The sequence below is a fragment of the Halovulum dunhuangense genome (assembly GCF_013093415.1).
GTDB classification, from domain to species: Bacteria; Pseudomonadota; Alphaproteobacteria; order Rhodobacterales; family Rhodobacteraceae; genus Halovulum; species Halovulum dunhuangense.
Window position 1 is genome coordinate 1,003,550 of record NZ_JABFBC010000001.1, and the last position, 54,890, is coordinate 1,058,439.

The 54,890-nt window shown below is 66.2% G+C and carries 60 protein-coding genes and 1 tRNA gene (2 of these 61 running past the window's edge); 37 read left to right on the forward strand and 24 right to left on the reverse strand.

Annotation, left to right across the window (positions count from 1 at the left end):
- The 19 genes from rplR to HMH01_RS05085 form a co-directional block, all read left to right on the forward strand.
- Nucleotides 1-238, forward strand: partial view of a 50S ribosomal protein L18 gene (gene rplR, locus HMH01_RS04995; protein ID WP_171323062.1) — the 3' portion only. It extends 122 nt beyond the left edge of the window; only the last 238 of its 360 coding nucleotides appear in the window; the start codon falls outside the window, past its left edge; its stop codon occupies nt 236-238.
- Nucleotides 239-250: 12 nt separating this feature from the next.
- The gene (gene rpsE / locus HMH01_RS05000) at nt 251-820 is read left to right on the forward strand and encodes a 30S ribosomal protein S5 (RefSeq protein ID WP_171323064.1); all 570 of its coding nucleotides are present in this window, start codon (nt 251-253) and stop codon (nt 818-820) included.
- A gap of 5 nt (nt 821-825) precedes the next feature.
- A complete protein-coding gene (gene rpmD / locus HMH01_RS05005) occupies nt 826-1,020 on the forward strand; it encodes a 50S ribosomal protein L30 (RefSeq protein ID WP_171323066.1) in 195 nt (64 codons plus the stop codon).
- Between the two features lie 134 nt (nt 1,021-1,154).
- Entirely contained in the window at nt 1,155-1,637 is a 483-nt protein-coding gene (gene rplO / locus HMH01_RS05010; protein WP_171323069.1) for a 50S ribosomal protein L15, read from the forward strand.
- Nucleotides 1,638-1,737: 100 nt separating this feature from the next.
- The gene (gene secY / locus HMH01_RS05015) at nt 1,738-3,084 is read left to right on the forward strand and encodes a preprotein translocase subunit SecY (RefSeq protein ID WP_171323071.1); all 1,347 of its coding nucleotides are present in this window, start codon (nt 1,738-1,740) and stop codon (nt 3,082-3,084) included.
- Nucleotides 3,081-3,737, forward strand: a complete 657-nt coding sequence (locus tag HMH01_RS05020; protein ID WP_171323073.1) for an adenylate kinase — start codon at nt 3,081-3,083, stop codon at nt 3,735-3,737. Before secY ends, HMH01_RS05020 begins: the two co-directional genes overlap by 4 nt.
- Before the next feature lie 173 nt (nt 3,738-3,910).
- The gene (gene rpsM / locus HMH01_RS05025) at nt 3,911-4,279 is read left to right on the forward strand and encodes a 30S ribosomal protein S13 (protein ID WP_171323075.1); all 369 of its coding nucleotides are present in this window, start codon (nt 3,911-3,913) and stop codon (nt 4,277-4,279) included.
- A gap of 12 nt (nt 4,280-4,291) precedes the next feature.
- Complete coding sequence (gene rpsK / locus HMH01_RS05030; protein WP_171323077.1) at nt 4,292-4,684, forward strand: 30S ribosomal protein S11; 393 nt, start codon at nt 4,292-4,294, stop codon at nt 4,682-4,684.
- Nucleotides 4,685-4,802: 118 nt separating this feature from the next.
- Complete coding sequence (locus HMH01_RS05035) at nt 4,803-5,819, forward strand: DNA-directed RNA polymerase subunit alpha (protein ID WP_171323079.1); 1,017 nt, start codon at nt 4,803-4,805, stop codon at nt 5,817-5,819.
- Nucleotides 5,820-5,940: 121 nt separating this feature from the next.
- On the forward strand, nt 5,941-6,360 hold the full coding sequence (gene rplQ, locus HMH01_RS05040; protein ID WP_171323081.1) for a 50S ribosomal protein L17: 420 nt from the start codon (nt 5,941-5,943) through the stop codon (nt 6,358-6,360).
- A gap of 131 nt (nt 6,361-6,491) precedes the next feature.
- Complete coding sequence (locus HMH01_RS05045) at nt 6,492-7,874, forward strand: trypsin-like peptidase domain-containing protein (RefSeq protein WP_171323083.1); 1,383 nt, start codon at nt 6,492-6,494, stop codon at nt 7,872-7,874.
- Nucleotides 7,875-7,916: 42 nt separating this feature from the next.
- Nucleotides 7,917-9,251, forward strand: a complete 1,335-nt coding sequence (locus tag HMH01_RS05050) for a replication-associated recombination protein A (protein WP_171323084.1) — start codon at nt 7,917-7,919, stop codon at nt 9,249-9,251.
- Nucleotides 9,252-9,308: 57 nt separating this feature from the next.
- Nucleotides 9,309-9,677 (forward strand): fluoride efflux transporter FluC, encoded by a 369-nt coding sequence (locus tag HMH01_RS05055; RefSeq protein WP_171323086.1) that lies wholly within the window; start codon nt 9,309-9,311, stop codon nt 9,675-9,677.
- Nucleotides 9,674-10,723: an RluA family pseudouridine synthase gene (locus HMH01_RS05060; RefSeq protein WP_171323088.1), complete on the forward strand. Its 1,050-nt coding sequence runs from the start codon at nt 9,674-9,676 to the stop codon at nt 10,721-10,723. Before HMH01_RS05055 ends, HMH01_RS05060 begins: the two co-directional genes overlap by 4 nt.
- Nucleotides 10,720-11,436: an ATP12 family chaperone protein gene (locus HMH01_RS05065; protein WP_171323090.1), complete on the forward strand. Its 717-nt coding sequence runs from the start codon at nt 10,720-10,722 to the stop codon at nt 11,434-11,436. The genes HMH01_RS05060 and HMH01_RS05065 overlap by 4 nt, the downstream gene beginning before the upstream one ends.
- A 242-nt stretch (nt 11,437-11,678) precedes the next feature.
- Complete coding sequence (locus HMH01_RS05070) at nt 11,679-12,695, forward strand: amino acid ABC transporter substrate-binding protein (RefSeq protein WP_171323092.1); 1,017 nt, start codon at nt 11,679-11,681, stop codon at nt 12,693-12,695.
- Nucleotides 12,696-12,831: 136 nt separating this feature from the next.
- On the forward strand, nt 12,832-14,043 hold the full coding sequence (locus tag HMH01_RS05075; RefSeq protein WP_171323094.1) for an amino acid ABC transporter permease: 1,212 nt from the start codon (nt 12,832-12,834) through the stop codon (nt 14,041-14,043).
- A gap of 1 nt (nt 14,044) precedes the next feature.
- Nucleotides 14,045-15,361, forward strand: coding sequence for an amino acid ABC transporter permease (locus HMH01_RS05080; RefSeq protein WP_171323095.1), 1,317 nt, complete (start codon nt 14,045-14,047; stop codon nt 15,359-15,361).
- Nucleotides 15,362-15,373: 12 nt separating this feature from the next.
- Nucleotides 15,374-16,165 carry an amino acid ABC transporter ATP-binding protein gene (locus HMH01_RS05085; protein WP_171323096.1) on the forward strand — a complete coding sequence of 264 codons (792 nt, stop codon included), beginning with the start codon at nt 15,374-15,376 and terminating at the stop codon, nt 16,163-16,165.
- A gap of 49 nt (nt 16,166-16,214) precedes the next feature.
- Here the strand turns inward: HMH01_RS05085 and HMH01_RS05090 are convergent, their stop codons facing one another.
- Complete coding sequence (locus HMH01_RS05090; RefSeq protein ID WP_171323097.1) at nt 16,215-16,721, reverse strand: SixA phosphatase family protein; 507 nt, start codon at nt 16,719-16,721, stop codon at nt 16,215-16,217.
- Nucleotides 16,722-16,785: 64 nt separating this feature from the next.
- On the reverse strand, nt 16,786-17,661 hold the full coding sequence (argB, locus tag HMH01_RS05095; protein WP_246237276.1) for an acetylglutamate kinase: 876 nt from the start codon (nt 17,659-17,661) through the stop codon (nt 16,786-16,788).
- Nucleotides 17,662-17,743: 82 nt separating this feature from the next.
- Here argB and HMH01_RS05100 point away from each other — a divergent pair, with 82 nt between their 5' ends.
- A complete protein-coding gene (locus tag HMH01_RS05100) occupies nt 17,744-18,280 on the forward strand; it encodes a hypothetical protein (RefSeq protein ID WP_171323098.1) in 537 nt (178 codons plus the stop codon).
- On the opposite strand, the gene yihA is transcribed toward HMH01_RS05100, so the two are convergent.
- The 5 genes from yihA to ttcA all read right to left on the reverse strand — a co-directional run bounded on the left by yihA (nt 18,264) and on the right by ttcA (nt 23,039).
- Nucleotides 18,264-18,914 (reverse strand): ribosome biogenesis GTP-binding protein YihA/YsxC, encoded by a 651-nt coding sequence (gene yihA, locus HMH01_RS05105; protein WP_171323099.1) that lies wholly within the window; start codon nt 18,912-18,914, stop codon nt 18,264-18,266. The genes HMH01_RS05100 and yihA overlap by 17 nt on opposite strands.
- Nucleotides 18,911-19,552: a CatB-related O-acetyltransferase gene (locus HMH01_RS17920; protein ID WP_171323100.1), complete on the reverse strand. Its 642-nt coding sequence runs from the start codon at nt 19,550-19,552 to the stop codon at nt 18,911-18,913. The genes yihA and HMH01_RS17920 overlap by 4 nt, the downstream gene beginning before the upstream one ends.
- Complete coding sequence (locus HMH01_RS05115) at nt 19,549-20,283, reverse strand: MOSC domain-containing protein (protein ID WP_171323101.1); 735 nt, start codon at nt 20,281-20,283, stop codon at nt 19,549-19,551. The genes HMH01_RS17920 and HMH01_RS05115 overlap by 4 nt, the downstream gene beginning before the upstream one ends.
- Before the next feature lies 1 nt (nt 20,284).
- Nucleotides 20,285-22,096 (reverse strand): membrane protein insertase YidC, encoded by a 1,812-nt coding sequence (yidC, locus tag HMH01_RS05120; RefSeq protein ID WP_171323102.1) that lies wholly within the window; start codon nt 22,094-22,096, stop codon nt 20,285-20,287.
- 106 nt (nt 22,097-22,202) lie between these two features.
- Complete coding sequence (gene ttcA, locus HMH01_RS05125) at nt 22,203-23,039, reverse strand: tRNA 2-thiocytidine(32) synthetase TtcA (protein ID WP_171323104.1); 837 nt, start codon at nt 23,037-23,039, stop codon at nt 22,203-22,205.
- Nucleotides 23,040-23,119: 80 nt separating this feature from the next.
- On the opposite strand from ttcA, the gene HMH01_RS05130 reads away from it, so the two are divergent.
- Entirely contained in the window at nt 23,120-23,641 is a 522-nt protein-coding gene (locus HMH01_RS05130) for a DUF3833 domain-containing protein (protein WP_171323106.1), read from the forward strand.
- 9 nt (nt 23,642-23,650) lie between these two features.
- Here HMH01_RS05130 and HMH01_RS05135 read toward each other — a convergent pair whose 3' ends face one another.
- The 5 genes from HMH01_RS05135 to rpmH form a co-directional block, all read right to left on the reverse strand.
- Nucleotides 23,651-24,124 carry a copper chaperone PCu(A)C gene (locus HMH01_RS05135; RefSeq protein WP_171323108.1) on the reverse strand — a complete coding sequence of 158 codons (474 nt, stop codon included), beginning with the start codon at nt 24,122-24,124 and terminating at the stop codon, nt 23,651-23,653.
- Between the two features lie 100 nt (nt 24,125-24,224).
- Nucleotides 24,225-24,614, reverse strand: coding sequence for a CopM family metallochaperone (gene copM, locus HMH01_RS05140; RefSeq protein ID WP_216366757.1), 390 nt, complete (start codon nt 24,612-24,614; stop codon nt 24,225-24,227).
- Between the two features lie 113 nt (nt 24,615-24,727).
- Nucleotides 24,728-24,949: a membrane protein insertion efficiency factor YidD gene (yidD, locus tag HMH01_RS05145; protein ID WP_171323112.1), complete on the reverse strand. Its 222-nt coding sequence runs from the start codon at nt 24,947-24,949 to the stop codon at nt 24,728-24,730.
- Nucleotides 24,946-25,374, reverse strand: coding sequence for a ribonuclease P protein component (gene rnpA, locus HMH01_RS05150; RefSeq protein WP_171323114.1), 429 nt, complete (start codon nt 25,372-25,374; stop codon nt 24,946-24,948). The genes yidD and rnpA overlap by 4 nt, the downstream gene beginning before the upstream one ends.
- 29 nt (nt 25,375-25,403) lie before the next feature.
- Nucleotides 25,404-25,538 (reverse strand): 50S ribosomal protein L34, encoded by a 135-nt coding sequence (gene rpmH, locus HMH01_RS05155; RefSeq protein WP_171323116.1) that lies wholly within the window; start codon nt 25,536-25,538, stop codon nt 25,404-25,406.
- Between the two features lie 330 nt (nt 25,539-25,868).
- Between rpmH and HMH01_RS05160 the strand changes: the two genes are divergently transcribed.
- The 4 genes from HMH01_RS05160 to HMH01_RS05175 all read left to right on the forward strand — a co-directional run bounded on the left by HMH01_RS05160 (nt 25,869) and on the right by HMH01_RS05175 (nt 29,614).
- Complete coding sequence (locus tag HMH01_RS05160; protein WP_246237278.1) at nt 25,869-26,588, forward strand: TVP38/TMEM64 family protein; 720 nt, start codon at nt 25,869-25,871, stop codon at nt 26,586-26,588.
- A gap of 2 nt (nt 26,589-26,590) precedes the next feature.
- A complete protein-coding gene (locus tag HMH01_RS05165; protein ID WP_171323120.1) occupies nt 26,591-28,009 on the forward strand; it encodes a dihydrolipoyl dehydrogenase family protein in 1,419 nt (472 codons plus the stop codon).
- Between the two features lie 63 nt (nt 28,010-28,072).
- The gene (locus HMH01_RS05170) at nt 28,073-29,479 is read left to right on the forward strand and encodes a sensor histidine kinase (RefSeq protein ID WP_246237279.1); all 1,407 of its coding nucleotides are present in this window, start codon (nt 28,073-28,075) and stop codon (nt 29,477-29,479) included.
- Nucleotides 29,480-29,537: 58 nt separating this feature from the next.
- Nucleotides 29,538-29,614 (forward strand) — tRNA-Arg (locus HMH01_RS05175).
- A gap of 206 nt (nt 29,615-29,820) precedes the next feature.
- Here the strand turns inward: HMH01_RS05175 and HMH01_RS05180 are convergent.
- From HMH01_RS05180 to HMH01_RS05200, 5 genes are all read right to left on the reverse strand, one after another.
- Nucleotides 29,821-30,807: an ABC transporter ATP-binding protein gene (locus HMH01_RS05180; protein ID WP_171323122.1), complete on the reverse strand. Its 987-nt coding sequence runs from the start codon at nt 30,805-30,807 to the stop codon at nt 29,821-29,823.
- Complete coding sequence (locus HMH01_RS05185) at nt 30,804-31,784, reverse strand: oligopeptide/dipeptide ABC transporter ATP-binding protein (protein ID WP_171323124.1); 981 nt, start codon at nt 31,782-31,784, stop codon at nt 30,804-30,806. The genes HMH01_RS05180 and HMH01_RS05185 overlap by 4 nt, the downstream gene beginning before the upstream one ends.
- 9 nt (nt 31,785-31,793) lie before the next feature.
- Nucleotides 31,794-32,744 carry an ABC transporter permease gene (locus HMH01_RS05190; RefSeq protein WP_171323126.1) on the reverse strand — a complete coding sequence of 317 codons (951 nt, stop codon included), beginning with the start codon at nt 32,742-32,744 and terminating at the stop codon, nt 31,794-31,796.
- A gap of 3 nt (nt 32,745-32,747) precedes the next feature.
- Complete coding sequence (locus HMH01_RS05195; RefSeq protein WP_171323128.1) at nt 32,748-33,731, reverse strand: ABC transporter permease; 984 nt, start codon at nt 33,729-33,731, stop codon at nt 32,748-32,750.
- A gap of 75 nt (nt 33,732-33,806) precedes the next feature.
- A complete protein-coding gene (locus tag HMH01_RS05200; RefSeq protein ID WP_171323130.1) occupies nt 33,807-35,390 on the reverse strand; it encodes an ABC transporter substrate-binding protein in 1,584 nt (527 codons plus the stop codon).
- Between the two features lie 380 nt (nt 35,391-35,770).
- Between HMH01_RS05200 and HMH01_RS05205 the strand changes: the two genes are divergently transcribed.
- Both HMH01_RS05205 and HMH01_RS05210 read left to right on the forward strand, forming a co-directional pair.
- Nucleotides 35,771-36,298: a GAF domain-containing protein gene (locus HMH01_RS05205; protein WP_171323132.1), complete on the forward strand. Its 528-nt coding sequence runs from the start codon at nt 35,771-35,773 to the stop codon at nt 36,296-36,298.
- Between the two features lie 127 nt (nt 36,299-36,425).
- The gene (locus tag HMH01_RS05210; protein WP_216366758.1) at nt 36,426-37,298 is read left to right on the forward strand and encodes a 2-dehydro-3-deoxygalactonokinase; all 873 of its coding nucleotides are present in this window, start codon (nt 36,426-36,428) and stop codon (nt 37,296-37,298) included.
- Nucleotides 37,299-37,305: 7 nt separating this feature from the next.
- Here the strand turns inward: HMH01_RS05210 and HMH01_RS05215 are convergent, their stop codons facing one another.
- The gene (locus tag HMH01_RS05215) at nt 37,306-37,809 is read right to left on the reverse strand and encodes an NUDIX hydrolase (RefSeq protein ID WP_171323136.1); all 504 of its coding nucleotides are present in this window, start codon (nt 37,807-37,809) and stop codon (nt 37,306-37,308) included.
- Nucleotides 37,810-37,912: 103 nt separating this feature from the next.
- On the opposite strand from HMH01_RS05215, the gene HMH01_RS05220 reads away from it, so the two are divergent.
- Nucleotides 37,913-38,809 (forward strand): EamA family transporter, encoded by an 897-nt coding sequence (locus tag HMH01_RS05220; protein WP_171323138.1) that lies wholly within the window; start codon nt 37,913-37,915, stop codon nt 38,807-38,809.
- A gap of 6 nt (nt 38,810-38,815) precedes the next feature.
- Here HMH01_RS05220 and HMH01_RS05225 read toward each other — a convergent pair whose 3' ends face one another.
- The 4 genes from HMH01_RS05225 to HMH01_RS05240 are packed head-to-tail and all read right to left on the reverse strand — an operon-like array spanning nt 38,816 to nt 44,091.
- Nucleotides 38,816-39,691: a dimethyl sulfoxide reductase anchor subunit family protein gene (locus tag HMH01_RS05225; RefSeq protein ID WP_171323140.1), complete on the reverse strand. Its 876-nt coding sequence runs from the start codon at nt 39,689-39,691 to the stop codon at nt 38,816-38,818.
- A 1-nt stretch (nt 39,692) separates the two neighbouring features.
- A complete protein-coding gene (locus HMH01_RS05230) occupies nt 39,693-40,442 on the reverse strand; it encodes a 4Fe-4S dicluster domain-containing protein (RefSeq protein ID WP_171323142.1) in 750 nt (249 codons plus the stop codon).
- Nucleotides 40,439-41,287: an alpha/beta fold hydrolase gene (locus HMH01_RS05235; RefSeq protein WP_171323144.1), complete on the reverse strand. Its 849-nt coding sequence runs from the start codon at nt 41,285-41,287 to the stop codon at nt 40,439-40,441. Before HMH01_RS05235 ends, HMH01_RS05230 begins: the two co-directional genes overlap by 4 nt.
- The gene (locus HMH01_RS05240) at nt 41,284-44,091 is read right to left on the reverse strand and encodes a molybdopterin oxidoreductase family protein (RefSeq protein WP_171323146.1); all 2,808 of its coding nucleotides are present in this window, start codon (nt 44,089-44,091) and stop codon (nt 41,284-41,286) included. The genes HMH01_RS05235 and HMH01_RS05240 overlap by 4 nt, the downstream gene beginning before the upstream one ends.
- Nucleotides 44,092-44,174: 83 nt before the next feature.
- Between HMH01_RS05240 and HMH01_RS05245 the strand changes: the two genes are divergently transcribed.
- Nucleotides 44,175-44,906, forward strand: coding sequence for an HAD family hydrolase (locus HMH01_RS05245; RefSeq protein WP_425483576.1), 732 nt, complete (start codon nt 44,175-44,177; stop codon nt 44,904-44,906).
- Here HMH01_RS05245 and HMH01_RS05250 read toward each other — a convergent pair.
- Entirely contained in the window at nt 44,869-46,146 is a 1,278-nt protein-coding gene (locus HMH01_RS05250; RefSeq protein ID WP_171323150.1) for a DUF4147 domain-containing protein, read from the reverse strand. The genes HMH01_RS05245 and HMH01_RS05250 overlap by 38 nt on opposite strands.
- The gene (locus HMH01_RS05255) at nt 46,143-47,000 is read right to left on the reverse strand and encodes an SMP-30/gluconolactonase/LRE family protein (RefSeq protein WP_171323152.1); all 858 of its coding nucleotides are present in this window, start codon (nt 46,998-47,000) and stop codon (nt 46,143-46,145) included. The genes HMH01_RS05250 and HMH01_RS05255 overlap by 4 nt, the downstream gene beginning before the upstream one ends.
- Nucleotides 47,001-47,220: 220 nt before the next feature.
- Here HMH01_RS05255 and HMH01_RS05260 point away from each other — a divergent pair, with 220 nt between their 5' ends.
- The 8 genes in view from HMH01_RS05260 to HMH01_RS05295 are tightly spaced (at most 57 nt apart) and all read left to right on the forward strand, a layout consistent with a single transcriptional unit that may run on beyond the window.
- Complete coding sequence (locus tag HMH01_RS05260; RefSeq protein WP_171323154.1) at nt 47,221-48,579, forward strand: glutamine synthetase family protein; 1,359 nt, start codon at nt 47,221-47,223, stop codon at nt 48,577-48,579.
- Nucleotides 48,576-49,931, forward strand: coding sequence for an NAD(P)/FAD-dependent oxidoreductase (locus HMH01_RS05265; RefSeq protein WP_343035143.1), 1,356 nt, complete (start codon nt 48,576-48,578; stop codon nt 49,929-49,931). The genes HMH01_RS05260 and HMH01_RS05265 overlap by 4 nt, the downstream gene beginning before the upstream one ends.
- A 36-nt stretch (nt 49,932-49,967) precedes the next feature.
- The gene (locus HMH01_RS05270; RefSeq protein WP_171323158.1) at nt 49,968-51,056 is read left to right on the forward strand and encodes a polyamine ABC transporter substrate-binding protein; all 1,089 of its coding nucleotides are present in this window, start codon (nt 49,968-49,970) and stop codon (nt 51,054-51,056) included.
- 57 nt (nt 51,057-51,113) lie between these two features.
- Nucleotides 51,114-52,241, forward strand: coding sequence for an ABC transporter ATP-binding protein (locus tag HMH01_RS05275; RefSeq protein ID WP_171323160.1), 1,128 nt, complete (start codon nt 51,114-51,116; stop codon nt 52,239-52,241).
- A complete protein-coding gene (locus HMH01_RS05280; protein WP_171323162.1) occupies nt 52,238-53,092 on the forward strand; it encodes an ABC transporter permease subunit in 855 nt (284 codons plus the stop codon). The genes HMH01_RS05275 and HMH01_RS05280 overlap by 4 nt, the downstream gene beginning before the upstream one ends.
- On the forward strand, nt 53,089-53,889 hold the full coding sequence (locus HMH01_RS05285) for an ABC transporter permease subunit (protein WP_171323164.1): 801 nt from the start codon (nt 53,089-53,091) through the stop codon (nt 53,887-53,889). Before HMH01_RS05280 ends, HMH01_RS05285 begins: the two co-directional genes overlap by 4 nt.
- 10 nt (nt 53,890-53,899) lie before the next feature.
- Complete coding sequence (speB, locus tag HMH01_RS05290; RefSeq protein ID WP_171323166.1) at nt 53,900-54,865, forward strand: agmatinase; 966 nt, start codon at nt 53,900-53,902, stop codon at nt 54,863-54,865.
- A gap of 17 nt (nt 54,866-54,882) precedes the next feature.
- On the forward strand, nt 54,883-54,890 hold the beginning of the coding sequence (locus HMH01_RS05295; protein ID WP_171323168.1) for a glutamine synthetase family protein. 1,357 nt of this gene lie beyond the right edge of the window; 8 of the gene's 1,365 nt are visible here — the first part of the coding sequence; the start codon lies at nt 54,883-54,885; the stop codon falls past the right edge of the window.

Sequence of the window (54,890 nt, forward strand, 5' to 3'; positions counted from 1 at the left end):
CCAGCTGATCGACGACGTTCAGGGCGTGACCCTTGCTTCCGCCTCCTCGCTGGAGAAGGAACTGGGCATCGTGGGCAAGAACAACGTCGAGGCTGCCGCGAAGATCGGCGCCGCCATCGCGGAGCGCGCCAGGAAGGCGGGCATCGAGGAGGTCTACTTCGACCGCGGCGGTTTCCTGTTTCACGGCAAGGTGAAGGCACTCGCCGACGCTGCCCGTGAAGGTGGTCTGAAATTCTGAGGAGCGACGAGAATGGCTAGAGAAGACAATCGCCGCGACCGTCGCGACCGCGACGAGACCCCCGAATTCGCAGACCGCCTGGTCGCGATCAACCGGGTGTCGAAAACGGTGAAGGGCGGCAAGCGCTTCGGCTTTGCGGCACTCGTCGTGGTTGGCGACCAGAAGGGCCGTGTCGGCTTCGGCAAGGGCAAGGCCAAGGAAGTGCCCGAGGCGATCCGCAAGGCGACCGAAGCGGCGAAGCGCGGCATGATCCGCGTTCCGCTGCGCGAGGGCCGCACGCTGCACCACGACATGCAGGGCCGTCACGGCGCCGGCAAGGTGGTGATGCGTACGGCGCCGGCCGGTACGGGGATCATCGCGGGCGGCCCGATGCGCGCCGTGTTCGAGATGCTTGGCATCCAGGACGTGGTGGCGAAATCGACGGGTTCGCAGAACCCCTACAACATGATCCGCGCCACCATCGACGGTCTGAAGAAGGAAGCCAGCCCCCGCCACGTCGCCGCGCGCCGTGGCAAGAAGGTGGCCGACATCCTGCCGAAGGCTGACGCCGCACCGGCCGCGGCCGAAACCGCGGAGGCCTGAGATCCATGGCAACCAAGAAGACCATAGTCGTCAAGCAGATCGGTTCGCCGATCCGCCGCCCCGAAGTCCAGCGCCAGACCCTGATCGGGCTGGGGCTGAACAAGATGCACAAGACCCGCGAGCTTGAGGATACGCCTGCCATCCGTGGCATGGTCGCCAAGATCCCGCACCTGGTCGAGATCATCGAAGAGCGGGGCTGAGGCCCAATCTGTTTCGGGCGGGCCCACGGCTCGCCCGTTTTACTGGCGCGGTTCCCCCGCGCCTTTCCGGTTCAACAAGTCGTGTCCACCCCATTCGACGCTGACGGGGTGCGTCCGGCAAAAGGAGAAGCGTCATGAAACTGAACGAACTTCGCGACAACGAAGGCGCCGCCCGCAAGAAGAAGCGCATCGCGCGTGGCCCCGGCTCGGGCAAGGGCAAGACCGCGGGCCGTGGTATCAAGGGTCAGAAATCGCGGTCGGGCGTTGCGATCAACGCTTACGAGGGTGGCCAGATGCCGCTCTACCAGCGGCTGCCCAAGCGCGGCTTCAACAAGCCGAACGCCAAGAAATTCGCCGTGGTGAACCTGTCGCTGCTTCAGAAGTTCGTCGACGCCGGCAAGATCGACGCCAAGGCTGCGGTGACCGAGGATGTGCTGGTTGCGAGTGGGCTCGTGCGGCGCAAGCTGGACGGTATCCGCCTGCTTGCCAAGGGCGAGATCACCTCGAAGCTGGATATCTCCGTCACCGGCGCCTCCAAGGCTGCCGTCGAGGCGGTCGAGAAGGCCGGCGGCAAGGTGACGCTGTCCGCGCCAGTGGCAGAAGCGGCCGCGGAATAAGGTTGTGGGGCCGCGCCCCACGCCTTACATCGATACCTGACAGTTTTCGCGCCGCTGAACGCTGACTGCGTTCCGCGGCGCCGTCTTGGGAGGCCAGCACATGGCATCAGCAGCGGAGCAGATGGCCGCCAACCTGAATTGGGCGTCCTTCGGCAAGGCAAAGGAACTGCAGGCGCGTATCTGGTTCGCGCTGGGGCTTCTGATCGTCTACCGGGTCGGGACCTATATCCCGGTGCCGGGGATCGACACCATCGAGCTTGCCCGTTTCTTCGAGCAGGCGCAGGGCGGCATCGGGGGCATGCTCAACATGTTCACCGGCGGCGCGGTCGGCCGCATGGCGATCTTTGCGCTGGGCATCATGCCCTACATTTCCGCTTCGATCATCGTGCAGCTCATGGCGGCCATGGTGCCCAGCCTGGAGCAGCTGAAGAAGGAAGGCGAGCAGGGCCGCCAGAAGCTGAACCAGTACACGCGCTACGGCACCGTCTTCCTGGCCGTTTTCCAGGCCTATGGCATCGCCGTCGGTCTGGAGGGGCAGGGCCTGGTGCTTGATCCGGGCTGGTTCTTCCGCGCTTCCTGCGTCATCACGCTGGTGGGTGGGACGATGTTCCTGCTGTGGCTGGGTGAGCAGATCACCGCCCGCGGCATCGGCAACGGGGTCTCGCTGATCATCTTCGTGGGCATCATCGCCGAGCTTCCCGCCGCGCTCGCGCAGTTCTTCAGCCAGGGCCGGTCCGGCGCGCTGAGCCCCGCCATCATCATCGGCATCCTGGTCATGGTCGTCGCGGTGATCATGTTCGTGGTGTTCATGGAGCGGGCGCTGCGCAAGATCCATATCCAGTATCCGCGCCGTCAGGTCGGCCAGAAGGTCTATGGCGGCGAGAGCAGCCACCTGCCGGTCAAGCTGAACCCCGCCGGCGTCATTCCCCCGATCTTCGCCTCGTCGCTGCTGCTTCTGCCGACGACGGTCGCCACCTTCTCGGGTGGCACGGGGACTGGCGTGATGAGCTGGGTGGCGGCCTATTTCGGCCGTGGCCAGCCGCTCTACCTGATCACGTTCACGGCGCTGATCGTCTTCTTCTGCTACTTCTACACGGCCAACGTATCCTTCAAGTCCGAGGATGTGGCCGACAACCTGAAGAAGCAGGGCGGCTTCGTTCCGGGTATCCGTCCGGGCGCGCGCACGGTGGACTACCTCGACTATGTCGTCAGTCGTCTGCTGGTGGTCGGCTCTGCCTATATTGCCGCGGTCTGCCTGTTGCCCGAAATTCTGATTTCGCAACTCGCGATCCCGTTCTACTTTGGCGGCACGTCGCTGCTGATCGTGGTCTCGGTGACGATGGATACGATAACGCAGGTCCAGTCCCACATGCTGGCGCACCAGTACGAAGGGCTGATCGAAAAATCGCGCCTGCGCAGCAAGGGACGGAAGAAGACTCGCCGATGAATATCATCCTTTTGGGACCGCCGGGTGCCGGCAAGGGCACCCAGGCACAGAAACTCGTGGCCGAACGTGGCATGGTCCAACTCTCGACCGGGGACATGTTGCGGGCCGCGCGGACATCGGGCACCGATCTGGGCGACCAGGTTGCCGAGATCATGGACAAGGGCGGCCTTGTTACCGATGCGATCGTCATCGGGCTGATCGAGGAACAGCTCGATGCCGGTGTCGGTGCGAATGGCATCATCTTCGACGGTTTCCCGCGGACCCTGGGCCAGGCCGATGCTCTCGGCCGCCTGCTGCTGTCCAAGGGCAAGACGCTCGACGCGGTGATCGAGATGAAAATCGGCGACGACGAGGAACTCGTCCGCCGCGTGTCTGGTCGCTACACCTGCGCCAATTGCGGGGCCGTCTATCACGACCAGACCCGCAAGCCGGCGAAGGAGGGCGTCTGCGATGCCTGCGGCAGCACAAGCTTCAAGCGTCGGCCGGACGACAATGCCGAGACGATGCGCACCCGGCTTCTGGCCTACTACAAGGACACATCGCCGCTGATCGGCTACTACTACGCCAAGGGCAGTCTCAGAAGCATCGACGGCCTGGGCGAGATCGATGCGGTGGCGGCGGCCGTTGCCGGCGCGATCGACAGCACGTCCTGAGATACCTGATGGGGGCTTGACAGGCCCCTCTCTATTCCTAATGTGCAACTTCTTCTGCAAGAACGAGTCGCGACCCGTCTTGCAGCCCGCGCCCGCCAGGCGTTCGTCCGGTGGGCATTTGTTGTGAAAAAAGGTTCTGGTGCTACGGAACCGCAACGAGACGGAGACTTGATTTGGCTCGTATCGCAGGGGTGAACATCCCCACCAACAAGCGCGTGCATGTCGCGCTGACCTATATCCACGGGATTGGCCCCGCCACCGCCAAGGAAATCTGCCAGGCCGTCGGTATCGACTCGGCCCGCCGCGTGAACGAGCTCTCGGACGCCGAGGTGCTTCAGGTGCGCGAGCATATCGACGCCAACTTCATGGTCGAGGGTGACCTGCGCCGCGAGCGTTCCATGAACATCAAGCGGCTGATGGACCTGGGCTGCTATCGCGGTCTGCGCCATCGCCGTGGTCTGCCGGTGCGCGGTCAGCGGACCCACACCAATGCCCGCACCCGCAAGGGCCCCGCCAAGCCGATCGCCGGCAAGAAGAAATAAGGGGGCAGGACAATGGCACGTGATACCAAGCTTCGGGCCAAGAAGAAGGTCAAGAAGAACATCACCGCAGGCGTCGCGCATGTGAACGCCAGCTTCAACAACACCAAGATCCTGATCGCCGACGTGCAGGGCAACGCCATTTCCTGGTCGTCTGCCGGCACGATGGGCTTCAAGGGGTCGCGCAAGTCCACGCCCTATGCCGCCCAGATGGCCGCCGAAGACGCCGGTCGCAAGGCGCAGGAACACGGCATGCGCACCCTCGAGGTCGAGGTGCAGGGGGCCGGCTCGGGCCGGGAAAGCGCACTGCGCGCCCTGTCGGCCGTCGGGTTCACCATCACGGCGATCCGTGACGTGACGCCGATCGCGCACAACGGCTGCCGTCCGCCGAAGCGCCGTCGCGTCTGACGCTGCGATTTTAGGGGGTCAGCGGAGCCATGTGCCCCGCTGGCCGTTCCTGTTTGAAAAGACCCTCGAGGGCGACCTCTCCCGGATCGGAGCGGCTCGCGAGAATGGAGGCCCGAACATGATCCACAAGAACTGGCAGGAACTTATCCGTCCCACGCAGCTTGACATCAAGCCAGGCGCTGATGCGCGGCGCATGGCCACCGCCATCGCCGAGCCGCTGGAGCGTGGCTTCGGCCTGACGCTCGGCAACGCGCTGCGGCGCGTGCTGCTGTCGTCGCTTCAGGGCGCCGCGATCACCAGCGTCCAGATCGACAACGTGCTGCACGAGTTTTCCAGCGTCGATGGCGTGCGCGAGGACGTGACCGACATCGTGCTGAACCTGAAGGGCGTGAGCCTGAAGATGGAAGTCGAAGGGCCGAAGCGCCTCTCGATCAGCAAGCAGGGGCCCGGCGTGGTCACCGCGGGCGACATCACCGAAACCAACGGCATCGAGATCCTGAACCGCGATCATGTGATCTGTCACCTCGACGAAGGTGCCTCGCTGTACATGGAACTGACGGTCGAGACCGGCAAAGGCTATGTCGCTGCCGACAAGAACCGCCCCGAGGATGCGCCGATCGGCATGATCTCGGTCGATGCGCTGTTCTCGCCGGTCAAGAAGGTCAGCTACAAGGTCGAGCCGACCCGCGAGGGCCAGGTGCTGGACTACGACAAGCTGACCCTGAGCGTGGAAACCGACGGATCGGTCACGCCCGAGGATGCCATCGCTTACGCCGCGCGGATCCTTCAGGACCAGCTGCAGGTCTTCGTCAACTTCGAGGAGCCGGAAGCTGCCGGCCGCGGCGAGGAAGAGGAAGAACTCGAGTTCAATCCGCTGCTGCTGAAGAAGGTGGACGAGCTGGAGCTTTCGGTGCGTTCGGCCAACTGCCTGAAGAACGACAACATCGTCTATATCGGCGACCTGATCCAGAAGACCGAAGCCGAGATGCTGCGCACCCCGAACTTCGGCCGCAAGTCGCTGAACGAGATCAAGGAAGTGCTGACCGGCATGGGTCTGCACCTGGGCATGGACATCGTCGACTGGCCGCCCGAGAACATCGAGGAACTGGCCAAGAAGTACGAGGACCAGTTCTGAAAAAGCCGCGCCCCGGGCCCATCGGCCCGGGGTGCATATCGACAAGATGGGCAATCCCGCCCCAAGGAGAGTGGACCCTTACGCAGGGCCACCGGACAAAGCATAAAGAAGGAACTTCATCATGCGTCACGGTAACGGCTACCGCAAACTGAACCGCACCCACGAGCATCGCAAGGCGATGTTCGCGAACATGGCCTGCTCGCTGCTCGAGCATGAGCAGATCAAGACCACCCTGCCCAAGGCCAAGGAACTGAAGCGCATCGCCGACAAGCTGATCACGCTGGGCAAGCGCGGCGACCTGCATGCGCGCCGTCTGGCCGCCTCCCGCCTCAAGCAGGATGCCGTCGTGGCGAAGCTGTTCGACACGCTGGGCCCGCGCTACAAGGAGCGCAATGGCGGCTATGTTCGCGTGCTGAAGGCCGGCTTCCGCTATGGCGACATGGCCCCGATGGCCATCATCGAACTCGTGGACCGCGATCCCGATGCGAAGGGCGCCTCTGACCGGGCCCGCCTCGCCGCCGAGGAAGCCGCAGAGGAGTGATCCTCGCCGCGCCGCGCCGATTGCAAGGCCGCCCGCCCGGGCGGCCTTTGTCTTTTGGGCCGGCGGTTGACGCCCCGATCCGGGGTGCACATATCCGGCCCAACCGGACTTCCTGTCGCGAGCATCGCAACATGACCCGCCTTCTGCTGACAGTCGCGCTGATCCTCGGCCTTTCGGTCGCGCCCGTCGCCAGCGCGCAGGAGCGCGTGCCCGCATCGCGCGAGGAAATCACCCTCAGCTACGCGCCGGTGGTGCGCCAGACCGTGCCCGCGGTCGTGAACATCTACGCCTCGCGGTTGGTGCCGACGCGGGTCAGCCCCTTTGCCGGCGATCCGTTCTTCGAGCAGTTCTTCGGAAATCGCACTGTCCCCCGGGTGCAGAATGCGCTTGGCTCGGGCGTGATCCTGGGCGAGGACGGGATCGTGGTGTCGAACTTCCACGTTGTGGGCGACGCGACAGAGATCCGGGTGGTCCTGTCCGACCGGCGCGAATTCGATGCCCGCGTCCTGCTGGCAGACGAGGCGCGCGACATCGCAGTCCTTCAGATCGAGGCGGATGTGCCCCTGCCGTTCCTGGAGTTCGCGGACAGCGACGCGGCCGAGGTGGGCGACCTGGTGCTGGCGATCGGCAATCCGTTCGGCGTGGGACAGACGGTCACGAGTGGCATCGTCTCGGGCCTGGCGCGAACGCTGGCATCCGAGGCGACGGCGCAGGCCTACTACATCCAGACCGATGCGGCGATCAATCCGGGAAATTCGGGCGGCGCGCTGGTGGACATGCAGGGCCGCCTTCTGGGGGTGAACACGGCGATCCTGTCGCGGTCAGGTGGGTCGCAAGGCATCGGTTTCGCCATCCCCGCAAACCTTGTACGCGCCTATGTCGAGCAGGCGCGGCAGGGGGGCGGAAGGCTGGTGCCGCCCTGGTCGGGCATGCTGGCCCAGACCGTGGAGACGGATCTTGCAGCCGCGCTGGGCCTAACGCTTCCCGAGGGTATCCTCGTGTCGGACCTGCACCCGGAAAGTCCCTTTGCCGCGGCGGGGCTTCGGCCGGGCGACGTGGTCCTGTCGGTGGACGGGCTTCCCGTGCACAGCATGTCGGAACTCGACTATCGCCTGCTTACGCGAAAGGAAAAGACGGCCCGGATTACCTGGCTGCGCGACGGCCAGAAGCGGACCGCCGAGGTTGCGATCATCGCCCCGCCGGAAAGCCCGCCCCGCGATCCACGCCAGGTCGGCGGCAGCGGTCCGCTGGCCGGGCTGGCCGTCGAGACGGTCAATCCGGCCGTGATCGCGGAGCGCGGGCTTCCGCTGGATGCGCAGGGCGTGATCGTGGCCGAAGCACCCGGGGTCGCCGGTCGGATCGGCCTGAGGCCGGGGGACATCCTGCTTGCGATCGACGGTCGCGAGATCCGGACGACCCGCGAGGCCGTGGCACTTGCGAGCCGGCTTTCCGGCGGGGCCGAGTTGCTGTTGCTGCGCGAGGGGCGGCGGCTTGCGCTGCGCTTTCGCGGTTGAGATCCCTTCCGCCCCCGCATCACAGCGGATAACCTTACGCCGATGCCGGATCTGTTCGACACAATCGGCCCGAAAGAGGGGCCCACGCCCGAGCGTGCAGGCCCGCGCCCGCTTGCCGACCGCATGCGACCCGAAAGCCTGGACGAGGTGATCGGACAGGATCACCTGCTGGGCCCCGAAGGCAGCCTGCGGGCGATGCTGGACGCCGGGACGCTTCCCTCGCTGATCCTGTGGGGGCCGCCGGGGGTGGGCAAGACGACGATCGCGCAGCTTCTCGCGAAGGAGACCGACCTGGCCTTCGTGCAGATCAGCGCGATCTTCACCGGTGTGCCGGAATTGCGGAAGGTGTTCGAGGCGGCGCAGCTGCGGCATCGCAACGGCAAGGGCACACTTCTGTTCGTGGACGAGATCCACCGCTTCAACAAGGCGCAGCAGGACGGCTTTCTGCCGCACATGGAGCGGGGAACCATCGTGCTGGTCGGCGCCACGACCGAGAACCCCTCATTCGAGTTGAACTCCGCGCTTCTGAGCCGCGCGCAGGTGCTGGTGCTGAACCGGCTGGAGCCGCGCGACCTGGAACGGATCATGAGCAGGGCCGAGAAGAAGATGGGCCGCGCCCTTCCGGTGACGGCAGAGGCGCGGGATCTGCTGGTCGGCATGGCCGACGGCGACGGCCGCGCGCTTCTGAACCTGCTCGAACAGGCCTTCGGCTGGGAGGGCGGGCCGGTCGATCCCGCTGGCCTGGAAAAGCGGCTGAGCCGCACCGCGCCGAAATACGACAAGTCGGGCGATGCGCATTACAACCTGATCTCGGCGCTGCACAAGTCGGTGCGCGGCTCTGACCCCGACGCCGCGCTCTACTGGTTCGCCCGGATGCTGGAGGGGGGCGAGGATCCGCGCTACCTGGCCAGGCGCATAACCCGCATGGCCGTCGAGGATATCGGCCTGGCCGACCCGCAGGCGCAGGCGCATTGCCTGTCGGCATGGGAAACCTATGAGCGGCTTGGAAGCCCCGAGGGGGAACTCGCGCTGGCGAACGCGCTTGTCTATCTGGCGCTCGCACCGAAATCGAACGCGGTCTACAGCGCCTACAAGTCGGCGCGGCGGCTGGCAAAGGAAACGGGGTCCACCCCGCCGCCCAAGCACATCCTGAATGCCCCCACCGGGCTGATGAAGGATCAGGGCTACGGTGCGGGCTATGCCTATGACCACGACGCGCCGGACGCGTTCTCGGGCCAGGACTACTTCCCCGACGAGTTGCCGCGCCCTGTGCTGTACCTGCCGCCCGACCGGGGCTTCGAGCGGGAACTCAAGAAACGGGTCGAGTATTTCGCGCGGCTTCGGGTGAAACGGAAGGAAGACGGTGGCGCGGCTTGACAAGCCTTGCGCGGGCCATGATGTGAAGCGGCTGATCGTAGCGAAGGGACAGGCAGGATGGCGGTAGTGTTGCAGGTGGCGCTGGGTGGCGCACTGGGCGCAAGCCTGCGGTATCTTGCCGTCTCGCAGGCGGCGCGGCTCATGGGGCCGGGATTTCCGTGGGGGACATTGGCCGTCAACCTTGCCGGTTGCCTGCTGATGGGCCTGATCGTGGGGGCGATCGGCGCGCGCAGCGCGCTGTCGCCGTTTCTGCTGACGGGCCTGCTGGGCGGCTTCACCACCTTCTCCGCGTTTTCGCTCGATGTGCTGGGCCTGATGGAGCGGGGCGAGATGGGCCTTGCGGCAATCTATGTCGCGGGCAGCGTGGCGGGCTCGATCCTCTTCTGCTTCGCAGGCTACGCGCTGGCACGGGCGGTATTGGCATGAGCGGTGTGCAGACCATCACGCTTGGCGCGGATGCCGAGGATCAGAGGCTGGACCGCTGGTTCCGCAAGCAGTTCCCGCATGTGCCCCAGGGCCGGATCGAGAAGATGTGCCGCAAGGGCGAAATCCGGCTGGATGGCGGGCGGGTCAAGGCCTCCACCCGGCTGGCGCCGGGCCAGTCGCTGCGCATCCCGCCGCTGCCCGAGACGGCCGCGCCCGATGTCGCGCGTCCCGTCGTGTCCCGGGTCTCCGAGGCGGATGCCGCCATGATCCGCGCCTGCGTCATCTATCGCGACGACCACATCATCGCGCTGAACAAGCCGGCCGGGCTGCCCGTGCAGGGCGGCTCTGGCCAGGCGCGCCATGTGGACGGGCTGGCCGAGGCGCTGCGCTTCGGGATGGAGGACAAGCCGCGCCTTGTCCATCGGCTCGACAAGGACACCTCGGGCGTGCTGCTGCTGGCGCGCACCGGGACGGCCGCCGCGAAACTGGCCAAGGCGTTCCAGTCCCGCAGGACGCGCAAGATCTACTGGGCGGTGGTGGCGGGCGTGCCGAAGCCCGCCTCGGGCACCATCCGGTACGGGCTGGTCAAGGCCCCCGGCCACGGGCCCAAGGGCGAGGGCGAGAAAATGATCTGCGTGCATCCCGACAAGGTCGCCACGACCGAAGGCGCGAAACACGCGACGACCGACTACACCGTGATTTCGGCCGCAGCCAAGCGGGCTGCCTGGGTGGCGCTTGCGCCGATCACCGGGCGCACGCACCAACTGCGCGCCCACATGGCAGAGCTTGGTCATCCCATCGTGGGGGATGGCAAGTACGGGACCAACGCGCAGGAGAACATGGGCGATGGCTGGGGCGCGCAGCTTGGCGGCGCGGTCAGCCGCAAGCTGCATCTTCATGCGCGCCACCTTCGGCTGACGCATCCCGTCACCGGCGCGACGCTGGCGCTTACGGCGCCGCTGCCAGAGCACATGGCCCGCACCTGGGAACTGTTCGGCTGGAACCCCGCCGAGGCCGCGCCCGACCCCTTCGAGGAACTGGAATGAACTGGACGACCCGCCGCAGGTTCTGGACAACCGTCGCCCCGGTTCCGTCCGAGGATGGCTGGACGGTGGTACTTGATGCGCGCCCGCTGCGCACGCCGGCCAAGGCGCCGCTGATCCTGCCCTCCGCCCCGCTGGCAGAGGCGATCGCCGCTGAGTGGGACAGCCAGCGCGAAGAGATCCGCCCGCAGGACATGCCACTGACCCGCGCGGCCAATTCGGCCATCGACAAGGTGCGTCCGGCCCGTGCCGCCGTGGTCACGATGCTGGCGGAATATGGCGGCTCTGATCTTCTGTGCTACCGTGCCGACGGACCCGAAGGGCTTGTCGCCCGGCAGTGCGAGCGATGGGACCGTTGGATAGGCTGGGCCGAGGCAGAGCTTTCTGCGCCGCTGACGCTGGTACAGGGGGTCATGCACTGCGAACAGCCCGAGGCAAGCCTGTCGCGGCTTCAGGATGCGGTGGCGGCACATGACGCGTTCGAACTGGCTGCCCTGCACGATCTGGTGACGCTTTCGGGATCGCTCGTGCTTGGACTGGCGGTCAGCCGGGGCGTGCTCGATCCGCAGGAGGCGTGGCGCCTGAGTCGCCTCGATGAGGACTGGCAGGCGGAGCTGTGGGGCGAGGATGCCGAGGCCGCCAGAGCCGCCGCCGAACGCGAAGCCGCCTTTCTGTCCGCGAAAATGTTCCTGGACCTGGTGCGCGCGACCGACTGATCGAACGGAACCGCCAGTGCCTGTTTTGCAGGCTATGACCCCCAAATCTGCTTTCAAACCGCTTGGGATTGCCCGGCAGACGTCATTTTGACGCCTGCGCAGGCAGATTGCAGGCTTGACCTTTGAGCCGGTTATTTCAATGTTGGTCCACTGGTTCGGGAGTGGAACCCTGTAAAAAGAACTCTGGGAGAGCGCCCGGGCAAACGCGGCTCATCGGGCCGCACCATCAGGATGAGGTTAAAATGAAGAAGATTGCATTCGCTGGCGCACTGGCTGCCGCCTCCGTTGCAGGTGGCACTGCCGGTGCGGCCACGCTCGATGACGTACGGGCTGCCGACAGCCTGAAATGTGGTGTGAATACCGGTCTGGTCGGCTTCGCGGCCCCCGATGCTAACGGCGTGTGGGGCGGCTTTGACGTCGCGGTATGCCGTGCCGTCGCTGCTGCCGTGCTGGGGGATGCGACCAAGGTCGAATTCGTCCCGACCACCGGGCAGACCCGCTTCACCGCCCTCGCCTCCGGCGAGGTGGATGTCCTGTCGCGCAACACGACCTGGACCTTCTCGCGCGATGTGGACCTGAAGTTCACCTTCACCGGCGTCAACTACTACGACGGTCAGGGCTTCATGGTGCGCAAGGATCTGGGCGTCAGCTCGGCGACCGAGCTTGATGGCGCCACCGTCTGCATCCAGACCGGCACCACGACCGAGCTCAACCTGGCCGACTACTTCCGCGCCAACAACATGAGCTACGAGCCGGTCCCGATCGAGACCAATGCCGAGGGCCAGCAGCAGTATCTGGCCGGCGCCTGCGACGCCTACACCACCGACGTGTCGGGCCTGGCCGCGACCCGCGCCACCTTCGAGGATGCGGATGCGCACATGCTGCTGCCCGAGATCGTGTCCAAGGAGCCGCTTGGCCCGCTCGTGCGCCACGGTGACGATCAGTGGGCGGATATCGTGCGCTGGACGCTGAACGCCCTGATCGCCGCCGAAGAGTACGGCGTGACCTCGGCCAACCTCGAGCAGATGGCCGCCGGAACCAACAACCCGGAAATCAACCGTCTGCTGGGCACCGAGGGCGATCTGGGCGCGATGCTCGGCCTCGACAAGGACTGGGCCAAGCGCGCGATCGCGGCCGGCGGCAACTATGGCGAGATCTTTGCCGCCACCATCGGCGAGGGCACCCCGATCGGTCTGGCGCGTGGTCTGAACGCGCAGTGGACCCAGGGCGGGCTGCTCTACGCGCCGCCGTTCCGCTGATCTGAACCAGGCCGGGCGCGTCAGCTTCCTGACGCGCCCGGTTCGCTTCGTCAGAAGACTGACCGGGCTGGGGCAGGGCCGATCAACGGACCGCACGACAACCAGCGCAGCAGACCAACAGCAAGGGGTGCGGTTCATGTCCGCTATTTCCGACGAGACGGAACAGTCCTTCCGTCTGAGCATGCTGCTTTACGATACGCGCTATCGTTCGCTCACCATCCAGGTGATCGCCTCGATCGTCATCATGCTTTCCCTGTCGTGGCTGGTCTGGAACACGATCCAGAACCTTCAGTCGCTGGGCAAGGACTTCAACTTCGGATTTTTGACCCAGCGCGCCGGCTACGACATCAACCAGCGCCTGGTCGAATACAGCTCTGAAAGCACGCATGGCCGCGCGGCGCTCGTCGGGATCCTGAACACCATCCTCGTGGCGGTGCTAGGCTGCGCGCTGGCGACCGTGCTGGGCGTCATCGCCGGTGTCCTGCGCCTGTCCAAGAACTGGATCGTGGCGCGGCTGATGGGCGTCTATGTCGAGGCCTTCCGCAACGTGCCCCTGCTGCTGTGGATCCTGCTGATCTTCGCGATCATGTCCGAATCCATGCCGCAGCCCCGCGATTTCCGCGAGGGGGGCGATGCGTCGATGCTGTTCGGCTCCATCGCCATCACCAACCGCGGAATCTATATTCCCACGCTCGAATGGGGGGCCGGCTCGAACATCCTTGTCGCGGTGTTCATCGCATCGATCGGCGGCATCTGGGCCTTTCGCCGCTACGCCCGCAAGCGGCAGGAAGCAACGGGCGAGATACTGCCCGTGCTCTGGGTGTCGCTCGGCCTGCTGATCCTGCCCTCTGCGCTGTTCTACTTCATCCTCGGGCGGCCCGTTTCGGTGCTGTACCCGGAACTCGGCGGCTTCAACTTCAGCGGCGGTGTCCACCTGCGTAACTCGCTGATCGCGCTGTGGCTGGCGCTTTCGCTCTATACCGGGGCCTTCATCGCCGAGATCGTCCGCGGTGGCATCCTCGCCATTTCCAAGGGGCAGACCGAGGCGGCCTTTGCGTTGGGCCTGCGACCGGGGCGCACCATGCGCCTGGTGATCCTGCCGCAGGCGCTGCGGGTCATCATTCCACCGCTTATCTCTCAATATCTGAACCTGACGAAGAACTCCTCGCTCGCCATCGCGGTCGGTTACATGGATGTCCGCTCGACACTCGGGGGCATCACCATCAACCAGACCGGCCGGGAACTGGAGGGGATGCTGCTACTGGGTGGCTTCTACCTCGTGCTCAGCCTCGTCATCTCGGGGGCGATGAACGTCTACAATTCCTCCGTCAAGCTGAAGGAGCGGTGAGATGAGCGAAACCCACGCGAATACCGTCTCCTTCGTCCGTGACACCATGCTGCCCGAGCAGGAACCGCCCGTGACCGAACGGGGTGTGGTGAAATGGGTGCGGGAAAACCTGTTCTCCGGCTGGCTGAACAGCATCCTCACGCTGCTGTCGCTGCTGGCCGTGTGGCAGATCCTGGGCCATATCCTGCCCTGGTTCGTGAACTCGGTGTGGAGTGCGTCCTCCCTGACCGAATGCCGCCAGATCCGTGACCAGGTCTTGGGGTCGGATGCATCCTCTGCCTGCTTCGCCGTCATCAGCGACCGCTGGCAGCAGATGCTGTTCGGCTTCTATCCGAACGACGCCTACTGGCGCCCCGTTCTGGCGTTGATCCTGTTCGGCGCCGCGATCGCGCCGGTCCTGTTCATGTCGGTGCCGCGCAAGCTTCTGGCCTTTACCGCGGCCTATCCCTTCGTGATGTATGCCCTGCTCTGGGGCGGCACGATCTGGGGGCCGCTGATGGTCGCGGCCGGCTTCGGGATCGGCTATGTCGCGCTGGGCCTTGCCGGCCGCGCGGCGGGGACGCTTGTGGGCATCCTCGCCGCCGTCGCGTCGGCCGTGATCTGGTGGCTGTTCCTGGCCGGCCCCGTTGCCGGTGTGCTCGCCTCGGCCCTGCCGATCGGGCTGGAGCCGGTCCCGTCCGATGATTTCGGCGGCTTCATGCTGTCCTTCATCATCGGCATCACCGGCATCATCCTGTCGCTGCCACTGGGCATCCTGCTGGCACTGGGGCGGCAGTCGAACCTGTTCATCATCAACAAGTTCTCGGTCATCTTCATCGAGGTGATCCGGGGTGTGCCGCTGATCGTGTGGCTCTTCACCGCCTCGCTGCTGCTGAACTACTTCCTGCCGCCGGGGACGAATTTCGACCTGATGCTGCGGGTCATCATCATGGTGACGCTGTTCGCCTCGGCCTATATCGCCGAGGTGGTGCGCGGCGGCCTCGCCGCCCTGCCGCGTGGCCAGTACGAGGCCGCCGACAGCCTGGGCCTCGACTACTGGAAGGCGCAGCGCCTGATCATCATGCCGCAGGCGCTGAAGATCTCCATCCCGGGTATCGTCAACACCTTCATCGGCCTGTTCAAGGACACGACCCTGGTGGTGTTCATCGGGCTGCTCGATCCCATCGGGCTTACGAACTCGATCCGTGCCTCGACCGACTGGAACGGCATCTACTGGGAACTGTTCGTCTTTGTCGGGCTGATGTTCTTCGTCTGCTGCTACGGCATGTCCCGCTATTCCCAACATCTGGAGCGCAAGCTGCGCACCGATCATCGGTAAGGAGTCCCGCCTATGTCAGAGCTTGCGAGCCAGCGCGAAATCGACCGCAGCCAGATGCAGATCTCGGAAGAGGTCGCGATCCAGATCTCGGGCATGAACAAGTGGTTCGGACAGTTCCATGTTCTTCGCGATATCAACCTGACCGTCTATCGCGGCGAGCGCATCGTGATCTGCGGACCCTCCGGGTCGGGCAAGTCGACGTTGATCCGCTGCATCAACCGGCTTGAGGAACACCAGAAGGGCCGGATCGTGGTGGATGGGACCGAACTGTCGAACGACCTGAAGAACATCGACAAGATCCGGTCCGAAGTCGGGATGGTGTTCCAGCACTTCAACCTGTTCCCGCATCTGACCATCCTCGAGAACTGCACCCTCGCACCGATCTGGGTCCGCAAGACCCCGAAGAAGGAAGCCGAGGAAATCGCCATGCACTACCTGAACAAGGTGAAGATCCCCGAGCAGGCGCACAAGTATCCGGGCCAGCTGTCGGGCGGCCAGCAGCAGCGCGTGGCGATTGCCCGGTCACTGTGCATGAAGCCGCGGATCATGCTTTTCGACGAGCCCACGTCGGCGCTGGACCCCGAGATGATCAAGGAGGTGCTCGATACCATGATCGAGCTGGCCGAAGAGGGGATGACCATGCTGTGCGTGACCCACGAGATGGGATTTGCCCGGCAGGTCGCGAACCGCGTGATCTTCATGGACCAGGGCCAGATCGTCGAGCAGAACGAGCCGGAAGAATTCTTCCTCAACCCGCAGAGCGACCGGACCAAGCTGTTCCTGAGCCAGATCCTGGGTCACTGAGACCTGCAAGCCATCGGGCCTGCGCGCGGGCCGTCCGCGCGCAGGCCGGTCAATCGTCGCCTGCCGCGCGAAGCTTGCGTGGCACGGTCCAGTCGATCAGACGGCCCGGGCGCTGGATGGCCTGCGCCCAATCCACGCCCTCGAACCCGATGATTGCCGTGGCCCCCGTCGGCACCGCCGCCAGGTCCGCCGGCACGCGCTCGGCGCGCAACAGGTTCAGCATCGCATCGCCAAGGCCCGGATTGTGGCCTGTCACCGCAAGGCACGCGCCCGTGCCCTCGGCACCGATCAGCCGCAGGATCGTGGCCACCGAGGCATCGTAAAGCGCTGTCGGGTGATCCGTCGCGCAATCGAGTGCAATCCTGTCCCAGGTCTCGCGCGTGCGAAGCGCGGGCGAGACGATCGCATGGGTCGGGACATGGCCGCGCCGGCGGAGCCAATCCCCCAGCAGCACTGCGTCCTTCCGGCCTCGTGCCGCAAGGGGTCGGTCGAAATCGGACTGATCGGGTCCGGCCGGTTCGGCCTTGGCATGGCGCATCAGGACAAGGGTCTTCATCGATGGCTCCGGCTGGCTGGCCCTGCATCGGACCCCAGCCGCTGCCCCAAATCAAGCGCCAGCGTCACAGCCGGATCAGGCTGCCCGCACCATGGGCGGTGAACAGCTCAAGCAGAACGGCATGCGGCGCACGACCGTCTATGATGACGACCGCCCGCGTACCACCCTCCAGCGCTTCCAGCGCGGTTTCCGTCTTGGGGATCATGCCGCCCGCAATCACGCCGTCCGCCGTCAGCTGGCGCACCTGGTCGGCGGTCAGCTGGGTGATGACATCGCCGTCGGCATCCTTCACGCCCGCCACGTCGGTCAGCAGCAGCAGGCGGTCTGCCTTCATCGCGGCGGCGATGGCGCCGGCGGCCGTGTCGCCGTTGATGTTGAAGGTCTCGCCATTCGCGCCCACGCCGATCGGCGCCACCACCGGGATGAAATCGCTGTCGAGGAAAGTGCGCAGGACGGCAGGGTTCACCTTCTTCGGGTTGCCCACGAAACCCAGGTCCTCGCCCTTCGGGCCGAGCGCCTTTTCGCAGATCATGAGGCTGGCGTCCTTGCCGTTCAGGCCAACCGCCTTGCCGCCCACGGTGTTGATCGCCTGCACGATGCGCTTGTTGACCGAGCCGGACAGCACCATCTCGACCACTTCGACGGTGGCTGCGTCGGTGACGCGCTTGCCGCCTACGAAATGCGATTCGATGCCCAGCCGGTCGAGCATCTGGTTGATCATCGGCCCGCCGCCATGCACCAGCACCGGGTGCACGTTGCATTGCTTCATCAGGACGATGTCGCGGGCAAAGCTCAGCATCGCCTTGTCGTCGCCCATCGCGTGGCCGCCGATCTTGATGACCACGACCGCGCCATCATAGCGCTGGAGATAGGGCAGCGCCTCGCTCAATGTGCGGGCGGTGGCGATCCAGTCGCGGTTCATGGCGGCAGATTTCTCCATCTTGGTCGTGTCCCTGATGTGTTCCGGTGGCGTTTTAGCTAGATTGCCCCCGTGAAGCCACTGCAAATGCGGAAGCCGCCCCATGATCCGGCCAGTCCTGCTTGCCTCCATCATCGGCCTGTCGGCCTGCGCGGTCGGGCCCGGCATCCCCGATCCCAGCCGGGCGGATAGCTGTCGCGCGGCTTTCATGGATTACGACAGGGAGTTGCGCGCCAGTCCGCGTTTCTTCGAGGGCGTGCTGGTTGTCGGGGGGATGGATGCGCCCTCGGGCGCGTTCGCGGCCGAAAGCCGGATCCTGCAACTGGGCTGCACCGTCTTTCCCAACCGGATGCCGGACATCGCGGCGCTTGACCTGAGCGCCTTTGCCATGCCTGCGGGCGGTGTCGCGGCGCCCCGGAAGATGCTGCACCTCGCGACCGTCACCACCAATACCAGCGAGGCCGAACTCGTCCGTCTCGCGCGCCGGCTAGGCTATCCCGTGACCGTTCGGGGGGCGGACAGGTTGGGGCGGCGCGTCTTTCTGGGACCGCTCACAACCGACGCCGCGCAGCGGCAGGCCTTGGCGCTTGCCCGGGCGCTTGGCTTCGACGCGGCTTACCTGCTCACCCGCGTGCCATAGCGGCGATGATGGCCCGCAGGGTGGCAAGCCCGGTCCCCTTCTCGGACGAGGTCAGCACGAGTTCGGGATAGGCTGCCGGATGCTTCGACAGCGCGCCGCGCACCTGCTCGATCACCTTGTCCAAGTCCTTCTGCAAGGGCTTGTCGGCCTTGGTCAGCACGACCTGGTAGGTCACGGCCGAGGCGTCGAGAAGATCCATGATCTCCTCGTCCACCTTCTTGATGCCGTGGCGCGCGTCGATCAGCAGAAAGGCCCGGCGCAGCGTGGCGCGCCCTGCGAGATAGGCCTTCAGCAGCCGCTGCCATTTCTCGACGACCGCCACGGGCGCCTCTGCATAGCCATAGCCGGGCAGGTCCACGAGGTAGAGCGGGCCAAGGGTGAAGTAGTTGATTTCCTGCGTCCGGCCGGGCGTGTTCGAGGCCCGCGCCAGCGCCTTGCGCCCGGTCAGCGCGTTGATGAGCGAGGATTTCCCCACGTTGGAGCGCCCGGCAAAGCAGATCTCCAGCCGATCGGCGGGGGGCACGCCGTCCATCGAGACGACACCCTTGAGGAATTCCGACTGCCCGGCGAACAGCTTGCGCCCTTCCTCCTCCAGCTCGGGATCGGGGATGGGGGCGAGGGGAAAACGGATCATTCGGCTGCCTCCAGCGCGGTTATGTCGGTGCCGCGTATGGCCCGCAGGTTGCGCGCGATCCGGTCCGACGGCCAGTCCCACCACGCGACGGCCAGAAGGCGCGCGACGGTTTCCTCGTCGAAGCGCTGGCGCACGGGCCGGGCAGGGTTCCCGGCGACCACCGCGAAGGGGGCCACGTCATGGGTGACGACGCTTCGCGCGGCTACGATGGCCCCCGCGCCGATGGTGACGCCGGGCATGATCACCGCCTCCATCCCGATCCAGACATCGGGGCCGATGACGGTGTCGCCGCGCAGTCCCGCCGCGTAGGCGGATGGATCGAAGCCCTTGGCCCACGCGCCGCCATGGATCTCGAACGGGTAGGTAGAGAAGCCCGTGGTCAGATGGTTCGCGCCGTTCATAACGATCCGCACCCCGGTCGCGATGGCGGCAAAGCCGCCGATGGTCAGCCTGTCGCCGATGAAGTCGTGATGATGAAGCACGTTGCGGGTGAAGAACTCTGTCGCGTGCTCGGGATCGTCGTAATAGGCGAAGGGGCCGACCGTGACATTGGGGCGGTCCTTGGCCAGCGGCCGAAGGGCCACGACGCGGGGATGTTCCGGCAGCGGATGCAGCGTATCGGGGTCGGGCAGGGTCATGCGGGGCGCACCTCGTCACCTGTGGCAACGTTTCCAGAGGACAGCGCGACGGCATAGACGCCGAAGTCCTGGTGGCCCCAGCCTGCCTCGAGCGTCCCCAGAACGTCCGTGTCCGTGCGTCCGCTGTCGGGGTCTGCATGGGTGGCTGTGCAGCGGGTGATCCGCTCCCGCACCTCGAATGTGACATCGCCTACGGCCACGCGGCGACCGATCCACTCGAACTCCTCCCAAGGGCCGCCGCCGTCGAACCAGATGTTCCCGCGAAAGCGGCGCGGGTCGAGCGCCCGGCCCACACGCTGCGAAAGTGCCCGAAGCGAGGCAAGGTTCAGGATCGCGATGGAAGGAAACGGGCTGTCGGTCATGCCGTCTTTCCCGGCCGGCACCAGCCGCGCCGGGGCGGCGCGATTGGGATTGCAGATCGGGCGCAGCCACTCAAGAAGCAAGTCGCCGTCGCGCATCGGGTCGATCACGATGGGTGCCAGGTCCGGATGGCTGAGGGCGACATGCTGGCCCTGTACCCGGGCCGTTACGGCCATCAGCGCGGGCGATTTCGCCCCACGCACGAAATTCGCGCAGGGCGACCAGCCGTCCGACAGGCGCGCCGCCTCGTGGGCTACCGCGTAGGCGCGATCCCAGGGAAGGGTGCGGCCGGCGCTGACCGCCGTTTCGGTCACCTCCTCGACGCCGACACCCTTGATCGGGTGCCGGAACAGGTGGGCGACCGAGCGCACGCTACTTTGCCTTGGATTTCGCGCGCTTCAGTCCGCCGAGGATGTTGCCGAACACGTCGGGCTTTACCCCCTGGCTGCGCATGATCAGGTACTGCTGGACAAAGGTGATGATGTTGTTGGCCGTCCAGTAGAGCACCAGGCCGCTGGCAAAGGTGCCCAGCATGAACATGAAGATCCAGGGCATCCATGCGAACACCATCGCCTGCGTCTTGTCCGTGGGCGCGGGGTTCAGCTTCTGCTGCATCCACATGGTGATGCCCATCAGGATCGGCAGCACCCCGATCGAGAAGATCGCGAAGAAGCTTTCCGGTCCCGGCGTGCCCCAGGGCAGAAGGCCGAACAGGTTCAGGACCGAACTCGGGTCGGGGGCGCTGAGGTCGCGGATCCAGCCGAAGAAGGGCGCATGACGCAATTCGATGGTGACGAAGATGACCTTGTAGAGCGAGAAGAAGATCGGGATCTGCAGAAGGATCGGCAGGCAGCCCGAGGCGGGGTTGACCTTTTCCTTCTTGTAGAGCGCCATCATCTCCTGCTGGAGCTTCATCCGGTCGTCGCCCGCACGCTCCTTTATCTTTTCCATCTCGGGCTGAAGCTGCTTCATCTTCGACATCGAGACGTAGGACTTGTAGGCTAGCGGCAGCAGCAGCGCCTTGATGACCAGCGTCAGGCCGATGATCGCGATGCCCATGTTGCCGATCAGGACGTTGAACCAGTGCAGCGCCTGGAAGATCGGCTTGGTCAGGAAATAGAACCAGCCCCAGTCGATTGCATCCACGAACTGGTTGATCCCCAGCGTCTCCTCGTAGTCGGCGATGGCGCGGTACTCCTTCGCGCCGGCGAAGAAATAGGTCGTGCTTTCACCCGTTGTGCCGGGCGCGACTTCGACCGTGGGGAGGCGGATGTCGGTCTGGAAGATGTCGCTCGTCGGGTTGTGCTTGGCCACTGCGGTGAAGGACTGGCCGGACTGCGGGATCAGCGTCGTCATCCAGTAGTGATCGGTGAAGCCGATCCAGCCATTCCCGGCCACATCCGTGCGCTCGGTCGCGGCGGCCTCGTTCGCCGCGAACTCGAAGTCGCGGACATCGTCGTAGCCCACCTCGTTCAGCGTGCCGTCCGAGGACTGGATGACGCCTTCGTGCAGGATGAAGAAGTTCATCAGGTCCGACGGCTCGCCCTCGCGCGCGATGATGCCGTAGGGGGCCAGGCGCACGGCCGCTTCGGTGGCGTTCTCGACCGACTGCGTGATCGTGAACAGGTAGTTGTCGTCCACCGCGATGGTCTTGCGGAAGACAAGGCCCGCGCCGTTTTCCCAGACCAGCGTGACGGGGTTGCCGGGGGTCAGCGTCTCGCCGCTTTCCAGCTGCCAGGGCGTGTTCGGGCCCGGCACCTGTTCCGCCGGAAGCCCGCCGCCGCCGACCCAGCCGTGCAGCGCATAATACGCGTTGGGGGATCCCGCGGGCGACAGAAGCGTCACGTTCTCGCTGTCGGGCTCGACCGTCTCGCGGTAGTCGTCGAGCAGCAGATCGTCGATCCGTCCGCCGGTCAGCGACAGCGACCCGGTCAGGCGGGGCGAGTCGATGCTCACGCGGGGCGCGGCGGCGATGGCTGCGGCGCGGCTCTGCTCGGGCGCTGTCAGCCCGGGCGCCGTCGCCTGACCGGTGGGCGCGGTGGGGGGCAGGACACCCTCGGCGACCTCGGCCTGATCGATGGCCTGATCCTGCGGCGGCGGTGGCGGAAACAGGATGAACCACACGAGGATCACGAGGAAGCTCAGCGCGGTGGCAAGGATCAGGTTCTTGTTCTGGTCGTCCATCAGGTCGCTCCGGTCCTACGGGGACATATTGCGCGGGTTCAACAGGGCTGGCGGCCAAAGGTCAAGGGGGCAGGGCGCCACGCCTGGCCCCGCCCGCAGCCCGTTGTCAGTTCTCCCGTTCGGGCAGTGTCAGCCCCGCGAAATCGAAATGCCGCGGGTCCAGCAAGTGGCTGGGGTTCATGTTGGTCAGCGCGCGGAAGATCTTCTGCCGCCGCCCCGGCGCGCGCGACTCCCATTCGTCCAGCATCCGCTTGATCTGCTGGCGCTGCAGCCCGTCCTGGCTGCCGCACAGATCGCAGGGAATGATCGGATAGTTCATGGCGCGCGCAAATCGTTCGCAATCCTCTTCCGCCACATGGGCGAGCGGGCGATAGACATAAAGATCGCCCTCGTCGTTCACCAGCTTGGGCGGCATCGCCGACAGCTTGCCGCCATGAAACAGGTTCATGAAGAAGGTCTCGAGGATGTCGTCGCGGTGGTGGCCCAGCACGATCGCAGTGCACCCCTCCTCGCGCGCGATGCGATACAGATGCCCGCGCCGCAGCCGCGAGCAGAGCGCGCAATAGGTGCGGTTCGCGGGCACCTTGTCCACCACGATGGAATAGGTGTCGCGATACTCGATCCGGTGCGGAACGCCCTTTTCGGTCAGGAACTGCGGCAGCACGGTCGCGGGAAAGCCCGGCTGGCCCTGGTCCAGGTTGCAGGCCAGAAGCTCGACCGGCAGCAGGCCGCGCCATTTCAGTTCGTGGAGCACCGCCAGCAGCGTGTAGCTGTCCTTGCCGCCCGACAGGCAGACCAGCCATTTCCCGCCCGGCTCGACCATGCCATAGGCGTCGATCGCCTCGCGGGTTTCGCGCACGATGCGCTTGCGCAGCTTCTTGAACTCGGTGCTCGAGGGGGCGCCGGCGAACAGCGGGTGGATCTCTTCGGACTCGTCGAACATGGGCAGGCGCCTATCTCAGGGCTGTGCGGCCGGTTTCCGGCTGCTGCCTATCACAGATACGGCGTGGAAAGGAATTGCCGATGCGCGTGCTCGCCCTTGGTCTTCTGCTTATTCTGTCGGCCTGTGCGGGGCGTCCGTCTCTCGAGGATGCGCCGCTCGGGACCCGCGCGCTGAACCTCGAGGAGTATTTCGACGGCGAGCTGCGCGCCTGGGGCCAGTTCCAGGACCGTTTCGGCACGGTCAGGCGCCGCTTCGAGGTGGACATCCTCGGCGACTGGGATGGCGAACGCCTGCGCCTTGTCGAGGATTTCACCTATGAGGACGGCTCGACCGAGCAGCGGGTCTGGACCCTGCGCAAGACCGGCCCCGACACATGGGAAGGGACGGCCCCCGGCGTGATCGGCACCGCCACCGGCGAAGAGCGGGGCGACAGCTTCAACTGGCGCTATGTGATCGACCTGCCGGTGCCGGACGGCACCCTGCGCGTCGCCTTCGACGACTGGATGTGGCTTCTCGACGAGCGACGCCTGCTGAACCGCGCCTACATGGACAGGTTCGGCGTCGAGATCGGCGAAGTGGTGATCTTCTTCGAGAAGCTCTGAGCGCCCCGCTCAGTGACCCTCGTGGCCCATCGTGCCGGTGGTCACGGCGGGCCTATCCTCGATCTCGAAGCTGACAGTGATCTCGCCCGCGCGCTCGAACACCAGGGTCACGTCGTTCGCCTCGCCCGTGACGAAAGGCGCCTGGAGGCCCGTGAACATGACGTGCAGCCCGCCGGGCATGAAGCTGACGCTCTCGCCGGCCGGGATCGGAACGCCGGCTTCCTGTTCGATCATGCGCATGACGCCGTCGGCACCCGCTTCGGTGATGTGGATCTGCGCATCGGCGAAACCGGCGCTGGCCGACAGAAGCACCTCGGCTTCGGTGCCTGTGTTCCTGATGGTCATGTAGCCGGCCCCGGCGCGTGCCACCGGCGGCGTTGCGTAGGAATGCGGATGCTCGATCACCAGGTCACCGAGCTTGTAGTCATGCGCGATCACCGCCGTCGGCAGCAGCGTCGCGAGGAGAAGGGCGCGAAAGGCCATGATCTGTCCCGTTCGGTTCGTTTCCGGGACAGATAGGGCGCGCCGGTCGGCCACCGCAACGCGACGCCGTCGCGCTGCGGCCGGATGACGCAAGCCTGGGTTACTGCGCGTTCGCTTCCAGCCACGCCCTCAGGAAGGCGATTTCTTCTTCCTGGGCGGCGATGATCTCCTGCGCGAGGGCCTTCAGTTCCGCGTCCTCGCCGTATTCCAGAACGATCCGCGCCATGTCGATCGCGCCCTGGTGGTGCGGGATCATGCCCTGGGCGAAGTCCACGTCCGGATCGCCCGTCAGGTCCGTGGTCATGTCGGCATGCATGCGGTTGTTGGCCTCGATCAGGGCCTGCGTCGCCGGGTTGGGCGCCGCTTCCATCGCGTGACCGGAATGGTCCATTGCGCCCATGGCGTGGCCCGAATGATCCTGGGCCTGTGCCCCAAGCGCGGCAAGGCTGACCAGCGCGGTCGCCGTGATCCGAAATGTCCGGTTCTTCATCTGCATGCTCCGTTCATTGGTGGTGCATTGCGCACCCCTGCGGCGAGGCAGATGGGGCTTCCCCCTGCTGGAAGGTCAAGGCGCGCGATCTGAAATTTCCGCGAGGCGCGCCATCAGTCCGGGACGTTGTCGATGCCCGATCCGCCCCAGGGGTGGCAGCGCAGAAGCCTGCGCAGGGTCAGCCAGCCACCGCGCAGGGCGCCGTGCCGCTCCAGCGCCTCGAGCGCATAGGCAGAGCAGGTGGGGTGGTAGCGGCAGGACCGTCCGACCCAGGGGCTGAGGATCAGCCGATAGGCCCGGACGGGCAGGGCCACGATATGGGCGAGGGGGGTCACTGCCCTTGCCTTCGGTCCGCATGGATGCGGGAAAGCGCCTGCTCCAGGTCGGCCAGCATCAGCGCAAAGGGCCGGTTGGCCGTTTCGTCGGCCCGGCCGATCAGGACATAGTCCCAGCCGTCATGGCCCTGCCGTGGCAGGATCGCCCGAGCGATCTCGCGCAGGCGCCGCTTGGCGCGATTGCGGGCAACGGAATTACCGACCTTCTTCGAGCAGGTGAAGCCGACCCTGATACCGGTTGCCGGCTCTTCCACCCCGCGCCGGCGCGCCTGCAGGACGAAGCCGGGGGTCGCCTGTCGTCTTGCCCGCGCCGCGGCCAGGAAATCGGCGCGCTTGCGCAGGACGCTCAGCACGGGAAAAGACACCGCCGGAGCCATGTCTTTCCCGCCTGAAGGGGTGGGAGAGGACGACTCCGGCGATGCCATGATTCTGTCGATCCGGGCAGAGCCCGGTATCAGGCGGTCAGCCGCTTGCGGCCCTGGGCGCGGCGACGCGCGATCACCTTGCGGCCATTCTTGGTGGCCATGCGGGCCCGGAAACCGTGGCGGCGCTTGCGCACCAGATTCGAGGGCTGATAGGTCCGTTTCATCGGTCTTCTCCACGAAGCGTTGGCGGGCGGTCCCGCGGCCGTAAAATCTCAGAACCCGGCTTCTAGGGACTCGCGCGGCCGGTGTCAATTGCAGGGCACGCCATTCCGCGCCGTTTTTCCAGGGCGCTACCCGGGGCCGCCTGCCGAACCTGTGCGGCCGCATCCTCACACGGGCGGCATCCCGCAGCCGCGTGGTTACAGGCAGGTACAGACCATCTGTAACATAGAGAAGCGGTTCATCAATGCGGCGTGAGCCCACTATCGCGGAGGCGCCCGATAGGGCATCCCCAAGCCTGCAACGGATTTGGGACAACCGGGATGACAAGGCCGATGACACCGGCGCAGACGCCGAACTGGCGCAGGCTTTCGCCGCTCTTGATCATAGCCCTGGTGGCGGCCGCGGGTTTCTTCTGGCGCGATGCCTTCAGCTTTCAGACCCTGGCCGACAATCGCGAGCGGCTGATCGCCTGGCGCGACGCAAGCTACGGGCTGGCGGTAGCGGGCTACATGCTGGCCTATGTCGCGGTGGTCGCCTTCTCGCTGCCCGGTGCGACGGTCATGACGCTGGCGGGCGGTTTCCTGTTCGGGTTGATCCCGGGCGCGCCGGTGATCGTCATCTCGGCCACCATCGGCGCGACGCTGATATTTCTGGCCGCGCGCACCGGACTTGGCGATGCGTTGCAGGCGCGGATGGACGCCAATCCCGGAACCATGAGCCGGATCCGCGACGGATTGCGGGAAAACGAGGTGAGCTACCTTCTGCTCATGCGCCTGGTCCCGGCGATCCCGTTCTTCGTCGCAAACCTTGCGCCCGCCCTGCTGGGGGTGCGGCTGCGCAATTTCGTGCTCACGACGTTTTTCGGGATCATGCCCGGCACGGTCGTCTACACATGGGTCGGCGCCGGTCTTTCCGGGGTCTTCGCCAGGGACGAAACGCCCGATCTGGGCATTCTCTTCGAATGGCAGGTGCTGGGGCCCATCCTTGCGCTCTGCGCCTTGTCGGCCCTGCCTATCCTTCTCAAGACTATCCGCAAGCGCGGGAAAGGATGATCATGGGCGAGCATATCCATACCGACCTTCTGGTGATCGGCGCCGGCTCGGGCGGGCTTTCGGTTGCGGCGGGGGCCGTGCAGATGGGGGCGCGCGTCGTCCTGCTGGAGGGCGGGCGCATGGGCGGCGACTGCCTCAACCGTGGCTGCGTCCCGTCGAAGGCGCTGATCGCGGCCGGAAAGCACGCCCATGCCTTCGGCACCGGCACGCCCTTCGGCGTGTCCCGGGCCAAGCCCCGGGTCGACTTCGCCCGTGCAAGCGCCCATGTGCGATCGGTGATCGAGACCATCGCGCCCCATGACAGCCAGGAACGGTTCGAGGCGCTGGGCGTGCGGGTGATCCGCGAATTCGGCCGCTTCATCGCCCATGACACCGTGGATGCAGGGCCCTGGCGCATCACGGCGCGGCGCATCGTGATCGCCACAGGCTCTTCGCCGATGGTTCCGCCGGTTCCCGGTCTCGAGGCGGTGCCGTATCTTACCAACGAGTCGGTCTTCGACCTGGAGCAGCGGCCGGACAACCTGCTGGTGATCGGCGGCGGGCCGATCGGGCTGGAGCTGGCGCAGGCGCATCACCGGCTGGGCGCGCGTGTCACGGTGCTGGAGGCCGCGCGCGCGCTGGGCCGTGAGGATCCCGAGATCGCCGCGCTGGCGCTGGCCCGGCTGCGCGATGAGGGCATCGACATCCGCGAAGGCGCAAAGGTCACGGCGATCTCGGGCGAGCCGGGTGCGATCACGGCGCAGCTCGAGGGGGGCGAAACCGTGACCGGAAGCCACCTGCTGGTCGCCGTCGGTCGCAAGCCCTCGATCGCGGCGCTCGACCTCGAACGCGCCGGCATCGCCCATGACCGCGGCGGGGTCATCGTCGATGCGGGGCTGCGGACGTCGAACAAGCGCGTCTTCGCCGTGGGCGATGTCATTTCGGGCGGGCTGCAATTCACCCATGTCGCCGGTTATCATGCGGGCATCGTGATCCGCCGTGCCCTGTTCGGCCTTCCGGCGCGCGCGCGCACCGATCACCTGCCACGCGCCACCTATATCGACCCCGAGATCGCCCAGGTCGGCCTGACCGAGGAAGAAGCCCGTCGCAGGCATGGCGTCCATCTTGAGGTGCTGCGCGCCGAATTCGCCGGCAACGATCGTGCGCAGGCGGAACGGCTGACCACGGGCTTCATCAAGGTGCTGGCGGTCAAGGGTCGGCCGGTCGGCGCCTCCATCGTCGGGGCCCAGGCCGGAGAGCTGATCCAGGTCTGGTCCCTGGCCATCGCCAACCGGCTGAAGCTGTCCGCGTTCGCCAACATGGTCGCGCCCTATCCCACGCTGGGAGAGCTGTCCAAGCGCGCCGCCGGGCAATATTTCGCCCCCCGCCTGTTCGAAAGCGAGCGGGTGAAGCGAATCGTCCGTTTCGTGCAACGGTTCTGACGGGGTTGTTCGTACAAGAGGTCAGCCCTAGATACCGATGGACACGGGATTTTCACGCTTGGCATGATGAAATTCGTCAACTCGCTGACCGGGCGTTTCCTGGTCCTGACGGTCATCTTCGTCATGCTGGCGGAGGTGCTGATCTTCCTTCCTTCCGTGGCGCGGTTTCGCGTCGACTACCTGCAGGAACGGCTTGAACTGAGCCAGCTTGCCTCGCTTGCGCTGCTGGCGACCCCCGACGAGATGGTGGCCACGGAACTGGAGGCAGAACTCCTCGAGAATGCCGAGGTGCTGAACGTCGTGCTGCGGCGCGACGCGCTGCGCGAGCTCATCCTGTCCAGCCCCATGCCCGCCATGGTGGACGAGACATATGACCTGCGGGACACGCAGCCCCTGACGCTGATCGGAGATGCCATCGGCACCATGCTGCGCAGCGACGACCGGGTGATCCGGGTCATCGGCGTGCCGGTGAAGGGCGGCGGCGTGCTGATCGAGATAACGCTCCACGAACGCCCCCTGCGCAATGCGATGCTGGCCTATGGCTGGAACATCCTGCTGCTCAGCCTTGCCATATCGGTATTCACGGCGCTGTTCCTGTTCCTTGCTGCGCGACGCTTCATCGTGGTTCCCATCGCGCGCGTGGTGGGAAGCATGGCCAGCTATCGCGACGACCCCGAGGATGTGAGCCGGATCATCACGCCCGTCTCGCGCGTGACCGAACTGCGCGAGGCAGAGGTGGCGCTGGCCGACCTCCAGACCCGCCTGACGCAATCGCTGAAACAGAAGGAACGTCTTGCGGCGCTGGGGGGCGCGGTGTCGCGCATCAGCCATGACCTTCGCAACATGCTGACGACGGCGCAACTGCTGGCCGACCGGATGGAGCGCAGCGACGATCCCGCCGTGCGCCGCACCGCGCCCAAGCTGCTCGGCTCGCTGGACCGGGCGATCAACCTGTGCGAGGGCACGCTTGCCTATGGCAAGGCCGAGGAACCTGAGCCCCGGATCCGCAGCATGCGCCTTGCCCCCCTTGTGCGCGACGTGCTCGAGGCGGACGGGCTGCGCGCAAGCGAGGAAAAGGTGCAGCTTACGGCGGATATCCCCGAAGAACTGGCGCTTTCGGCCGATCCCGAGCAGCTTTACCGCGTGCTGATGAACCTTGTGCGCAATGCGCGCCAGGCCATCCTCGGGGCGGGAAAACCCGGAGAGATCGCGATCCTTGCCCGTGCCACCGCCACCCAATGCGAGATCGAGGTCCGCGACAGCGGCCCCGGCCTGCCCCCGAAGGCGCTGGAAAACATTTTCAAGCCGTTCCGCGGTGGGGCCCGGCGCGGTGGGACCGGGCTGGGGCTGGCCATCGCGGCCGAACTTGTCCGCGGCCATGGCGGCACTCTGGAACTGGTGGAAACCTCGGAAAAAGGGACGCGCTTCCGCATCCGGCTGCCGATCCGCAAGGCCGGTCAGGCGGCGTGAGATTCCTGCCGGTTAGGGGTTGCAAACCCCCGGAGCCAAGAGTATCACCCGGCCTCACGGACCGATAGCTCAGTTGGATAGAGTACTTGACTACGAATCAAGGGGTCGGGGGTTCGAATCCTCCTCGGTCCGCCACCTGATCCCAAGGTGGCGACACGTTCCGGAAAATAATCGTGGAATAAGGTCGGCAGGTTGCCGGCCGCCGATATGCCGTGTCCTGCCGCCTTCAGCGGATCGCCGCGCCATCCCGGAAATCACCCCGCCTGATGGAAGCAGAACGGCCCGCCGGGACGTACCCGGTCGGGCCTTGTGTTGAAGCCATCAACGCGCCGCGCAGCGCGTCAGGCGGCGCGGCCTTCCTCCACCGCGTGACAGGCGACGCCACCGCGAAGCTGCGGCACCTCGCGCCGGCAGCGCTCGTTGGCCAGCGGGCAGCGCGGATGGAACGTGCAGCCCGGCGGCGGCGACAGGGGCGAGGGGATCTCTCCCTCGACCTTCTTGCGGCGGCGGCCGGTCATGTCGATGTCGGGCACGGCGTCGAGCAGCATCCGCGTGTAGGGATGCTTCGGCGCATCGAACAGATCGGCCGCGGGGCTCACCTCGGCCAGGCGGCCCAGATAGAGCACGCCGATATCGTCCGCCATGTGCCGCACGACCTGAAGGTTGTGCGAGATGAACACATAGGTCAGCCCGAATTCCTTTTGCAGATCCTTCATCAGGTTCAGGATCTGGGCCTGCACCGACACGTCGAGCGCCGAGGTCGGCTCGTCGCAGACGATGAACTCGGGGTTCGCCGCCAAGGCCCGCGCGATGGCGATGCGCTGGCGCTGCCCGCCCGAGAACTGGTGCGGGAATTTCACCCCATCCTCCGGCGACAGCCCCACCAGCGTCAGCAACTCGCCCACGCGCTTGAGCCGCGCGGCCCTGTCCATCGACCGCTCGAATACACGCAGCGGCTCGGCGATGATGTCGCTGACGCGCCAGCGCGGATTGAGACTGGCCAGCGGATCCTGAAAGATCATCTGGAACCGGCGCCTCAGCCGCCGCGCCTCGGCCCCGGACAGACCGCGTGCCAGCGACTGGCCGTCGAAGAAGATCTCTCCGGCGCTGGGCTTCAGAAGCCCGACGATCAGCCGGGCGATGGTGGACTTGCCAGAGCCGCTTTCGCCCACCAACGCGAATGTCTCGCCCCGCCGGACGGTGAAGCTGACATCGTCCACCGCCTTCACATACAGCTTTTCCAGCCCTTCGAGCTTGCGATTGAGCCAGGGTTGGGACACGTCGAACCTGCGCGACAGGTTGCGGACATCGAGAAGAACGTCGCTCATGCTTCGGTCACTCCCGGATAGAGCCAGCAGGACACCTGCCGGCCGGGCTCGATTTCGGACAGGGCCGGGCGATGGGTGCGGCAGCGGTCGAACACCCTGGGGCAGCGCGGGTTGAAGGCGCAGCCATTCGGGATGGCCGACAGCCGCGGCATGGCGCCGGGGATCTGCTGCAACCGCTCCAGGTTTTCGCCCAGCCGCGGGATCGCGCCCATCAGCCCCTCGGTATAGGGGTGGCGGGCGTTCATGATGACGTCACGCACGGGCCCGATCTCGGCGATGCGGCCGGCATACATCACTGCCACGCGGTCGGCGGTTTCCGCGATCACGCCCATGTCGTGCGTGACCAGAAGGATCGCTGCCCCGCGTTCGGCGCAGAGTTCCTTCATCACGTCGATGATCTGCGCCTGCACCGATACATCAAGCGCCGTGGTCGGCTCGTCCGCGATCACCAGGTCCGGATCGGCACAAAGCGCCAGCGCGATCACCACGCGCTGCCGCATCCCGCCAGAGAACTGGTGCGGATAGTCGTCGATCCGGCGCCCGGCATCGGGGATGCCGACATCATCGAGCAGCTTGATCGCCCGCTTGCGCGCATCCTCCTGCGACAGGGGCAGGTGGGTGCGGATCGTCTCGATCAACTGGTCCGAGATCCGGTAGAGCGGGTTCAGCGAGGTCAGCGGATCCTGGAAGATCACGCCGATCCGCCGTCCGCGGATGGCCCGCATGTCGTCGGCGGGCAGGTTGTCGATGCGCTTGCCGCGCAGCCGGATCTCGCCCCGGGCGATGCGGCCCGGGCGCTCGATCAGGCCGATGATGGCGTTGCCGGTCATGGACTTGCCCGCGCCGGATTCGCCGACCATGCCCAGCACCTCGCCGGGCATGATGTCGAAGGAGATGTCCTCCACCGCGGTCAGGATGCCGTGGCGGGTGGGGAACTCGACCGTCAGGTTGCGGACGGAGAGAAGGGGTTCTGTCACTGTGCCCTCCTATCGCAGCTTGGGGTTCAGCGCATCGCGCAGCCAGTCGCCCAGCAGGTTGACCGACAGCGCCAGCAGCACCAGCGTCACCGCGGGGAAGAACAGGATCCACCACTCGCCCGAGAACAGGTATTGCTGACCGATCCGGATCAGCGTGCCCAGCGAGGGCTGGGTCGGCGGCACACCCACGCCAAGGAAGGACAGCGTCGCCTCCTCGATGATGGCAAGCGCCAGGCCGATCGTGCCGATCACCAGCACCGGCCCCATGACGTTGGGCAGGATGTGGCGGATCAGGATCAGGATCGGATGCACGCCCATGATGCGGGCGGCGGATACATAGTCCTTCTCGCGCTCGACCATGGTCGCGCCGCGCACGGTACGCGCGAACTGCGCCCAGTTGGACAGGCCGATGGCGAAGATCAGGACATAGATCGCCATGCTTTCCTGCTGGCTGGGCGGGATCACGCCCCGCGCGATGCCGAAGATCAGCAGCGCGATAAGGATGGCCGGAAAGCTGAGCTGGATGTCGGCCACGCGCATGATGACCGCGTCGATCGTGCCGCCGTTGTAGCCCGCGACAAGGCCAAGCCCCACGCCCAGGGTCATCGCGAACATGGTCGCGAGAAAGCCCACCAGAAGCGAGACGCGGCTGCCATACATGATGGTGGACAGCACGTCGCGGCCCTGGTTGTCGGCGCCCATGACGAAATAGTTCCCGGTGAAGGCGCTTTCGCTGGCGGGCGGGGTGAAGCCGTCCATCAGGTTCAGGCTGGCCGGGTTGAACGGGTTGTAGGGTGCGATCCATGGCGCAAGGATCGCCATCAGGATCAGCGAGAACGCGACCAGCGTCGCTATGATGGTCACCGGAGAGCGCTTCCACGAATAGAAGATGTCACTGTCCAGGAACTGCCGCAGCCGGCCCGCGGGGCGGGCGCTGGGGATCATGTCTTCAGTGCTCATGGGTCATTTCCCCGACCCGCCGCCATCAAGCCGAAGGCGCGGATCCACGAAGTAGTAGAGAATATCGACGATCAGGTTGATCAGGACGAACACCAGCGCGATGAACATCAGGTAGGCGGCCATCACCGGCACATCGACCACCTGCACCGAGGTGATGAACAGCGAGCCCACGCCGGGCCACTGGAACACCGTCTCGGTCACGATGGCGAAAGCGATCACCGACCCGAGTTGCAGGCCGGTGATGGTGATGACGGGCACCAGCGTGTTCTTCAGCGCATGTCCGAAGTTGATCGCCCGCTGGCTCAGACCGCGCGCGCGGGCAAAGCGGATGTATTCGGTGCGCAGCACCTCCAGCATCTCGGCCCGCACAAGCCGCATGATCAGTGTCAGCTGGAACAGCGACAGGGTGATCGCCGGCAGGATCAGCGACTTCAGCCCGCTTTCGGTCAGAAGCCCGGTGCGCCACCAGCCAAGGTCGACCACGTCCCCGCGCCCGAAGGAGGGCAGCCACCCCAGTTCGACCGAGAAGACGTAGATCAGCCCGATACCTATCAGGAATGTCGGCAGCGACACGCCCACCAGAGAGGCGGCCATGATCCCCGCGCTGAACAGGCTTTTCGGCCGAAGCGCGGTGAACACGCCCAGCACCACCCCGAAGATCAGCGCCAGCGACGCCGAGGCGAATGCCAGTTCGATCGTGGCCGGCAGGCGGCTCAGGATCAACTCCGAGACGGGTTGTTGCAGACGGTAGGAAATCCCGAACTCACCCTGGATCGCGTTTCCGATGAAGCGGAAGAACTGCACGATCGCAGGGTCGTTCAGGCCCAGCCGGTCGCGCATGATTTCCTGATCCTCGAGCCGGGTTTCGACGCCCACCATGCTGGCGATGGGATCGCCCACATAGCGGAACACCACGAAGGCGATCAGCGCCACGAACAGCATGACGACGACCGACTGGATCAGGCGTCTTATGATGAAGGCCAGCATCGGCCACCTCCCTCACGAAATGCAAAACGCCGCGCCGGGGTGTGCCCGGCGCGGCGATGAGCTGTCAGCGATCCCTTACTCGGCGAAGGTGACCGAGGTCATCAGCGGCTGGTTCTCGGGGTGAACCGGCAGCGTGATGCGGTCCTTCATCGCATAGGCCAGCACCTGGTTGTGGATCGGCAGAAGGACGCGGTCCTGTTTCACGACCTGCCAGATCTCGGCGATGGTCGCGTTGCGCTTCTCCAGGTCGGTCTCGGTGCCGAGCGACTCGATCATCGCGTCAAGCTCGGGGTTCGAGTAGAGACCGCCATTGTAGGCGCCGTAGCTGCCTTCCTTGCTGTGCACCAGATCGTTGAACACATAGGCGGAGTCGAACGTCGGCACGCCCCAGCCCAGCAGGTAGAAGTCGGTCTGGTTGTTGGTCACCAGCGGCGAGTGCTGCGCGACCGGGCGCGAGGCCAGCGTCACGTTGATGCCGATGCGGCCCAGCATGCTGACCACCGCCTGGCTGATCGCTTCGTCGTTGACGTAGCGGTTGTTCGGCGTGTCGAGCGTCACGGTAAAGCCGTCCGGATAGCCCGCTTCGGCCAGCAGCGCCTGCGCACGCTCGATGTCGGGTGCGGGATAGGCGTCCAGTTCTTCGGTCCAGCCGTTCACGAAGGGCGGGTTGGCGACGCCGGTCGGGATCGACTGGCCGCGCATCACGACGGCCTTGATCGCGTCGCGGTCGACCGCCAGTTCCATCGCCTCGCGCACGCGCGGATCGTTGAACGGGTTGCGGTCTGTGATGTTGGACGAGGCCAGCGGCGCATCGCCGAACTTGTAGCCGAAATAGATCACGCGGTTTTCCGGCCCGGTCTCGACCTTGATCCCGTCGGTCGAGGAAAGGCGCTCGATGTCCTGAACGGGCACGTCCTGCACGATGTCCACCTCGCCCGAGAGCAGCGCGGCCACGCGGGTCGCGGCATCGGCGATGGGCAGGTAGATGATCTCGGTCACTGCCGGCTTCTGCTCGGCCCAATGGTTCTCGTTGATCGAGAGGACCGACCGCACGTCGACTTCGCGCGATTGCAGGATGTAGGGGCCGGTGCCGTTGGTGTTGCGGACGGCGTAGTTGTCTTCGCCGGCGGCGTAGTCCTGCACCTCGACAACGTCGTTCGTCTCGGCCCAGGTCTTGTCCATGATGAAGGTGTTGGTCAGGTTGTTCGGATAAAGCGGCGCCGGGCCGTTCATCTTCACTTCGACCGTGTAGTCGTCTACCGCGATCACCTCGGCCACGTCCACATGCAGTTGGCGCATGTTCGACTTCTCGGACCGCGCACGGTCGAGCGAGAACACGACATCCTCGGCGGTGAAGGCGGCACCATCATGGAAAGTCACGCCCTCGCGCAGCGTGAAAACCCAGGTGGTCGGGTCGTCGGCCTTGATCTCCCACGAGGTGGCCAGCCGGGCCTGGAGGTTGCCCTCCACGTCGCGATCCACCAGCGTCTCGTAGATGTGGTGCGCGAAGTTGTGCGTCGGGCCCTGGTTCTGCGAGTGCGGGTCGAGTGTCAGCGCGTCCGATGCGCGGGCCCAGCGGATGGTCTCTGCCGAGGCGGCCGACACGATCAGCGTCGAGGCCAGAAGTGCTGCGCCGAGGCGCCTGAAAGTCGTTGTCATCTGGATAGCTCCAAGAAAAGGGTTTGGGCCTTTTCCCGCATGACCCGGCGCATTTGCCTGCCGGGATTGCGGCATCAGCCCCACTGACAAAGGACAGAAACCGATAATCCGCAACCACGCAATCCCCAATTTTGACCAATCGGTTCAGATCCGCGCCCATGGCCGCGCACCCCTGCATCAGTGGCGCTCCGTCGCGGCTGAAACGCGTAATCGGCCTTGCATCCGACCGCAGATGCGAAATACTTGAGCCGTCTGATCAGGGGGCTGTCAGACTTTTCCGGTGGCAACGCGCGTCTATTGAGCGCGGATTATTGAGGTTTGGCCCCTTGAGGCATATTTTGCAAATTGGCGCACGCTTCGGCCTGCGCGATCTTGGTTTGTTGGAACCGCAGCCGGAGCCGGAGTTCGACGCGTTGGTCGAACTTGCCCGGAGCGCCCTGGGCTGCGAAATGGCGGCGCTTTCCTTCATCGACGACGAGGGGCAGCGCCAGGTGTTCAAGGCGCAGGCCGGCCTTCCGGCGCAGCTTTCGGACGAACGGCAGACGTCGCTGGCGCTGTCCTACTGCGTCCATGCGCGCGACGCCGACTCGATACTCGAGATCACGGATGCGCGGCGGAGCAACCAGTTCGAGATGCATCCCGCGCTCACGGAACTGGGCTTCGTTGCCTATCTGGGCTGCCCGGTCCACGGGCCCGCGCGGGATCCCGTCGGCGTGATCTGCGTTATTTCCAGAACCCCCCGGATCTGGTCCGCCAGGGACCGCGAGAACATCGCGCGGCTTGCGCGCCTCACCTCGACGCAGATCCTGTTGCGGGCGGCGATGAGCACCGTGAAGATCCTGGCCAAGGCCCGCGAGGGCGTGACCACGGGACAAAAGCGGACCGCACCCTTGCAGCACGAAGGATGAACCGGCCCGGCCCGGCGCGCGGCCGCTGTTTGCCGGTCGCGCGGTCTTGTGCATCATGTGCCGGGTCAGGGATCCAATGCGAGGTGAAGACGTGACCGACGCCGACTGGATTGCCGTTGATTGGGGGATGACCAATCTGCGCGCCTGGGCGATCGGTGCGGATGGCGGGGTGCTGGACAGTGCCCGCAGCGCGGATGGCATGGGCATGCTCGATGCCGGACAGGCCGCGTTCGAGGCTGCCCTGATCCGGGTGATCGACCCGTGGCTTCCCGGAAGTCACGCCCGCGACGTTGTCATCTGCGGGACCGCGGGGGCGCGACAGGGTTGGCACGAGGTGCCCTACAGGCCTGTCCCGGCACCCGCTCATGACCGCCGCGCCGTCACCACTGCCCCCGCCAGGGATCCGAGGGTTCGGGTCTCTGTCATCCATGGCATGTCACAGACCAACCCCCCGGACGTCATGCGCGGAGAAGAGACGCAGGTCGCCGGTCTTCTGCTGCGATCGCCCGATTTCCAGGGGGTCGTGGCGCTGCCTGGAACCCATGCCAAGTGGGCCCGCATCGTGGATGGCGAGATATTCCACTTTGCCAGCTTCATGACCGGCGAGTTGTTCGCCCTGCTGGCCGAAAGATCGGTGCTGCGCCACTCGCTCGATCCGCAGGGTCACGATGCCGAAGCCTTTACCGATGCCTTCGAGGAAACGCTGTCGCGCCCGGAACGCGCGGCCGCCCGGGTGCTGGGGCTGCGGTCCGAGGATCTGCTGCTGGACGCGGATCCCCGGGCGGCGGCATCGCGGTTGAGCGGCTATCTTCTGGGGCTGGAATTCGCGGGCGCGCGGGCCTACTGGCTGGGCCAGCCGATCGCGCTTCTGGCCTCGGGTGCGCTGGCCGAACGCTACCGGACCGCGCTTGAGGTGGTCGGTGCGGATTACCGGGTACACGACCCCGAGGCATGTGTGCTGGACGGGTTGCGCGCGGTGCGGGCCGGGCTGCGGGGCTGACAGCAGGTCAGTCGCCGGATTTCTTCGTCTTGGCGGCCTTTTCGAAGTTGCGCGCGAATTTCCGGATCATGCGCGAAAGCTCGGGTTCGTCCACAGCCTCCATCGCCTTCCTCGGCCGCATCCACTTCCGCCGCCGCTCGGCGCGTTCGGGGAAATCGCGGCTTTTCGTTTCTACCGCCAGCGGGAAAATCTGCACCGTGCAGGTGATGTAGCGATCCTTCGACAGGTATTTCGCGTAGCTGTAGAAGCCGAGCGAGTGCGCCACCGCCTTGCCGCGGACACCGGCCTCTTCCCACGCCTCCTGTGCCGCCGCTTCCCATCCGGTCTTGCCATGCATCGGCCAGCCCTTGGGCGTCACCCAACGCCGGGTCCTGCGCGACGAGATCAGCAGGATCCGCAGCTTTCCCTTCTTCACGCGGTAGCACAGCGCGCCATATTGCAGCCGGCTGCGCGGGATGCGTCTTTCCTGTCTTGCGAGCGCGTGACGTCTTTTCGACGAAGTCTTTGCCATCTGCCCCCTCTGTCGACGCTCGTTGTCGCCTTCGCCCTTTCGCCACTTGTCTCCGGCCGCGCATCCGGTAACAGGAACCGGAATACGCAGGACGGAGGCTGGCGTGGATCTCTGGATACCAATAACGATCGCCGCCGCCTTTGCACAGAACCTTCGGTTCATGCTGCAAAAAACGCTCAAGGGGCGGCTCAGTACCCTTGGTGTCACCTTTTCGCGCTTTGTCTATGCCGCGCCCCTGGCCTGGGTCGTGGTGGCGGGGCTTCTGATGCAGCCGGGGGTGGACTGGCCCGGCCTCACGCCGCGCGCGCTGGCTTTCGGCGCGGTGGGGGCGGTTGCGCAGATCGTGGCGACCGCGCTGGTCGTCACCCTTTTCTCGCTGCGAAACTTCGCGGTCGGCATCGCCTTTTCCAAGACCGAGACGGTGATGACGGCACTCCTGTCCGCGGCCATCCTGGCAGAGCCCGTCACCGGCGGCGCCTGGGTCGCGATCCTCGTAACGGTCGCAGGCGTTCTGCTGATGTCGGGCCTGCCGTCGCGCGGAAACCTGACCGGCGGGATGCTCTCGCGCGCGGCGGGCATCGGCATCGCCTCGGGCGCGATATTCGCCATGGCCTCGATCGGCTATCGGGGCGCGTCGCTTTCCCTGGCGCAGGGGGATTTCCTGATCCGCGCGGCGGTGACGCTGGCGCTTGTCACCACGTTCCAGACCGTGCTGATGGCCGTCTGGCTTGCCTTTCGCGAACCCGGAGAGATCGGCCGCGTGATCGGGGCATGGCGCATTGCCGCCTGGGTCGGGCTGACGGGAATGCTGGGAAGCCTCGGCTGGTTCTCCGCCTTCACGCTGATGAACGCTGCCTATGTCAAGGCGCTGGGCCAGATCGAGCTGGTCTTCACCGTGCTTGCCTCGGTGTTCTTCTTCCGCGAGCGCATCACCAGGGCGGAAGCCGCTGGCATCGTGCTTGTCGCGGGCGGCATCATCCTGCTTGTGCTGATCGGCTGAAAGCCCTCAGCGCTTTCCGTAATAGAGCCCAACGACATGCTCGGCCTCGGCGTAGAACAGCCAGCGCGCGGTCAGCACCCCGGTGAGGTGCGCGATCACCATGAGGCCACCCAGCAGATGCTTGGGGTCGGTCATCAGCCCCGCCGCAGCCGGGAACACCACCGCAAGGCCGAGCGCGATCATCCGCAGCTTGGCGGCGTGCTTGCGGCCAACGCGGAAAGCCATTTCCTTCAGCAGGTAGTTTCCGCCGGTATGCGGCGCTTCCAGCAGGCGGACCTTGCCCAGATGGCCCAGGCCCGTCGCCGTCTCCATCGTGCTGCCGGATTGCGCCAGCGCCTTGTCGCCCCGGGTCCAGGCGGCGACCTGCGCGATGCCCAGCGCCACCAGCAGCCAGGCGGAAGCCGTGATCTTGCCCGCCAGCAGCCCGCCGCCCGCCAGCCCGTAGAGCAGGAACAGAAGCGGCGTCAGCGGGTCGTGCCAGCGCGGGACCGAGCGCAGCTGCGCATAGATCATCGCCGTGCATCCGATCGTCACCAGCGCAAGCAGTGCCGCCAGCCCGCCCAGCAACGGTGCCGGCTGGCCTTGCAGCACGATGATCCCGGAATAGAGCGTGAACACCCCTATCGTGACGATTGCGGCCACCCCCTCGCGGCTGAGCCAGGAGGATCGCCACTGGGACAGCGCGCGCCAGGCGCGTTCGGGATGGCCGAGATGCCAGAGCGAGGCGAGCAGCCCGATCCCTGCCAGCGCAAGCGCCAGCAGGGCAAAGACGGCCATCACCCAGCCCCCTTTTTCGGGCGGGTCGATGCCCAGCCAGACCATCAGCCCGAAGCCAAGCCCCGAGAGCGTCGTGAAAACGATGAGCGAAGGTGCGGGATGCATGTCAGAGCCTTGAAAGCGTGCGGTCGATCCAGCCGAAGAAGCCGCCCGCTCCTTCGGTGCCTTCGGCCAGCAGCGGGCCCAGCACGTCGATCTGGGGGGCGGTGTCGGTCTTGGGGCGGGGAGGCAGGTACTTGTTCACGGGCTTCGTGCCCTGTTCCGGCATCAGGTCCATCCCGCCGCGATCCTCGACCAGCTTGAAGATGCTGCTTTCTGGATCGGACAGGTCGCCGAAATGCCGCGCCCCCGCCGGGCATGTCCGCACGCAGGAGGGGACGCGATCCACTTCGGGGATATTCTCGTTGTAGATGCGGTCCACGCACAGGGTGCATTTCTTCATCACCCGCTCTGCGCCGTCCATCTCGCGCGCGCCGTAGGGGCAGGCCCAGGCGCACAGGCCGCAGCCGATGCAGGCGCTTTCGTTGACCAGGACGATGCCGTCCTCGACCCGCTTGTAGCTTGCGCCGGTGGGGCAGACGGTGACGCAGGGCGCATCCTCGCAGTGCAGGCAGGATTTCGGGAAATGCACGACCTGCGCCGGTTTCTCCGGCTGCTTCACCTCGAAGGTGTGGACCCGGTTCAGGAAGGTGCCGACCGGATCCGCGCCATATGGGTCCTGGTCCGACAGCGGCGCGCCGTAGCTGCCGGTGTTCCATTCCTTGCAGGATATCACGCAGGCATGGCACCCCACGCAGGTGTCGAGATCGATCACAAGGCCGAGCTTCTTGCCGGTCTTTTCGGGCAGGCTGGTCATGCGGCGGCCCTTCTGCTGGTTGCAAGATCGCGCAGGGCGTCGTTGAAGGCCTGCGCCTGTTCGAAGAACGGCATGTGCCCGGTGAAGGGCAGGATCAAGCGCCCGGCATGGGGCATCAGCCGGGCGGCTTCGTCGGCCGTGGCGGGGGCGACGACCGCATCCTCTGCACCGTGAACGATCAGCGCGGGGCAGGTGATCCGCGCATATGCGGGGCGCAGGTCGCGGTCGGCCGCGAACATCGCACGGCGCACATGGGCAGGGACCAGCATGTTCAGGCCCACCATTTCGGCATATGTTTCCGCGGGCAGGGGGCGGAAGCTGCAGGCGGCGACGAAATCCATGGTCGCGGCCACCCGGCGCGGATCGTCGGCGGTATAGAGATCGCGGTTCATGCCGGGGCTTTTCGGCCCGACCATCCAGTCGGGCCGGGCGCTTCCGGTGGCGAGGATTGCGCCCGCCAGGACGATCCCGCCAAGCTTCGCGTCGCCATGCGCCTCGAGATATTCTCCGATCACCCGACCGCCATAGGACCAGCCGACGAGGACAGGGCGATCAAGCCGCAGCGCGTCGATCAGCGCCGCGATATCGCCAGCCCAGGCCGCACCATCGGCGTAGGCGGCGCCATCCTCGGGCTTGTCCGACATGCCATGCCCGCGCAGGTCCAGGGCGACAAGCCGGAAGCTGTCCCCCAGGTCGCTGTCGAACTGGCGTTGCCAGCAGCGGTGATGCTGCGACCAGCCGTGGATGAACAGGATCGCCGGTGCGTCCTTGGGGCCGCGCTCGCGCACATGAAGCCGGACGCCGCCCGCGCCGGTCACGTCATGGACACGCTCTTCCCCGCTCATGTCCATTCCTTGCCATAGGCGATCTGCCCGGGGCCGGTGCCGACCGGCGAGGCCTGTGCCGGCAGGGCAGGCTCTGACTGCTCGGTGCGCGGCGCCTTCTCGATCCGCACGCGCAGGTCGTACCACGCCGCCTGTCCCGTCACCGGGTCCGAGTTCGACCAGCGCAGCCCGTCGCCCTTCGGCGGCAGCAATTCGTGGATCAGGTGGTTCAGCAGGAAGCCCCGCGTTGCCTCGGGGGCGTCGGGTTCCAACGCCCAGGCGCCCTTGCGCTTGCCGATGGCGTTCCATGTCCAGACCGTGCTGGGGTTGAGCGCGTCCATCCGCACCACAGGTACGCGGATGCGCCCGTGATGCGAGGTCAGATAGGCCCAGTCGCCCTCCTCGAAGCCGTGCTTCTCCCACACGTCGCCCGAGACATAGAGCGGGTTCGCCCCGTGGATCTGCCGCAGCCACGCGTTCTGCGACCCCCAGGAGTGATACATCGCCGCGGGTCGCTGCGTGATCGCGTGCAGCGGATAGTCCGCCACGTCGATGCGCGTCTCCTCGAAGGGCAGATACCAGACCGGCAGCGGGTCCATCGCCTCGCGCAGGCGATCGCGCAGATGCTCGGGCGGCTGCCGCTCTCCCTTGCCTTCGGCGGCCAGCTGGAACTTGCGCATCGGCTCGACGTAAAGCTGGAACAGGTACGGCTCGGGCGCGTCAGAGGGGTAGAAGCCCATCTCGGCGGCCCAGGTCTGATAGGCCATGTTCACGGGCTTGTAATACAGCGCCTCCTCGGGGATATGCTCGATCCAGAAGCCGCCGTTCCGCTTGTAGGCCTCGATCTGGTCGGGGTTCGGCGCGCCGCGCCCGCGGCTCTTGCCGTCCGGGCCGCGGAAGCCGGCCAGCGGCCCGATGCCCGGGCGACGCTGGTGGTTGACCATGTAATCGGCGTAGTCGCGGTAGATGGCGCTGCCCGCATCGTCCACCATGCCCGGCAGGCCCAGCTTCGCGCCGAGTTGCAGAAGCGCCGTCTGGAAGCCCCGCACCTCGCGGTCGGGCTCCACCACCGGCCAGCGGATCGCGTCCGCCGCAGCTTCCGGCTCGCAGATCGGGCGGTCGAGCAGGCTGATGCAGTCGTGCCGTTCCAGATAGGTGGTGTCCGGCAGGATCAGGTCGGCATAGGCGACCATCTCTGACGAGTAGGCGTCGGCATAGATGATCTTCGGGATCCGGTACTCGCCATCCTCGCCCTTGTCGGTCAGCATCTGCATGACCTGCGCGGTGTTCATCGACGAGTTCCACGCCATGTTGGCCATGTAGAGGAACAGCACGTCGATCGGGTACGGATCGCCCGCATGCGCGTTCGAGATGACCATGTGCATCATCCCGTGCGCGGACAGGGGCGCCTCCCAGGTGAAGGCCTTGTCGATGCGCCGGGCGCTGCCATCGGCGTGCAGCAGCAGGTCTTCGGGCCCGCGCGGATAGCCCAGATGCGGCCCGTCCAGCGGCTTGCCCGGCGTCACCCCCGCATGGGGGCGCGGATGCGCCGATACGGGCTTGGGGTAGGGCGGCTTGAAGCGGAAGCCGCCCGGCACCTCGACGCTGCCCAGCAGAAGCTGAAGCATGTGCAGCGCGCGGGCAGTCTGGAAGCCGTTGGAATGGGCCGAGATGCCCCGCATCGCGTGGAAGCTGACCGGGCGGCCCTTCATGGTCGCGTGCCGCTCGCCCCGGAAATCGGTCCAGGGCTGGTCGATCTCGATCGCCTGGTCAAAGGCGACATGCGCCAGTTCCGCGGCGATGCGCCTGATCGTCTCCACCGGCACGCCGCAGCGCGCCGACACCGCCTCGGGCGCGTGGGACGGGTCGAGATAGCGTTCCGCCAGTTTCTGGAACACGGGCGACATGCCGTGATAGTTGCCATGCAGCGCGGGCTTCACCCCGGGCGCATCAAAGGGCTTGAGGCTTTCGCTCACCCGGTCCCAGACCAGTTCCTTGCCGTTCTCGTCGCGCGCGAACAGCCCGTCCGCGTCCAGCAGAACCGGCGCGTTGGTCATCCGGCAAAGGTAATCCAGATCGATCTTCCCGGCCTTCAGCAACTCGTGCACCAGCGCCAGGATGAACAGCCCGTCGGTGCCGGGCGTGATCGAGACCCATTCGTCGGCCACGGCGTTGTAGCCGGTCCGCACCGGGTTCACGCCGATCACCTTGGCGCCGCGTTCCTTCAGCCGGCCCAGACCCATCTTGATCGGGTTGGAATCGTGATCCTCGGCCACGCCGAAGATCATGAACAGCTTCGTATGCTCCCAGTCGGGGGCGCCGAATTCCCAGAACGCGCCGCCCAGCGTGTAGATGCCCGCCGCCGCCATGTTGACCGAGCAGAAGCCGCCATGCGCGGCGTAATTCGGCGTGCCGAACTGCTGTGCCCACCAGCCGGTGAAGGATTGCGACTGGTCGCGCCCGGTGAAGAAGGCCAGCTTCTCGGGGGCGCTTTCGCGGACCGGCGCAAGCCAGCTGGTCGCAAGCTCCAGCGCCTCGTCCCACGAGATTTCCTCGAACTCGCCCGAGCCGCGCGGCCCGGTGCGCTTCAGCGGCGCGCGCAGGCGCGCCGGCGATGTGTGCTGCATGATCCCGGCAGAACCCTTGGCGCACAGGACGCCGCGGTTCACGGGATGGGCGCGGTTGCCCTCGATGTATTTGACCTTGCCGTCCTTGATATGGACGTTGATGCCGCAGCGGCACGCGCACATGTAACAAGTCGTCTGTGCAATGCTGTCCGCCACCTGCGGAGATAGGTCTATCCGCGGTTGCTTGTGACTGCTCATGCTTCCTCCCCGAGTGTCGACAATACCCATTGCGTCGGCCGCGTCGAGAGGGGTTAAACGGTTTGGGAACGAAATCAGGGAATTTGAAGCGGATGCTGGAAGCGATCGGTTTCGATGCGGATGACACGCTGTGGCAGAACGAACAGTTCTTCCGCATCACCGAGGGACGGTTCCATGAATTGCTGAACGATTACGCCGCGCCCGACCACCTGGCCGAGCGCCTGCTCGCGGCCGAGCGGCGCAATCTCGCGCGATACGGCTTCGGGGTGAAGGGCTTTACCCTTTCGATGATCGAGACCGCGATCGAGGTGACCGAGGCGCGCGTTCCCGCCCATATCCTTCGCGACATCCTCGAGGCGGGCAAGGAGTTGCATGCGCACCCGATCGAGCTTCTGCCGAATGTCCGCCAGGTGGTTGAGCGGCTGGCCGACACGCACCGGCTGCTGCTGATCACCAAGGGCGACCTGTTCGACCAGGAACGCAAGCTTGCGCAATCGGGCCTGGGCGACCTGTTCGACGGCGTGGAGATCGTCAGCGACAAGACGCCCGGGACCTATGCCCGCATCTTCCGCGACCATGCCGGCGGGGCAGAGGCCGGGCTGATGGCGGGGAACTCGCTCAAGTCCGACGTGATCCCGATGATTCAAGCGGGGGGCTGGGGGGTGCATGTACCGCATGGCCTGACCTGGGCGCTGGAACATGCCGAGGCCCCGCGCGAGGCGGCTCGCTTCCGCAAGATCGACGACCTGGGTGGCCTGCTGCCGCTGGTCGAGGAAATCAATGCGGCTGGATCAGGATCGCTCGGAAGTCGTTGACGTTGGTCAGGGTGGGCCCGGTCACCACCTGATCGTCGAGCAGCGCGAACAGGCCGTGCCCGTCGAAGCGGTGCAGGGCGGTTGCGATGGACATGCCGGCCGCTTCGGCGCGCGTCGGCGTGTCGGGGCCGACGATCGCCCCCGCCACTTCCTCGGCGCCATCGACGCCGTCGGTATCCCCGGCGATCGCCCATATGCCCCGCGCCCCGTCCAGCGCGTCGGCGAGGCCCAGAAGGAAGTCCACGTTGCGCCCGCCCTTGCCCAGCGCGCGACCGTCGCGCGGCAGGGTGACGGTGGTCTCTCCGCCCGAGATCAGCACCAGCGGCGCGTCCCCCGGCGTCATCGCGGCCTGCCTTTCCAGAGCAAGTGCGGCAAATTCGCGGCCGGTCGCGCGCGCCTCGCCCTCGATGGCGTCGCCCAGGATTTCAGCGGTGACGCCCGCTGTCCGCGCCACATCCGCCGCCGCCTCGAGCGAGGCCATGGGGGCCGCGACGACATGTGCCGTGGCATGGGCCAGGCGGGGGTCGCCCGGCTTCACGCTTTCCCGGGCGGGGTCGTTCAGCGCCGCGCGGATGCTGTCGGGCAGGTCCAGGTCGTATTTCGCGATCAGCGTCCGTGCATCGGCCAGCGTGGTCGGGTCGCCTACCGTCGGACCCGAGGCGATGTTCACCGGATCGTCGCCCGGCACGTCCGAGATCAGCAGCGAGGTCATCCGCGCGGGCCAGGCCGCCGCCGCAAGCCGGCCGCCCGCCGTTCGGCTCAGATGCCGGCGGATGCAGTTCATTTCGTCGATGGACGCGCCCGAGGCCAGCAGCGCCCGGTTCAGGGCCTGCGCATCCTCGTGCGCCAGCCCCTCGGGCAGCAGCGTCAGCAGCGCGGAACCGCCGCCCGAGATCAGAGCCAGCACATGATCCTCGGGTCCGAGGCTTTCCAGCAGTGCGAGCATGCGTTCGGCGGCCCGGGCCCCGGCCGCGTCGGGCACGGGATGGGCCGCCTCGACGATCTCGATCCGTGCGCAGGGCGCGGCATGGCCGTAGCGGGTGACGACAAGTCCTGTCAGATCGCCCCCGTAGTGGCGTTCGACAACAGCCGCCATGGCGGCCGAGGCCTTGCCCGCGCCGATCACGACCAGCCGGCCCGGCACCGTTTCGGGCACATGCGGCGGCACGATCCGCTCGGGCAGGGCGGCGGATACGGCCGCGTCGAACAGGGCGCGCAGCAGGGTGCGGGGCTCGGTCACAGGATCACCTCGGGTTCGGGCAGCGCGCCGATGGGCAGGCGCGCGGTGAAGATCGATCCGGCCAGCGGCTCGGTCTCCAGCGTTCCCGCGTCTAGCCCCTGCCGGGCGCTGGTCACGAAAAGCCGCCCGTCGGGGGTCAGCGCGGGGCAGGTGGGGCGGCTGACGGGCAGCGTCACCTGCTCGCGGGCCAGCCCGTTGGTGCCGATGCGGATGACGCGCGACCCGCCCCAGAGCGCGACCCAGAGCGCCCCGCTTTCGTCGGTCACCGCGCCGTCGGGCCGGGCCGTCGGATCATCGACAACGTGGAAAACCTCGGGCGCGCCGATCGGCCAGCCCTCGGGACCGAGCAGCCAGCGGTAGATGGTGGCAAGCCGGGTATCCGCGAAATAGGCGCAGCGGCCATCGGGCGAGAAGCAGATCGCGTTGGGCGTGGTCAGGCCGCGCCGCAGGCAGCGCAACGCGCCCCGGTACCAGCGGTAGAGCGCCCCCGCCTCGTGCTCGCCCTGCTTGCCCATGGTGCCGATCCAGAATCCGCCCTGCCGGTCGGCGCGCCCGTCATTGGAGCGGGTCGCAGGGTTGTCCGCCTCCAGCGGGCAAAGCGTGTCGCCCGCATGGGTGTCGGGGTCGAACAGCATCAGCCCTGTCTCGGTCGCGATCAGCAGCGCGCCCGTGCTGGTGCGCGCCGCCGCAGAGGCCATCTGGCCGCCCTCCCAGCTTTCCAGCGTCTTTCCTTCGGGATCGAGCCGGTAAAGCATGCATCCGGTGATGTCGAAGAACCACAGATGCGTGCCATCCCAGAGCGCGCCCTCGCCCAGTTCGCAGCGCATCTCCCTGAACAGTCCGGCCTGCACCATCGCTCTCCGCTAGCGGTTCCGGCGCGGACCCTGCCCCGAAACGGCGGCATCCGCAATCGCTTTGCGGCGCAGGCTGGTTGCCGGCCGCAACCACGCGGCGGCGGTTTATCGGGCATCACCGCACAGGGCTGGTCACGCGACCGGCAGCAGGCCCGCGAGATTGCCTGGCGGGTGCGACAACTCTTGCCATGCCCGGTTTACCTGATAGCTTCCTCCTCCCATGAAAGACTCTGCCCAGGCGACCGATATCGACAGCTGGATTGCGGCCCGACCCGAGCTGAAAAGCCTGCGGGTGGCGGTATGCGATTTGAACGGCTGCTACCGTGGCAAGCGCGTTCCCGTGGAGGGCGCGCTGAAAAGCCTGCGCGACGGGATCCGCATGCCGCTCACGCTCAGCGCGCAGGACATCTGGGGGCGCGATATCGTGGACAACCCCGCGCTCGAGGCCGGGGATGGCGACGGCATCGCGCGGCCCACTGGGCGCGCGCCGCTGGATGTGGACTGGCTGGAGCGTCCGTCGGCGCTGATGCCGCTCTGGATGTTCACCGAGGATGGCAGACCCAGCCCGACCGATCCGCGCCAGGTGCTGGCGCGTGTGGTGGAACGCGCGGCGCGCGCGGGGCTGACGGCGGTGGTGGGCACCGAGCTGGAATTCCACCTGATCGATGCAAGCGACCGTTTTCCGGCCGCCCCGATCTCGCCCGCGACGGGGCGGCGCCTGATGGCGGACGGGGTGCATGCGGTCGACGATCTGGACGGTTTCGACGCGTTCTTCGACAGGCTCTACGCGGCGGCGGGTCGGTCGGGCGTGCCGGTGGACGCGGCGATCGCCGAAGGCAGCCCCGGCCAGTTCGAGGTGACGCTTCGCCACCAGGCCGATATCCTGAAAGCCGCCGACGATGCGCAGTTCCTGAAGCGCCTGGTGCGCGGGATCGCCCGCCAGCACGGGCTGGCGGCGACCTTCATGGCCAAGCCCTACCAGGATTATTCCGGCAACGGCTTTCATGTGCACATGAGCCTTCTGGACCGCGACGGGCGCAACATGTTCGACGATGGCACCCCGCAGGGCTCTGCGATGCTGCGCCACGCGGTCGCCGGGTGCCTTGGGGTGCTGGAGCCGCTGACGCTGATCTTCGCGCCGCATCTGAACTCCTACCGCCGGCTTGCCCCGGGCAGCCATGCGCCCAGCTTCGTGTCCTGGGCCCATGAAAACCGATACGCCGCACTGCGCATCCCCGGCGGGCCCGGCTATTCGCGGCGGCTGGAGCATCGCGTCTCGGGCGCGGACGCCAATCCCTACCTCGTTCTTGCCGTCGTGCTGGGCGCGGCCCTTGACGGGATCGAGGCCGGGCGCGAGCCGCCACCGGCCCTGGTGGGCAACCCGCTGGAGAGCGACCTGCCGCAGCTGACGGGAAGCTGGGAGCAGGCGATCACCGCCTTCCGGGACAGCGACGCCGCCGCCGCGCTGCTGGGGCCCGAGATGGCGACGATCTTCGGCGCGGCGAAGGCGCAGGAATGGGAGCGGTTCACCGCGCGGATGAGCGAGTTCGAACTGCAAAGCTATCTGGAGGTCGTGTGAACGCACCGGTCAAGGATGTCAGGCCGCAGGGCTTCGGGCTGGAAACCGACGGCGACGGATTGTCCGGGACGGGCGCGCGCGCCTATCCCGGCTCGTATTACGCGGCATCTGCCAATCCGGCGCCCGAGCGGCCTGCGGTCGAGGGCGCCGTGGACGCGGATGTCTGCATCGTGGGGGCAGGCTACACGGGCCTTTCCTGCGCGCTGGAGCTTGCCGAGCGCGGCTTGAAGGTCACCGTGGTCGAAGGGGCCAGGGTCGGCTGGGGCGCCTCGGGCCGTAATGGCGGCCAGCTGGTGAACGGGCTCAACGCCTCGCTCGAGAAGATCGGCCGCGTGTTCGGTCCCGAGACGCAGGCCTTTGTCGGCGGGCTCGTGACCGAAGGCGGACAGATCATCCGCGACCGCGTCGCCCGTTATGGCATCGATTGCGACCTGAAGCAGGGCAACATCTTTGCCGCCTATACCGACAAGCAGATGCAGGAGCTGGAGGCGAAGCGAAAGCTCTGGGCGCGCTTCGGCATGAACGATCACGAGATGCTGGACCGCAAGGCCATCCGCACGCATGTCGGAACCGATGCCTATGTCGGCGGCATGATCGACTGGTCGGGCGGGCATCTGCATCCCCTCAATCTTGCGCTGGGCGAGGCGGCGGCGGTCGAAAGCCTGGGGGGCACCATCCACGAGCAGTCGCTGGTGACCGGGGCCGAGGTGGCAAGCGAGCGCCCCAGCATCCGGACCACCAATGGCGAGGTGCGGGCACGGGTGCTGGTGCTGTGCGGCAACGCCTATCTCGGGCGGACGGTGCCCCAGCTTGCGACGCGCGTGCTGGCGGCCTCCACCCAGATGATCGCGACCGAGCCGCTGGGCAAGCGGGCGGAGGAGATCCTGCCCACCGATCTGTGCGTCGAGGACCTGCGCTACATCCTCGATTACTACCGCCTGTCGGCGGATGGCCGGCTTCTGTTCGGCGGCGGGACCGTATATGGCGGATCCACCCCCGCGGATATCGAGGCGAAGCTGCGGCCGAACCTGGAGAAGCTGTTCCCGGCCCTTGAAGGCGTGCGCATCGACCATGCCTGGTCCGGCAATTTCGCGCTGACATTCAGCCGCGTGCCGCAATTGGGAAAGCTCGGCCCCAACACCTATTTCGCGCACGGCTACTCTGGACACGGGGTCACGGGCAGCCATCTGTTCGGGAAGATTCTTGCCGATGCGATAACCGGTGATTTGACCCGGTTCGATACATTTGCCAGCCTGCCCTGGCGCCCCTTTCCAGGCGGGCAGACCTTTCGCGTACCTTATTCCATCCTCGGAAGCTGGTGGTACGGGCTGCGCGACAGACTGGGACTATAAGACGACTGCGACTTCTAACCGGGAGAACCTCCAGCCATGAAACAGCGCCTTGCGCTTGCCGTCTCCGCCGCCGCCCTCGCCGCCAGCCCGCTGGCCGCGCAGGAAGTGCTGAACATCTATAACTGGTCCGACTACATCGCCGAGGACACGATCGAGAAGTTCACCGCCGAAACCGGTATCCAGGTGAATTACGACGTTTATGACGGCAACGAGGTGCTGGAAGCCAAGCTGCTGGCAGGCAACTCGGGCTACGACATCGTGGTCCCGACGTCCGATTTCTTCCAGCGCCAGATCGCTGCCGGGGTCTATCAGCCGCTCGACAAGTCGAAGCTGCCCAACCTCGTCAACATGGACGAGAACCTGATGGCCCAGGCCGCCGCCTATGACCCGGACAACGAGCACGGCGTCATCTACATGTGGGGCACCACCGGCCTTGGCTACAATGTCGGCAAGGTCGAGGAGGCGCTCGGCGCCGAGGCGCCGACCGACAGCTGGGCGCTGATCTTCGAGGAAGAGAACATCTCGAAATTGCAGAGCTGCGGCGTCACCATGCTCGACACGCCGACCGAGGCGCTGCCGGCGGCGTTGAACTACCTGGGCTATGATCCGAAATCCACCGACGAGGCGGAACTCCAGGAAGCCGCGGACCTGTGGATGACGGTGCGGCCCTACATCCGCTACTTCCACTCCTCGCAGTACATCAACGACCTTGCGAATGGCGATATCTGCGTGGCGGTCGGCTATTCGGGCGACGTGTTCATCGCGCAGGCCCGCGCCGAGGAATCCGGCAACGGCGTCGAGATCGGCTATTCGATCCCGAACGAGGGCGCGCTGCAGTGGTTCGACATCATGGCGATCCCGGTCGATGCGCAGAACCCCGACGCGGCGCACCAGTTCATCAACTTCGTGATGGACCCGCAGATCACCGCCGACATCACCAACTACGTCTGGTACGCCAACGCCAACAAGGCGTCGATGCCGCTGGTGGATCCCGAAGTGGCCAGCGATCCGGCGATCTTCCCGCCGGAAGAGGTGAAGGCGAACCTGTGGTCGGCGCAGACCTACGATGCGCGGACCGATCGCATCGTGACGCGGCTCTGGACGCAGATCACCACCGGTCAGTGACCGAATGCGGGCCGGCGGTTCACGCTGCCGGCCCGTTGCAGCGCAAGGGCAGAGCACATGGCCGAGCAGATCACCGCCGCGGATATCAAGCCTTGGCGCAGCGACACCACCGCACCATTCATCCGTATTTCCCACCTGACCAAGACGTTCGGCGACTTCACCGCCGTCGATGACGTCTCGCTCGACATCTGGAAGGGAGAGATCTTCTGCCTTCTGGGGGGGTCGGGCTGCGGGAAGTCGACGCTTCTGCGCATGCTTGCCGGTTTCGAGGTGCCCACCGCCGGCAAGATCGAGATCGACGGCCAGGACATGGCCGGGGTGCCGCCCAACGTGCGGCCCACCAACATGATGTTCCAGTCCTACGCGCTGTTCCCGCACATGACGGTCGAGAACAACGTCGCCTACGGCCTGCGGCGAGAGGGGCTGCCGCGCGACGAGGTGCGCGACAAGGTCGCCGCCATGCTGAAGATGGTCCAGCTCGAGAAGTTCGCCGCGCGCAGACCGCACCAGTTGTCCGGCGGTCAGCGGCAGCGCGTGGCGCTGGCCCGGTCGCTGGTCAAGAAGCCCAAGCTTCTTCTGCTGGACGAGCCGCTTGGCGCACTCGACAAGAAGCTGCGCGAGGAGACCCAGTTCGAGCTGATGAACATCCAGGACCGTCTGGGCATCACCTTCATCGTGGTGACCCACGACCAGGAAGAGGCGATGACGCTCGCGACGCGCATCGGCGTGATGGATGCCGGCCGCATCGTCCAGGTCGGCGAGCCGCGCCAGATATACGAACACCCGCACTCGCGCTTCGTCGCGGATTTCATCGGTACCGTGAACCTGTTCGAGGGCAAGGTCGAGATCGCCGCCCCCGACCGGATGCGGGTGCAGACCGATGTGGGGCCGATCCTCGTGAACCCCGTCGAAGGCCTCAGCGCCAGCCAGTCCGTCGCCGTGGCCGTCCGCCCGGAAAAGATCGTGCTCGACCGCGAGCCGGTGCCGGGCGAGAACACGCTGCAGGGAAAGGTGATGGATTACGCCTACATGGGCGACATCACCATCTACAAGCTGGGATTGCCGGGCGGCAAGACGATCAAGGTCAGCCAGGCAAACATGGGATACGACCGTAACCCGATCACCTGGGAAGAAGAGGTCTTCATAGGCTTTCCCGCCAGTGCCGGCGTGGTGCTGACCCGATGAGCCGGCGCTGGCTGGTCATAGCCCTGCCGATGCTGTGGCTCGGCGTCTTCTTCCTGCTGCCCTTTCTCGAGGTGGCGCGGATCAGCCTGCTTGATCCGGCGATCGCGCGACCACCCTACAGCGCGATGTTCGAGGCTGGCGTCTTCGCGGGCGATCTGGAGAATTACCTCTTCCTTCTCTCCGACAGCCTTTACGTCAACGCCTACCTGTCCTCTATCCGTATCGCCTTCATCTCGACCGTGCTGGCGCTGCTGGTGGGCTACCCGATGGCCTATGCCATCGCCCGCAGCCCCGAGCCGCGGCGCACCGTTCTGCTGTTCCTGGTGATCCTGCCCTTCTGGACCTCGTTCCTGTTGCGGGTCTATGCGTGGATCGGGCTTCTGAAGAACAACGGCCTGATCAACAACATGCTGATGTCGCTTGGCGTGATCGACGAGCCGCTGATCATGCTCCAGACCGATTTCGCGGTCTATGTCGGTATCGTCTACACCTATCTTCCGTTCATGATCCTGCCGCTTTACGCCAACCTCGTGAAGCTTGACGGGGCGCTGCTGGAGGCATCCTCGGATCTTGGCGCAAGCCCCGCGTCGACGTTCTTCCGGGTCACGTTGCCGCTGTCGCTGCCGGGCGTGCTGGCCGGGTCGATGCTGGTCTTCATCCCGGCGATCGGAGAATTCGTGATCCCTGCGCTGCTGGGAGGGCCGGACACGCTGATGATCGGAAGGGTGCTCTGGAACGAGTTCTTCTCGAACCGGGACTGGCCGATGGCCTCGGCCGTGGCCGTCGCCATGCTGCTTCTGATCGTGCTGCCGATCCTGTGGACACAGAAGCTTGTGGAGAGCCGGACATGAAGCGCCGGTCGCTCTTCCTGGTCATCAGCGCGACGCTGGGCTTCGTGTTCCTCTACGTCCCCATCGTCTCGCTGGTGGTCTACAGCTTCAACGAAAGCCAGCTGGTGACCGTCTGGGGCGGCTTTTCGACCAAATGGTACGGCGAGTTGCTGCGCGATCCGCAGATCCTTGGCGCGGCCTGGATCTCTTTGAAGATCGGGGTCGTGTCGGCAACGCTGGCCGTGGTGTTCGGCACGCTCGCGGCGCTGGTTCTCGTGCGGTTCGGCGCTTTCTGGGGCAAGCCCATCCTGCGGGGCATGACGGCCGCACCCCTCGTCATGCCCGAGGTCATCACCGGCCTGTCGCTTCTCCTGCTGTTCGTCAGCATGGAACAGGCCATCGGCTGGCCGGCGGGACGAGGGATGCTGACGGTCATCATCGCGCACACCACGTTCAGCCTGGCCTATGTGGCCGTCGTGGTCCAGTCGCGGCTGGTGGACATGGACCGCAGCATCGACGAGGCGGCGCTCGACCTGGGTGCGACCCCGGTGCGGGTGTTCTTCGACATCACGCTGCCGATCATCGCGCCGGCCCTGATCGCGGGCTGGCTGCTGGCCTTCACGATCAGCCTGGACGATCTGGTGGTGGCGAGCTTCACCTCCGGTCCCGGCGCCTCGACGCTGCCAATGGTGATCTTCTCCAAGGTGCGCCTCGGCGTCAGCCCGGACGTGAACGCGCTTGCAACGCTGATCATCGTGGTCGTGGCCGTCGGGGTCGGTATCGCCTGGGCGTTGATGCAGCGCGGGCAGCGCAAATAGGAGCCATCCCATGAGCCAGGGCGACCAGGCCTTCCGCAAGCACGATCCCAAGGGGCGTTGGGCCGAGATGACCTATGGCGGCGCGCTGAGTTTCCTGCGCCGCCCCTACAGCCGCGATCTGGCGAACGTCGATGTCGCGGTCTGGGGCGTGCCCTTCGACAGTGCGGTGACCTATCGCCCCGGTTGCCGGCTTGGGCCGCGGGCCATTCGCGCCGCATCGGTCCAGCTGGCAGAGCTGAAGGCGTTCCCCTTCGGCTTCGACCCGTTCGACCATCTGGCCGTGGTGGATTGGGGCGATGTGATGCTCGACCCGCACCACCCCGAGACCGTGGCGCCCATGATCGAGGCGCAGGCGGCCGGGATCATCGCATCGGGCGCGAAATCGCTTGCGCTGGGCGGCGATCATTTCATCGCCTGGCCGCTTCTGAAGGCGCATGCTGCGGCGCACGGCCCTCTGGCGCTTATCCAGTTCGATGCCCATGGCGATCTTTGGCCTGACGATCCCGACCGCATCGACCACGGCACCATGATGGGCCGCGCCATCGCCGAAGGGATCGTCGATCCTGCTGCCTCGACCCAGATCGGGATCCGCACCTACCACGATAGCGACATGGGGCTCGAGATCCTGTCCGCGCCCTGGATCCACCGCAACGGGGTCGAGGCGGCGCTGGACGTGGCCGTGGCACGGGCGGGCGCGCGCCCGGTCTATGTCTCCTTCGATATCGACGTGCTCGACCCGGCCTTCGCACCAGGCACCGGCACACCGGTTCCCGGCGGGCTTGCCAGCTGGCAGGCGCTTGAGATCCTGCGCGGGCTTGCATCGCTTGACCTGGTCGGGCTCGATGTCGTGGAAGTGTCGCCCCCCTTTGATGTGTCTGAAATTACGGCTATAGCTGGTGCTACCGTCGCTCATGACTGGCTGTGCCTTCTGGCCGAGCGCAAGGGCGCGGCCCGCCGTCCCGTGGGACGGCTGTAGACAAAGGCACTTTTGATATGACCTC

Bases quoted from the DNA above. Each gene is read 5' to 3' on its own strand.
- rpsE (WP_171323064.1), top strand. From the start codon at position 251: ATGGCTAGAGAAGACAATCGCCGCGACCGTCGCGACCGCGACGAGACC.
- rpmD (WP_171323066.1), top strand. From the start codon at position 826: ATGGCAACCAAGAAGACCATAGTCGTCAAGCAGATCGGTTCGCCGATC.
- rplO (WP_171323069.1), top strand. From the start codon at position 1,155: ATGAAACTGAACGAACTTCGCGACAACGAAGGCGCCGCCCGCAAGAAG.
- secY (WP_171323071.1), top strand. From the start codon at position 1,738: ATGGCATCAGCAGCGGAGCAGATGGCCGCCAACCTGAATTGGGCGTCC.
- HMH01_RS05020 (WP_171323073.1), top strand. From the start codon at position 3,081: ATGAATATCATCCTTTTGGGACCGCCGGGTGCCGGCAAGGGCACCCAG.
- rpsK (WP_171323077.1), top strand. From the start codon at position 4,292: ATGGCACGTGATACCAAGCTTCGGGCCAAGAAGAAGGTCAAGAAGAAC.
- HMH01_RS05035 (WP_171323079.1), top strand. From the start codon at position 4,803: ATGATCCACAAGAACTGGCAGGAACTTATCCGTCCCACGCAGCTTGAC.
- rplQ (WP_171323081.1), top strand. From the start codon at position 5,941: ATGCGTCACGGTAACGGCTACCGCAAACTGAACCGCACCCACGAGCAT.
- HMH01_RS05045 (WP_171323083.1), top strand. From the start codon at position 6,492: ATGACCCGCCTTCTGCTGACAGTCGCGCTGATCCTCGGCCTTTCGGTC.
- HMH01_RS05050 (WP_171323084.1), top strand. From the start codon at position 7,917: ATGCCGGATCTGTTCGACACAATCGGCCCGAAAGAGGGGCCCACGCCC.
- HMH01_RS05055 (WP_171323086.1), top strand. From the start codon at position 9,309: ATGGCGGTAGTGTTGCAGGTGGCGCTGGGTGGCGCACTGGGCGCAAGC.
- HMH01_RS05060 (WP_171323088.1), top strand. From the start codon at position 9,674: ATGAGCGGTGTGCAGACCATCACGCTTGGCGCGGATGCCGAGGATCAG.
- HMH01_RS05065 (WP_171323090.1), top strand. From the start codon at position 10,720: ATGAACTGGACGACCCGCCGCAGGTTCTGGACAACCGTCGCCCCGGTT.
- HMH01_RS05070 (WP_171323092.1), top strand. From the start codon at position 11,679: ATGAAGAAGATTGCATTCGCTGGCGCACTGGCTGCCGCCTCCGTTGCA.
- HMH01_RS05075 (WP_171323094.1), top strand. From the start codon at position 12,832: ATGTCCGCTATTTCCGACGAGACGGAACAGTCCTTCCGTCTGAGCATG.
- HMH01_RS05080 (WP_171323095.1), top strand. From the start codon at position 14,045: ATGAGCGAAACCCACGCGAATACCGTCTCCTTCGTCCGTGACACCATG.
- HMH01_RS05085 (WP_171323096.1), top strand. From the start codon at position 15,374: ATGTCAGAGCTTGCGAGCCAGCGCGAAATCGACCGCAGCCAGATGCAG.
- HMH01_RS05090 (WP_171323097.1), bottom strand. From the start codon at position 16,721: ATGAAGACCCTTGTCCTGATGCGCCATGCCAAGGCCGAACCGGCCGGA.
- argB (WP_246237276.1), bottom strand. From the start codon at position 17,661: ATGGAGAAATCTGCCGCCATGAACCGCGACTGGATCGCCACCGCCCGC.
- HMH01_RS05100 (WP_171323098.1), top strand. From the start codon at position 17,744: ATGATCCGGCCAGTCCTGCTTGCCTCCATCATCGGCCTGTCGGCCTGC.
- yihA (WP_171323099.1), bottom strand. From the start codon at position 18,914: ATGATCCGTTTTCCCCTCGCCCCCATCCCCGATCCCGAGCTGGAGGAG.
- HMH01_RS17920 (WP_171323100.1), bottom strand. From the start codon at position 19,552: ATGACCCTGCCCGACCCCGATACGCTGCATCCGCTGCCGGAACATCCC.
- yidC (WP_171323102.1), bottom strand. From the start codon at position 22,096: ATGGACGACCAGAACAAGAACCTGATCCTTGCCACCGCGCTGAGCTTC.
- ttcA (WP_171323104.1), bottom strand. From the start codon at position 23,039: ATGTTCGACGAGTCCGAAGAGATCCACCCGCTGTTCGCCGGCGCCCCC.
- HMH01_RS05130 (WP_171323106.1), top strand. From the start codon at position 23,120: ATGCGCGTGCTCGCCCTTGGTCTTCTGCTTATTCTGTCGGCCTGTGCG.
- HMH01_RS05135 (WP_171323108.1), bottom strand. From the start codon at position 24,124: ATGGCCTTTCGCGCCCTTCTCCTCGCGACGCTGCTGCCGACGGCGGTG.
- copM (WP_216366757.1), bottom strand. From the start codon at position 24,614: ATGAAGAACCGGACATTTCGGATCACGGCGACCGCGCTGGTCAGCCTT.
- rnpA (WP_171323114.1), bottom strand. From the start codon at position 25,374: ATGGCATCGCCGGAGTCGTCCTCTCCCACCCCTTCAGGCGGGAAAGAC.
- rpmH (WP_171323116.1), bottom strand. From the start codon at position 25,538: ATGAAACGGACCTATCAGCCCTCGAATCTGGTGCGCAAGCGCCGCCAC.
- HMH01_RS05160 (WP_246237278.1), top strand. From the start codon at position 25,869: ATGACACCGGCGCAGACGCCGAACTGGCGCAGGCTTTCGCCGCTCTTG.
- HMH01_RS05165 (WP_171323120.1), top strand. From the start codon at position 26,591: ATGGGCGAGCATATCCATACCGACCTTCTGGTGATCGGCGCCGGCTCG.
- HMH01_RS05170 (WP_246237279.1), top strand. From the start codon at position 28,073: ATGATGAAATTCGTCAACTCGCTGACCGGGCGTTTCCTGGTCCTGACG.
- HMH01_RS05180 (WP_171323122.1), bottom strand. From the start codon at position 30,807: ATGAGCGACGTTCTTCTCGATGTCCGCAACCTGTCGCGCAGGTTCGAC.
- HMH01_RS05190 (WP_171323126.1), bottom strand. From the start codon at position 32,744: ATGAGCACTGAAGACATGATCCCCAGCGCCCGCCCCGCGGGCCGGCTG.
- HMH01_RS05195 (WP_171323128.1), bottom strand. From the start codon at position 33,731: ATGCTGGCCTTCATCATAAGACGCCTGATCCAGTCGGTCGTCGTCATG.
- HMH01_RS05200 (WP_171323130.1), bottom strand. From the start codon at position 35,390: ATGACAACGACTTTCAGGCGCCTCGGCGCAGCACTTCTGGCCTCGACG.
- HMH01_RS05210 (WP_216366758.1), top strand. From the start codon at position 36,426: ATGACCAATCTGCGCGCCTGGGCGATCGGTGCGGATGGCGGGGTGCTG.
- HMH01_RS05215 (WP_171323136.1), bottom strand. From the start codon at position 37,809: ATGGCAAAGACTTCGTCGAAAAGACGTCACGCGCTCGCAAGACAGGAA.
- HMH01_RS05225 (WP_171323140.1), bottom strand. From the start codon at position 39,691: ATGCATCCCGCACCTTCGCTCATCGTTTTCACGACGCTCTCGGGGCTT.
- HMH01_RS05230 (WP_171323142.1), bottom strand. From the start codon at position 40,442: ATGACCAGCCTGCCCGAAAAGACCGGCAAGAAGCTCGGCCTTGTGATC.
- HMH01_RS05235 (WP_171323144.1), bottom strand. From the start codon at position 41,287: ATGAGCGGGGAAGAGCGTGTCCATGACGTGACCGGCGCGGGCGGCGTC.
- HMH01_RS05240 (WP_171323146.1), bottom strand. From the start codon at position 44,091: ATGAGCAGTCACAAGCAACCGCGGATAGACCTATCTCCGCAGGTGGCG.
- HMH01_RS05255 (WP_171323152.1), bottom strand. From the start codon at position 47,000: ATGGTGCAGGCCGGACTGTTCAGGGAGATGCGCTGCGAACTGGGCGAG.
- HMH01_RS05260 (WP_171323154.1), top strand. From the start codon at position 47,221: ATGAAAGACTCTGCCCAGGCGACCGATATCGACAGCTGGATTGCGGCC.
- HMH01_RS05270 (WP_171323158.1), top strand. From the start codon at position 49,968: ATGAAACAGCGCCTTGCGCTTGCCGTCTCCGCCGCCGCCCTCGCCGCC.
- HMH01_RS05275 (WP_171323160.1), top strand. From the start codon at position 51,114: ATGGCCGAGCAGATCACCGCCGCGGATATCAAGCCTTGGCGCAGCGAC.
- HMH01_RS05280 (WP_171323162.1), top strand. From the start codon at position 52,238: ATGAGCCGGCGCTGGCTGGTCATAGCCCTGCCGATGCTGTGGCTCGGC.
- HMH01_RS05285 (WP_171323164.1), top strand. From the start codon at position 53,089: ATGAAGCGCCGGTCGCTCTTCCTGGTCATCAGCGCGACGCTGGGCTTC.
- speB (WP_171323166.1), top strand. From the start codon at position 53,900: ATGAGCCAGGGCGACCAGGCCTTCCGCAAGCACGATCCCAAGGGGCGT.